Origin of the sequence: Mucilaginibacter sp. (genome assembly GCF_028288225.1) — a bacterium.
In the GTDB taxonomy this organism is placed as follows: domain Bacteria; phylum Bacteroidota; class Bacteroidia; order Sphingobacteriales; family Sphingobacteriaceae; genus Mucilaginibacter.
In genome coordinates, this window is record NZ_JAQBOC010000017.1 from 115,343 (window position 1) to 173,013 (window position 57,671).

42 protein-coding genes and 1 tRNA gene (2 of these 43 running past the window's edge) are annotated in these 57,671 nt (G+C 37.2%); 11 read left to right on the plus strand and 32 right to left on the minus strand.

The genetic code is table 11. The features are described from left to right. Together JWQ54_RS04925 and JWQ54_RS04930 are read left to right on the plus strand one after the other, a co-directional pair. On the plus strand, nucleotides 1-726 hold the 3' portion of the coding sequence (locus JWQ54_RS04925) for an SDR family oxidoreductase (RefSeq protein ID WP_299581093.1). 15 nt of this gene lie to the left of the window's left edge; only the last 726 of its 741 coding nucleotides appear in the window; its start codon lies beyond the left edge, outside the window; the stop codon is at nucleotides 724-726. Nucleotides 727-835: 109 nt separating this feature from the next. Continuing rightward, the gene (locus tag JWQ54_RS04930; protein WP_299581096.1) at nucleotides 836-1,588 is read left to right on the plus strand and encodes an SDR family oxidoreductase; all 753 of its coding nucleotides are present in this window, start codon (nucleotides 836-838) and stop codon (nucleotides 1,586-1,588) included. Nucleotides 1,589-1,677: 89 nt separating this feature from the next. Here the strand turns inward: JWQ54_RS04930 and JWQ54_RS04935 are convergent, their stop codons facing one another. After that, a complete protein-coding gene (locus JWQ54_RS04935) occupies nucleotides 1,678-2,190 on the minus strand; it encodes a hypothetical protein (protein ID WP_299581099.1) in 513 nt (170 codons plus the stop codon). Nucleotides 2,191-2,192: 2 nt separating this feature from the next. After that, entirely contained in the window at nucleotides 2,193-2,720 is a 528-nt protein-coding gene (locus tag JWQ54_RS04940; protein WP_299581102.1) for a copper resistance protein NlpE N-terminal domain-containing protein, read from the minus strand. A 210-nt stretch (nucleotides 2,721-2,930) separates the two neighbouring features. On the opposite strand from JWQ54_RS04940, the gene JWQ54_RS04945 reads away from it, so the two are divergent. The 4 genes from JWQ54_RS04945 to JWQ54_RS04960 all read left to right on the plus strand — a co-directional run bounded on the left by JWQ54_RS04945 (nucleotide 2,931) and on the right by JWQ54_RS04960 (nucleotide 7,890). Continuing rightward, nucleotides 2,931-3,983 carry a sensor histidine kinase gene (locus JWQ54_RS04945; RefSeq protein WP_299581105.1) on the plus strand — a complete coding sequence of 351 codons (1,053 nt, stop codon included), beginning with the start codon at nucleotides 2,931-2,933 and terminating at the stop codon, nucleotides 3,981-3,983. Continuing rightward, entirely contained in the window at nucleotides 3,983-4,690 is a 708-nt protein-coding gene (locus tag JWQ54_RS04950; RefSeq protein ID WP_299581108.1) for a LytTR family DNA-binding domain-containing protein, read from the plus strand. Before JWQ54_RS04945 ends, JWQ54_RS04950 begins: the two co-directional genes overlap by 1 nt. 115 nt (nucleotides 4,691-4,805) lie before the next feature. Continuing rightward, nucleotides 4,806-5,435, plus strand: coding sequence for an intradiol ring-cleavage dioxygenase (locus tag JWQ54_RS04955; RefSeq protein ID WP_299581111.1), 630 nt, complete (start codon nucleotides 4,806-4,808; stop codon nucleotides 5,433-5,435). Nucleotides 5,436-5,514: 79 nt separating this feature from the next. After that, nucleotides 5,515-7,890 (plus strand): TonB-dependent receptor, encoded by a 2,376-nt coding sequence (locus JWQ54_RS04960; RefSeq protein ID WP_299581114.1) that lies wholly within the window; start codon nucleotides 5,515-5,517, stop codon nucleotides 7,888-7,890. A 1-nt stretch (nucleotide 7,891) separates the two neighbouring features. Here the strand turns inward: JWQ54_RS04960 and JWQ54_RS04965 are convergent, their stop codons facing one another. The 28 genes from JWQ54_RS04965 to JWQ54_RS05100 form a co-directional block, all read right to left on the minus strand. Then, nucleotides 7,892-8,176: a GNAT family protein gene (locus JWQ54_RS04965; protein WP_299581405.1), complete on the minus strand. Its 285-nt coding sequence runs from the start codon at nucleotides 8,174-8,176 to the stop codon at nucleotides 7,892-7,894. Between the two features lie 33 nt (nucleotides 8,177-8,209). Beyond that, on the minus strand, nucleotides 8,210-8,629 hold the full coding sequence (locus tag JWQ54_RS04970; RefSeq protein WP_299581117.1) for a hypothetical protein: 420 nt from the start codon (nucleotides 8,627-8,629) through the stop codon (nucleotides 8,210-8,212). Nucleotides 8,630-8,949: 320 nt separating this feature from the next. Beyond that, nucleotides 8,950-9,023 (minus strand) — tRNA-Pro (locus JWQ54_RS04975). A 513-nt stretch (nucleotides 9,024-9,536) separates the two neighbouring features. Continuing rightward, the gene (rpiA, locus tag JWQ54_RS04980; protein ID WP_299581120.1) at nucleotides 9,537-10,238 is read right to left on the minus strand and encodes a ribose 5-phosphate isomerase A; all 702 of its coding nucleotides are present in this window, start codon (nucleotides 10,236-10,238) and stop codon (nucleotides 9,537-9,539) included. 90 nt (nucleotides 10,239-10,328) lie between these two features. Next, entirely contained in the window at nucleotides 10,329-11,558 is a 1,230-nt protein-coding gene (locus JWQ54_RS04985; protein ID WP_299581123.1) for a sigma-70 family RNA polymerase sigma factor, read from the minus strand. Between the two features lie 49 nt (nucleotides 11,559-11,607). Further along, on the minus strand, nucleotides 11,608-11,961 hold the full coding sequence (locus JWQ54_RS04990) for a YciI family protein (RefSeq protein WP_299581126.1): 354 nt from the start codon (nucleotides 11,959-11,961) through the stop codon (nucleotides 11,608-11,610). A 248-nt stretch (nucleotides 11,962-12,209) separates the two neighbouring features. Continuing rightward, the gene (locus tag JWQ54_RS04995; protein ID WP_299581129.1) at nucleotides 12,210-14,123 is read right to left on the minus strand and encodes a nucleoside-diphosphate sugar epimerase/dehydratase; all 1,914 of its coding nucleotides are present in this window, start codon (nucleotides 14,121-14,123) and stop codon (nucleotides 12,210-12,212) included. A gap of 274 nt (nucleotides 14,124-14,397) precedes the next feature. Further along, nucleotides 14,398-15,525 carry an aminotransferase class I/II-fold pyridoxal phosphate-dependent enzyme gene (locus JWQ54_RS05000; RefSeq protein WP_299581132.1) on the minus strand — a complete coding sequence of 376 codons (1,128 nt, stop codon included), beginning with the start codon at nucleotides 15,523-15,525 and terminating at the stop codon, nucleotides 14,398-14,400. A 597-nt stretch (nucleotides 15,526-16,122) separates the two neighbouring features. Further along, nucleotides 16,123-16,734 carry a sugar transferase gene (locus JWQ54_RS05005; protein WP_299581135.1) on the minus strand — a complete coding sequence of 204 codons (612 nt, stop codon included), beginning with the start codon at nucleotides 16,732-16,734 and terminating at the stop codon, nucleotides 16,123-16,125. 2 nt (nucleotides 16,735-16,736) lie between these two features. Continuing rightward, nucleotides 16,737-17,972, minus strand: coding sequence for a glycosyltransferase family 4 protein (locus JWQ54_RS05010; RefSeq protein ID WP_299581138.1), 1,236 nt, complete (start codon nucleotides 17,970-17,972; stop codon nucleotides 16,737-16,739). Next, entirely contained in the window at nucleotides 17,969-19,810 is a 1,842-nt protein-coding gene (locus JWQ54_RS05015) for an alginate lyase family protein (protein ID WP_299581141.1), read from the minus strand. Before JWQ54_RS05015 ends, JWQ54_RS05010 begins: the two co-directional genes overlap by 4 nt. Nucleotides 19,811-19,835: 25 nt before the next feature. Further along, nucleotides 19,836-20,960: a non-hydrolyzing UDP-N-acetylglucosamine 2-epimerase gene (gene wecB / locus JWQ54_RS05020; protein WP_299581144.1), complete on the minus strand. Its 1,125-nt coding sequence runs from the start codon at nucleotides 20,958-20,960 to the stop codon at nucleotides 19,836-19,838. Nucleotides 20,961-20,978: 18 nt separating this feature from the next. After that, nucleotides 20,979-23,102, minus strand: a complete 2,124-nt coding sequence (locus tag JWQ54_RS05025) for a bi-domain-containing oxidoreductase (protein WP_299581146.1) — start codon at nucleotides 23,100-23,102, stop codon at nucleotides 20,979-20,981. Continuing rightward, nucleotides 23,099-23,623 carry a DapH/DapD/GlmU-related protein gene (locus JWQ54_RS05030; protein WP_299581149.1) on the minus strand — a complete coding sequence of 175 codons (525 nt, stop codon included), beginning with the start codon at nucleotides 23,621-23,623 and terminating at the stop codon, nucleotides 23,099-23,101. Before JWQ54_RS05030 ends, JWQ54_RS05025 begins: the two co-directional genes overlap by 4 nt. After that, nucleotides 23,616-24,767, minus strand: a complete 1,152-nt coding sequence (locus JWQ54_RS05035; RefSeq protein ID WP_299581152.1) for a glycosyltransferase — start codon at nucleotides 24,765-24,767, stop codon at nucleotides 23,616-23,618. The genes JWQ54_RS05030 and JWQ54_RS05035 overlap by 8 nt, the downstream gene beginning before the upstream one ends. A 95-nt stretch (nucleotides 24,768-24,862) precedes the next feature. Further along, a complete protein-coding gene (locus JWQ54_RS05040) occupies nucleotides 24,863-26,212 on the minus strand; it encodes a glycosyl hydrolase family 28-related protein (RefSeq protein ID WP_299581155.1) in 1,350 nt (449 codons plus the stop codon). Between the two features lie 19 nt (nucleotides 26,213-26,231). Further along, nucleotides 26,232-27,323 (minus strand): glycosyltransferase family 4 protein, encoded by a 1,092-nt coding sequence (locus JWQ54_RS05045; RefSeq protein ID WP_299581158.1) that lies wholly within the window; start codon nucleotides 27,321-27,323, stop codon nucleotides 26,232-26,234. Further along, nucleotides 27,316-28,431 carry a polysaccharide pyruvyl transferase family protein gene (locus JWQ54_RS05050; protein WP_299581161.1) on the minus strand — a complete coding sequence of 372 codons (1,116 nt, stop codon included), beginning with the start codon at nucleotides 28,429-28,431 and terminating at the stop codon, nucleotides 27,316-27,318. The genes JWQ54_RS05045 and JWQ54_RS05050 overlap by 8 nt, the downstream gene beginning before the upstream one ends. Further along, on the minus strand, nucleotides 28,424-29,506 hold the full coding sequence (locus tag JWQ54_RS05055; protein WP_299581164.1) for a hypothetical protein: 1,083 nt from the start codon (nucleotides 29,504-29,506) through the stop codon (nucleotides 28,424-28,426). Before JWQ54_RS05055 ends, JWQ54_RS05050 begins: the two co-directional genes overlap by 8 nt. 353 nt (nucleotides 29,507-29,859) lie before the next feature. Next, on the minus strand, nucleotides 29,860-31,089 hold the full coding sequence (locus tag JWQ54_RS05060) for an oligosaccharide flippase family protein (protein ID WP_299581167.1): 1,230 nt from the start codon (nucleotides 31,087-31,089) through the stop codon (nucleotides 29,860-29,862). A 17-nt stretch (nucleotides 31,090-31,106) separates the two neighbouring features. Next, nucleotides 31,107-31,640: a DapH/DapD/GlmU-related protein gene (locus JWQ54_RS05065; protein ID WP_299581169.1), complete on the minus strand. Its 534-nt coding sequence runs from the start codon at nucleotides 31,638-31,640 to the stop codon at nucleotides 31,107-31,109. Between the two features lie 27 nt (nucleotides 31,641-31,667). Beyond that, the gene (locus JWQ54_RS05070) at nucleotides 31,668-32,990 is read right to left on the minus strand and encodes a nucleotide sugar dehydrogenase (protein ID WP_299581171.1); all 1,323 of its coding nucleotides are present in this window, start codon (nucleotides 32,988-32,990) and stop codon (nucleotides 31,668-31,670) included. A 59-nt stretch (nucleotides 32,991-33,049) separates the two neighbouring features. Further along, nucleotides 33,050-35,410, minus strand: a complete 2,361-nt coding sequence (locus JWQ54_RS05075) for a tyrosine-protein kinase family protein (protein ID WP_299581173.1) — start codon at nucleotides 35,408-35,410, stop codon at nucleotides 33,050-33,052. Nucleotides 35,411-35,445: 35 nt separating this feature from the next. Further along, nucleotides 35,446-36,264: a polysaccharide biosynthesis/export family protein gene (locus JWQ54_RS05080; protein WP_299581176.1), complete on the minus strand. Its 819-nt coding sequence runs from the start codon at nucleotides 36,262-36,264 to the stop codon at nucleotides 35,446-35,448. Nucleotides 36,265-36,628: 364 nt separating this feature from the next. Then, on the minus strand, nucleotides 36,629-40,006 hold the full coding sequence (locus tag JWQ54_RS05085; protein ID WP_299581178.1) for a DEAD/DEAH box helicase: 3,378 nt from the start codon (nucleotides 40,004-40,006) through the stop codon (nucleotides 36,629-36,631). Between the two features lie 95 nt (nucleotides 40,007-40,101). Beyond that, complete coding sequence (locus JWQ54_RS05090; protein ID WP_299581180.1) at nucleotides 40,102-40,716, minus strand: gluconate 2-dehydrogenase subunit 3 family protein; 615 nt, start codon at nucleotides 40,714-40,716, stop codon at nucleotides 40,102-40,104. Nucleotides 40,717-40,733: 17 nt separating this feature from the next. Next, on the minus strand, nucleotides 40,734-42,482 hold the full coding sequence (locus JWQ54_RS05095) for a GMC family oxidoreductase (protein WP_299581182.1): 1,749 nt from the start codon (nucleotides 42,480-42,482) through the stop codon (nucleotides 40,734-40,736). A 22-nt stretch (nucleotides 42,483-42,504) separates the two neighbouring features. Further along, complete coding sequence (locus JWQ54_RS05100) at nucleotides 42,505-43,497, minus strand: sugar phosphate isomerase/epimerase (RefSeq protein ID WP_299581185.1); 993 nt, start codon at nucleotides 43,495-43,497, stop codon at nucleotides 42,505-42,507. A 134-nt stretch (nucleotides 43,498-43,631) separates the two neighbouring features. On the opposite strand from JWQ54_RS05100, the gene JWQ54_RS05105 reads away from it, so the two are divergent. After that, nucleotides 43,632-44,408: an NUDIX domain-containing protein gene (locus tag JWQ54_RS05105; RefSeq protein ID WP_299581188.1), complete on the plus strand. Its 777-nt coding sequence runs from the start codon at nucleotides 43,632-43,634 to the stop codon at nucleotides 44,406-44,408. 200 nt (nucleotides 44,409-44,608) lie between these two features. Here the strand turns inward: JWQ54_RS05105 and JWQ54_RS05110 are convergent, their stop codons facing one another. Then, nucleotides 44,609-48,943, minus strand: coding sequence for a two-component regulator propeller domain-containing protein (locus JWQ54_RS05110; RefSeq protein ID WP_299581191.1), 4,335 nt, complete (start codon nucleotides 48,941-48,943; stop codon nucleotides 44,609-44,611). Between the two features lie 615 nt (nucleotides 48,944-49,558). On the opposite strand from JWQ54_RS05110, the gene JWQ54_RS05115 reads away from it, so the two are divergent. Beyond that, the gene (locus tag JWQ54_RS05115; RefSeq protein ID WP_299581194.1) at nucleotides 49,559-50,965 is read left to right on the plus strand and encodes a glycosyl hydrolase family 18 protein; all 1,407 of its coding nucleotides are present in this window, start codon (nucleotides 49,559-49,561) and stop codon (nucleotides 50,963-50,965) included. Between the two features lie 24 nt (nucleotides 50,966-50,989). On the opposite strand, the gene JWQ54_RS05120 is transcribed toward JWQ54_RS05115, so the two are convergent. Beyond that, nucleotides 50,990-51,295, minus strand: coding sequence for a hypothetical protein (locus tag JWQ54_RS05120; protein ID WP_299581197.1), 306 nt, complete (start codon nucleotides 51,293-51,295; stop codon nucleotides 50,990-50,992). A 425-nt stretch (nucleotides 51,296-51,720) separates the two neighbouring features. Between JWQ54_RS05120 and JWQ54_RS05125 the strand changes: the two genes are divergently transcribed. The 3 genes from JWQ54_RS05125 to JWQ54_RS05135 all read left to right on the plus strand — a co-directional run. Then, a complete protein-coding gene (locus JWQ54_RS05125; protein WP_299581200.1) occupies nucleotides 51,721-55,443 on the plus strand; it encodes a putative Ig domain-containing protein in 3,723 nt (1,240 codons plus the stop codon). 405 nt (nucleotides 55,444-55,848) lie between these two features. Next, the gene (locus JWQ54_RS05130; protein WP_299581203.1) at nucleotides 55,849-57,375 is read left to right on the plus strand and encodes an FAD-dependent oxidoreductase; all 1,527 of its coding nucleotides are present in this window, start codon (nucleotides 55,849-55,851) and stop codon (nucleotides 57,373-57,375) included. Nucleotides 57,376-57,387: 12 nt separating this feature from the next. After that, nucleotides 57,388-57,671, plus strand: the 5' portion of a protein-coding gene (locus JWQ54_RS05135; RefSeq protein WP_299581206.1) for a thiamine pyrophosphate-binding protein. 1,372 nt of this gene lie beyond the right edge of the window; the window shows 284 of its 1,656 coding nt (coding positions 1-284); it begins with the start codon at nucleotides 57,388-57,390; the stop codon falls past the right edge of the window.

The following is a 57,671-nucleotide window of genomic DNA, read 5'->3' on the forward strand; positions in this document are numbered from 1 at the left end:
AACAAAGTAATTTTAGTAACCGGTGCCTCAAGAGGCATTGGTGCAGCAGTAGCCCACAAACTGGCAGCAGCCGGAGCTAAAGTAATTATTAACTATGCAGGCGGCCAGGAAGCGGCTGAGCAAACAGTAACCAGCATAAAACAACAAGGCGGGGCTGCTATAGCTTTACAGGCTGATGTTAGTAAAGCTGACGAGGTTAAGGCTATGTTTGATGCAGCCATTGCTCATTACGGCCACATAGATGTACTGGTAAATAATGCCGGTATTATGATAACCAAATTACTGAAAGATACTACCGACGAAGATTTTACCCGCCAGTTTGATATCAATGTTCGCGGCACCTTCAACACCATGCGCGAAGCTGCTACCAAGCTGGCTGATAATGGTAGTGTGATCAATTTCTCAACAGCCAATAACCGTATCATGCTGCCCACTTATTCAACTTATTCAGCTACAAAATCAGCGGTTGAGCAATTAACCCGCGTGTTCTCTAAGGAAGTAGGCGCAAGGGGTATCAACGTAAATTCTGTTTCTCCCGGTCCAACAAATACCGAGTTGTTCATGAAAGGAAAACCTCAGGAAGTAATTGACCGCCTGGCATCATTATCACCCTTTAATCGCTTGGGCGAACCAGAAGATATTGCAAAGGTTGTAGTATTTCTTGCCAGCGACGATGCTAAATGGATCAGTGCGCAGAATATTGGCATAAGCGGTGCAATGGCTTGAGGAAGAGGCAAGAGATCAGGAGTCAGGAATCAAGAAAAAAATCAGAGATAATCATCAACCGAAAATCGGTGAAATCATTTCAAAAATCAGTGTAATCAAAAAAAATATCATGAATAGTTTAAAAAATAAAGTGGCCTTAATAACAGGCTCAGCAAGGGGTTTAGGAAAAGCAATTGCAGAACGTTATGCAGCATTGGGTGCAGATATAGTTATCAATTATTCAAGAGACAAGGCATCGGCAGATGAAGTGGTGAGCAACATTACAGCTATGGGCGTAAAGGTAATATCCGTACAGGCAGATGTAAGCAAAGTAGCAGATATTGAAAGGTTATTTGAAGAAGCTAAGAAAGCCTTTGGCAAAATAGATATAGTAGTAGCCAACGCTGGCATCGAGTTGGTTGAAACCCCGGTTACAGCTTTTACCGAAGAACAATTTGACCGGGTGTTTTCCATCAATACCAAAGGCACCTACTTCACCATGCAGCAGGCTGCAAAAAATGTAACCAACAATGGAAGGATCATTTATATTGCATCAAGTACCACCTCGTTCCCTGTGCCCGGAATGGCAGTGTATGGCGGCAGCAAAACTACACCACGTTACCTGGTTGATATTCTTTCAAAGGAGATAGGCCATAAAGGTGTTACGGTTAATTCTATCATCCCATTTGCAGTTGATCATTCGGGCATCTTTGCCGAAGCCGGCAGTTATCCTGAATTAAGGAAACAACTGCTTGACAGCTGCCCGATGGGGCGCCTGGCCGAAGCAGAGGATGTAGCCAATGCAGCCGAATTCTTCGCAAGCGACCTTTCATCGTTTGTAAACGGTCAACACTTGTTGGTGAATGGTGGAGCTACAAATTAATTGCACGGCCAGGTATTGAATAGTTCAATATTTATATAAAAACAAAGTCTCCCTGTAACCAGCAGGGAGACTTCATTCGTTTTACTGAATTACTCCCCGGTTCGGTTTAAAGTATAGCTAAAATCGTTATTACCAACCATCAGGTTCTTATCTTTATCCATAAAAAAGAGCACATTATCGTCAGCTTTTAAAATATATATTGACCGATCAGGTTTGTCAGGATCAAGCTGGTAAACTATGGCCATAGGATCGTTTTTTGTGCCGCGGATTACTGTCCATTTTCCTTCGCGTGGCGGGTTTCGATATACAAATCCCTCCAGTTTATAGGTTGTTGGCTCATAAGTTTTAGGATCCTGATAAAGAACAAGCCGCCACTTTATTTTTGTACATTCAGGAATTGTTTTCTCATTCAATTGCTTTGCCATTTCCTGGCAGGGGCTTCTCCCGTCAAAAACCCCAACAACAGATGGCCCTGCGGGTAATGGCAGACGGGAAGTGTTTTTTGCAGGAACATTACCAACCTCACCCGCCTGTCCGTATAAGCTGATTTGAAATAAAAAGAAGCACAAAAATAAAATAAAGGCCTTTTTCATCTTTTTCATGGTTAATTTTTAATCCGGTTAAGGGTGTAGCTCCATCCGGAATTACCTATCATCAAGCTTTTATCACTGTATAACAAATGAAGGATATTATCATCCATCTTTACAAAAAATATAGCGCTTTTGCCTTTGCCAGGATTAAGCTGATAAACTACAGCATTGCGGTTTGCTTTTGTGCCTTTTGTAATTATCCATCTGCCCTCAGCTTCAGCCTTTTTACCCCCGCCAATAAAACCAGGACCGCTTTGCTCCTTCATTCCGACTATGCAGCTTAGTTTAAATGTAGTTGGGTGGAGCGTTTTTGAATCCTGGTAAAGTGTAATGTTCCATTTTATCCGGTCGCAATCGTCATTCAGTGGTATATTGAACAGGGATTTCACAAAGTCACCGCACGGGCTGCTTCCGGAATAAATCCCCAATACCTGTCCCTCTGTTTGCAGTGAATAAGATCCATGATCCTTGCTGGCCAGTAAAAGGTCAGAGCTTCCCGTTAAAAAGCAGGCTATCAGTGTAACAAATAATATTTTTTTCATTTATTGGTAATTGAGTTTCAGTAATACAAAGAAAACAGGAAATAGCACCGGTTAAAAAAAAGTATACTAAGTACCTAAAAAATAGACGAATAGCAAATATATGAGTAACTTGTATAATTAAACGGACCTTTGTGCAAGTCAATTGGTCTACTTTTTCCGCCGTTGCTCTATAAAAAATCGCTAACCATTAAATTCCTGTTATTTTTAAAAATGGCACTATCATTTACTGAAAACCGGCATAGAAATTTAAACCATTATAAAACAAAATGGATCCATGTAGCTTTCTGGGTTGTAGTTACCATCATATTTCTTTTCGACAGGACGTATCTAATTCAAAAACGCGGGCTCCCCAACTTTATTGAATGTGCTGTGGTGCGCATTTCGTTACTAGTTGGCATTGCATATCTAAACCTTTATTACTTTATGCCCAAATTTTTACTGCGCGGTAAATACTTTGGCTACTTTGTAATGGTTGTTTTAAGCATTCTTGGTTATATTTTCATCCAAAGTATTTATGATCTGTACCTGTTTGGATATATACTTGGGCCAACAAAAAGATCAATACCCTTTTCAGCTATCTCCTATAATATTTTAAGCACCACATGGTATTTAATATTAACAGTGTCATTAAAATTGAGTATTGACTGGTATGAGCAAAACCGGATACTTCAAAAAATAAAAATTGAAAAACTACAGGCCGAGGTTAATTATCTGCGGTCGCAGATTAATCCACACTTTTTGTTTAATGTGCTAAATAATTTGTATTCGCTTACACTTAAAAAGTCGGAGTTGGCGCCCGATGTGGTGCTTAAACTATCTGACATGATGGAATATATGCTTTACGAAAGTAACGAGGCCTATGTACCGCTCAAAAAAGAGATCAGCTACCTTGAAAATTATCTTGAACTGGAGAAATTGCGACAGGGTAACCATGCTGATATAAAATTGAATATTACCGGCACTGCCAAAGGGCATAGTATAGCCCCTTTCCTTCTGTTGCCGCTTGTTGAAAATGCTTTTAAATATGGGGTAAGTAAAGCGGTAGATAATGCTTATTTACATATAAACATCACAATTGAACAGCAATCCGTCATTTTTAGCATAGAGAACAATAAGCTAAATTTTATTGAAGCCGGGCATAATAGCGGCATTGGCTTATCAAATTTAAAAGAACGGCTGCAGTTGCTTTATCCCGGAAAACACTCCCTTCAAATAAATGACCGTACAGATAAATACTACGTTTTAATGAAAATACTTTTTTGATGATAAGATGCGTAATTATTGATGATGAACCGCTGGCACAAGATGTACTTGAAGAACATTTGAAGCAGATCCCTTATGCACAACTGGATGGCAAATTTAATAACGCCTGGGATGCTTTAAGATTTTTGGCTAATCATGAAGTTGATGCTATATTTTTAGATATTGAAATGCCTGAAATGAATGGGATCGATTTTCTTAAATCACTATCGCCCGCACCGCTTACCATATTTACAACCGCTTATCGTAACTACGCCTTTGAAGGATTTGAACTTGGGGTAATTGATTTTTTATTAAAACCAGTTGCCTTTAACCGTTTCAGGATGGCTATTGAGAAGGTTCGGGATTTTCTTTCTTTACAAGCACATAATGCCAGTTTTGAAGCCAGCTCAAATACACCCGAGTTTATTTTTGTTAAGAGCGGCGTACAAAGGATAAAGTTGTTTTTTGACGAAGTAACATATATACAAGGATTAAAAGACTATGCCATTATTTATACCCCGGATAAAAAAATTGTTATCAAGGGTTCAGTAAAGTCAATGCATGAAATTTTCCCAATTACGCGATTTATACGGGTGCATAAATCGTTTATTGTGGCTAAAGATAAGATCAGTCGGATAGAAAAAAACAGGGTTGTGATTAGTGACCATCAAATCCCCATCGGCAGAAATTATAAAGAAGAAGTAGAAAAGGAGATCTCTGGTAATTGAAAATAAGGAATAGAAATATTTATATCTCTACTATTTCTGTAGTTTATCTACTAATTTTTGAAGTAATTAAACTAAATAGTTTGTTTGTTTCTGAATCAAAATAAAGGAGCTTATTATGAAAAACCATGCATTTATTTTATTAGCGCTTATATTTATTACTACCGGCAGTTTAGCTCAAAGTAAAAAGGTCGGCGGTCCCTGCGAAGGCTGTGAAGCCATTTATGAAAGCCCTGTTCCTTTTGAGGATCTGAAACCCTTTACGCTATTACCGGGCACTACCTGGGATGGAAAAAAACCATTGGGTATTAATGGGATTGTTTATAAGGCTGATGGCAAAACCCCAGCCCCCGGCGTTGTATTATACCTGTACCACACCGATGAAACCGGTCACTATCCAAAAAAAGGAAATGAAAAAGGCTGGGCAAGGCGCCATGGCTATCTCCGCGGCTGGGTACGCACAGATGAGAAAGGCGCATACAAATTTGGCAGCCTTCGTCCTGCTCCGTATCCGGGTGGTAATATACCGGCTCATATTCATGCCATTATAAAAGAACCCGGCATCAATGAATATTATATTGATGAATTTGTATTTTCTGATGACTCGCTGCTAACTGAGGAAAAACGAAAGAATCTTCCAAACAGGGGTGGCAGTGGCATAGTAAAACTTATTGATGTAGGTAATATGTTCAAGGGGTCGCGAAATATTTACCTGGGAAAAAATATTCCAGACTATCCATTGAAGTAAAAGCCAAAAGCTTTATTGGAAAACGCAGGGAATATTATTGTGCTTGACTCTGAAACCAAATATTTTGAACCGAAACGACATGAAGTATTGTTTTTTAATGATGACCTTGTGTGTTTTTCTTTCCACTTCACATGCACAGGATCTAAATAACAATAGCAGTGTAAAAGGCAGCATTTCTAATTCAATGACGGGGAAGGCTGTGCCTTTTGCAAGTGTTTCCCTTTACAAGAACAATAAACACATAAAAGGAATGCTCGCCGACAGTATAGGCAGGTTTGAAATACAAAACCTTACGGCAGGCATATATTATATCAGGTTTAGTATGATGGGTTACCAGGCTTTACAAACCAAACCGCTGGCGTTAAATAACCAGGATACTGTATTAGATTTTGGCACGATATGGGTTGTACCTGAACAAATAAACCTTAAAACAGTCACCATTCGTGGTCGAAAACCATTAATTGAACAACGGGCTGACGGTATTACATTTAACGTAGAAAGTCTACCGTCAATTGCTGGTTCAGATGCTGCCGATGTGCTTAGAAATGTGCCAATGGTGGCTGTTGATCCCAATGGTGGGCTCTCCATCCGCGGAAGCTCAAATGTGAGGGTGCTCATTGATAGTAAGCCCTCTGAAGCGTATGCTTCATCGCCGGCAGATGCGCTGAAAATGATAAGGGGAGAAAATATTGTAAAAGTGGAAGTAATAACACATCCATCAGCCAAATACGATGCTGAAGGAACAGATGCTGTTGTGAATGTCATCACCCGGAAAATTAAAACCAATATCACCAATGGCAATGTAGGTGGTGACTTAGGGAACCGGAGTAAAAGCCTGATGGGCGATATCCATAGCAAAAATGGTAAATGGATCTTTAATGCTGATGCGTTTTATCAACATTACCAGAACAGGAACGGATCTATGCTGCAGCGCGAAACAGAGAGCTTACACCTTGTTCAGAAAAACGAAACAAAACAATCAGGGCATTATTTTTTTGGAGGAGCTAATATTTTTTATAGCCTGGATTCTTTAAATACATTCAATATAGGATACCGGATGCGTCCATCTGATGAAGCTACTACCGGTACTTCAAGTAATTATGAAGTGGAAAATGGAATACTTACACCTTCATTCCAAAGTAATACACGAACTCCAAACAACAATAAAGGAAACACTTTCAATGTTGGATATACAGGAGCTTCAAAAAACGGGCATAGCGAATTTTCGTTATTAGGGATCTACTTGTTACCAAAAAGCACCACAGGTTACAACCTTGCCCGACTACATAATGAAATAATTGATTACCGGGAAAACTTCAGCAATAGCAGCTCAAATCATGATTTTATTATCCAGGGGGATTATTCCAAATCCTTTGATGACCGTTGGAAATGGGAAACTGGAATTAAGATAGCAGAAAAAAAATTACAAAGTGAAAGCCGGTTTGACGTGTATAATTTCCAAAATGATAATTACGTTAAAGATACTTCCCGGTCTAACGGTTTTTCTTACAAAAGCAGTATTTATGCAGTATACAATAACCTTAGCCTAAAGTTAAAAAAATGGGGGCTCACAGCCGGAGCCCGTTACGAAAGAACAAAGCTGAATGCCGTTTTTAAGGACGGCCCGCTTGGTGTCCCATCGTTTGATAACCTGGTTCCTCAAATCCTGATTAATAGAATCATTAATGAGGAAAGCAGCCTGAAATTAGGTTATACTATGAAAATAGTCCGCCCTTATATTTCTTATCTAAACCCAACTGTTAATAAAAGTGACTCTCTGACACTCAATTTTGGAAATCCATATTTGAAACCGGAGATCACCAATAGCTACCAGCTTAGCTATACTGTTAATGCACCCCAATTATTTAAAGATATATCTATATTTTTCAATGACAACCGGAATACAATAGAAAATATCCGCACTCCTTTGCCTGGCGGCGTTTTTGAAAGTACATGGAAAAATACGGGACAAAATCAGCGGTTAGGCCTGTCTGCAACAATTAACTGGAAACCAACATCAGCCTTTAATTTAGGAGCAACGTTTACTGGTCAATATGTTTGGTTAAAAAGCCCGGCTTTAAGCATTACCAATAAAGGTTTTATGCGCGAATTGGTTTTAAATGGCACTTATAAATTACCAAAAGGCTACAGTGTTTATTTTTATGGCTTTTTTGATGCAAGAAATTTGAGCTTGCAGGGATACCGCGAGGGCTGGAAGTATTACAGTATGACGATCAGCAAAAAGTCAGAAAATGAACGTTTCAATCTAAGTTTAAAAATGGACGCATTCCTGACTCCCTACAGCTATATCGACGAGGAAATTACGACAGGATCCTTTCATCAATTACAAATTTTTCGCTATCAAAATCAAAATTTCAGGTTATCATTTTCATATAGGCTTGGCAAAAGTGAAATTAAAAGCCCGCGCATAAGAGAGTTTGATAATGCAGATTGACTTATTGATTAAGGTTTCCTTTGAGTATGAACCCGCAAATGCTGAAGCCTGCCTTTAATAAGGTTGCCTTTGAGGCTAAGTTGTGGATACTACAGCGGGCAGCAGGTACCCTGCCCATTTTATAGATCTCTTTCTTTAGTTCCTGGGTGATTAAGCTGCCATACCCTTTTTGACGTAAGCTTTCTTTTACTTCCATGTAAATATCAGCGTATGGCGGGTTATAGTTCAGCATAAATCCGCCACTTGCAACAACTTCACCATTTTGTTCCAGCACATATCCGCCTATATCATGTTTTGAGCTTTGTTCTTGAGTTTGCTTCTAAAAAGTCATTTCCGGAATATTTAAATGTGTTTGATAATGGTCTTCAAACAATATTGCTTCAGCTTGTATATTATTTGCATATTCGTAAAGCATTGAAGTTAAAAGCAAATCGTTGCTTTGACATTCTATCAAAGCGGCTTGAGAAACGGAAAGAAACTCCCGAAAAACAATATTTGAAAATTTCCTAAATGGCGGAATTAAATAAAATTCAAAAACGGCATCTCTGTCTTCCCTTTTATTTGCACCCCACACCGCTCCATAGCCGGCTTTTACACCATCTATAGTGAACAGGTAAGGATCTGCCCAGCCATAATCATGACACTTGTTATAAATAAATTGAAAATTATTTTCATGGAGAAATAATATACGGAAAGCGCGAATCTCCACCAACCCGGTTTTTATCACTTTTAAATCCATAAGATATTATAACTGGTTAATTAGTATACCCGCGATATCAATTCACTTTTTCACTGGGGCAATAGCACAATCGGTCAGAAGCCACTACGAAAAATACGCTCCATTTTACATTAATGTTCTAATCAATAAATCTACGAATTGCCTGACAAATAAGCCAATGCCCCGTGACGGACAGTTACGAAGCAAGCAGATCTTATTCAGTTCGGCTGAAAAACCAGGAAGATCATTGTGGTTATAGGTAATCCCGTGGCAAATAATTATTAACTAAAAACCCTCTTCAAGTCACATTGAAGAGGGTTTTAACTTGGTATCGCTTTAAGTCGGGATGGCAGGATTCGAACCTGCGGCCTCCACATCCCAAATGTGGCGCGATACCGGGCTACGCTACATCCCGAAAGGGTCTGCAAAGGTAAGCTTTAAACTTACTGTTGCAAATAAATTTTAATCATTTTTATATTTAACTGATTGTGCATATAAAGTTCTTTCTTGAAAGATATTGAATAATAATCCCGGGTAAATTTATACTCCCTTTAAGTCAACAGGTTAGCTTCAATTGGATAAATATCCAGTACAAATATCTTGGAGTGAAATTTTTTAGAAGTTTTTTATAAATCTTATACAGTAGTAGTAACTGACCAATGAATAATAATAAATGCTATACAAATAGCGCAAATTAGTCCAAGGATAACTAAAGTATAGAATATAAAATTTTTCATTAGGGGCATATTATTAAGTTAGTGCTGCTGAATTAATAATATAAGATTATTTTGTAGTAATTGCCATGTAATTAATATAAATCAAGTTATACGAAATAAATGAATGTGGAACACAATCACTTCAACCCGCACCCATTAATTTATCAAATTACAGACACTAATATAGGGATTTATAGAAACAAAGTTGCAAATTATTTAGCGACCAAAACTTCCACATCATAATTAATAAAAAGTCCGCTTTCTATTACTCCGGTAATTGATTTTATCTGTTGCTCATAATCAGGCTCAATACCTTCAAATTTTACATCCAATAAAAAATTACCATTTTCGGTTATAACCGGCCCGTCTTTCCCTTTTGCTAAACGTAATGCAATGTCTATTATATTCATTTCTTTTAATGCCGACTCCACATAGGTAAGAGAGCCCGGGTAAATTTCAACAGGCACCGGAAAATTAGTTCCCAGCTTATTAACCAGTTTTGTTTCATCAACAAGAATATAGGTTTTAGATCCTGATCGGATCAGCAATTTTTCTTTAAATAAAGCCCCACCCCTGCCCTTAATTAAACTATTATCCTGGTCAACCTCATCCGCACCGTCAAAACACCAATTAGGCCTGTCGGTTAACAAACTGGTTACAGGGATCTGTAAATTTTCACAGGTCATAGCTATTTCAAGCGATGCCGGAATAACTTGTACAGGTAAACCTTCTTCTTTAATTCTTTTTGCGATAGCAAACAAAGCCATGTAAACTGTTGAACCGGAGCCGGCGCCAATAATATCGCCTGCTTTTACCTTGTCTGAAATTTGTTGGGCAACCTTTTGCTTTGCTTCCTGGTTTATTATTGTATCTGACCATTGCAAACGATCCAATAAATTACTATTCCATTTCATATACTCAAATTATGAATAACAGAAAATGAAGTTAGTTTTTTATTTTATGAGGAGGTATAAATGTTAAGAATTTTACCTACGGTAAGCAGTTTATGATAATTTATCAATTTTATTTTGGATTGATTGTTTGTCCGGGTGTGTCTTTGCGATGAAAAGTGCTTTTTCAAAATTTTCCTTTGCTTTTTTATTATCAACGCCTGTATAAAGCTCACCAAGCAGCGCAAAATAAAAATGATTGTCCACAAGTTTCAGCTTTTCTGCTGCAATAATAGCCTCCTTCTTCCCATTTGCTTTTGAAAGTGCATATGTTCTGTTTAGCGCCGCTATTGGCGAATATTCTATTTGCAGCAAGCGATTATAAAGTTGCAGGATATTTTCCCATTTTTCTTTTGTGTCTGCCTGTTGAGTATTCCAGTAAGCTATTGCGGCTTCCAAATGGTATTTTGAAAGTTTATCACCGATAGTCGCACAATTTAAAAAATAGCCGCCCTTAGCTATTAAATCTGAATTCCAGAGGTTGGAGTCCTGTTCATCGTATAAAATAAGCTCTCCATTTTCGTTTATACGTGCATCAAACCGTGAGGTATGAAAGCACATAAGTGAAAGCAATGCATTTACCTGGGGTTTATTGGTGCTTTTATTTTCTATAAGAATATAGCACAATCTCAAAGCTTCCAGGCACAATTCTCTACGGATTGTTTGATTTTTACTTACAGAGTAATACCCTTCGCTAAATAACAGGTAAATTGTTGTTAAAACTGTTTCCAGCCTTTCGTCGATTTCCGGTTGGGTGGGAAGTTCAATCCTTATTTTTTCTTCCCTCAGTTTTTCCCTTGCCCTATACAATCGTTTATTTACGGTTTCTTTATTTACAAGGAAAGCTTCCGCTATCTCGTCAATTCCAAAACCGCATAAAATACGAAGCGACAATCCAATTTGCGCTTCCGGAGGAATTAAAGGATGACAAATTGCGAACATCATTTGCAATTGGCTATCGTTAATATTTTGCGGGGACAGGTCAATTTCAAATTCATGCGGCTCGGATGAGTTTTCTTTTACTTTTACCATTACCTTGTTTTCAAAGGTTAATTCGCGCTGCAAAAAATTTTTTGATTTATTTTTTGCCACATTGTACAACCACGCAACCGGATTTTGCGGAATACCTCTCAGTGGCCAGGTTTGCGCGGCTGTAACAAAAGTATCACTGGTAATGTCTTCAGCCGTTTCAATTTGATCAAAACCAAAACGCCTACAAAGTACAGCAACAATTTTGCGGTACTCTGATCTGAATAAATGAGGTATTAACTCTTGCTGTTTCATAAATAAAAAAGTCGCTATAAAAATATAGCTTACAGAGACTTTATATTTTTTAATGAAGGCCGTCTCTTTTAGCAATTTTACGTACTTCTATGGTATTGCCTTCTCCCTGTAATATAGGGCTCCCTTTTGCAAATTCAACAGCCTCGTCAGCAGAACTTGCTTTAACAATAATGTACCCGCCAATTGTCTCCTTAATTTCACCAAATGGCCCATTAGTAACCATGTTATTATGGTGTACAACTCTTGCGTCATCAAAAGCCAACCCGTTGCCACCGCTAAATTTATTTTGTGAAGCAATACCACCTATCCAGTCCATAGTTTGTTTCATCCAAATTTGCAATTGTTCAGGCGACGCTACCTTTGAGCCATCTTCATGCCTGAAGATCAAAATAAATTCGTCCATTTTGTTTCGATTTTAACTGTTAATAAATATATGAATTACACAGATAACAAACGAAACTATAAGGATTGGACATTGGGCCAATAATATTTTCCCGATTACTGTTGCAACGCCATAAAATAACATAATCATCTACAAGCTGTAGCAGCTATTTTATTTAACAATAGAATGATTGTTAAGAAGCCATGGAATTATTTTAAATGAAATACTGAATTTCTCTGCCGGGCTAAGTAAAAGCCCGTCAACAATGTTTATACAAAAAAAACATCCTTATTATCAAGTTCTTCATATTGTGAATTCTTACTGATAAACTCAGGAACCATTTCTTTCATTTTATTTACCACACCAAGTACGTCATTTTGTTTATTTAGTGCAAGTAGTTCGCCAATATCATTATGTACCTGCTCATAAGAATAATCTATTACCTGCGAGATTTTAATTTTTTCGTGGTAGGTTGGCATTGTATTTTCCCCATCATTCAGCAGTTCTTCATATAGTTTTTCACCTGGTCTTAAACCGGAGTAAACAATTTTAATATCTCTATCAGGCTGTAAACCGGCCAGTTTTATCATCTTCAATGCCAGGTCTGTAATTTTAACAGGCTCACCCATATCAAAAATAAATATTTCACCACCGGTTCCCATTGTACCGGCTTCCAAAACTAAATGTACAGCTTCGGGTATGGTCATAAAATAACGGGTAATTTCAGGATGAGTTACGGTTATTGGGCCACCTTTTTGAATCTGGGCCTTAAACCTTGGTATTACTGAGCCATTGGAGCCTAATACATTACCAAATCTGGTAGTAATAAAGCGCGTGGCTCCATTATTACCGGGGTCCTTTTTAAGCGATTGAATATAAATTTCAGCAATTCGCTTGGTTGTACCCATTACATTTGATGGGTTAACTGCTTTATCAGTAGAGATCATTACAAATTTATCAACCCCAAAAGCAACCGAAAGATCAGCTACATATTTAGTGCCCAATACATTGGTTAGTACCGCTTCTGTAGGGTTCTCTTCCATCATTGGTACATGTTTATAAGCTGCCGCATGAAACACTACCTCAGGGCTATAATCAATAAACAGTTTATGCATTCTGACGTAATTTCTTACATCGGCTATAAAGATTTTTATAGGCACATCCGGGAAGCTTTCTTCTACCAGTAGGCGTAGCTCATGCAATGGTGATTCAGCCTGATCGCACAAAATAACCATAGAAGGATTATAGGTTAAAACCTGTTGCACAATTTCAGATCCTATTGAACCTGCTGCTCCTGTTATCAATACCCGCCGGCCTTGCAGATCTTCAGAAATTCTTGTGGTATCAATTTGAATGGGCTTCCGTTGCAATAAATCCTCAATTTTTAAATCTTTAATTTGTTGAAGGTTTAGTTTTCCATATATCCATTGATCTGACGGTGGTACAGTAAGCACCTGAATTCCTAAAGCAAGACATTTTTCCAGGGCTATTTTCTTAGCTTCTTCATCAAGATGATGATTCATAATTATAAGCCTGTCAACCTTGCGCTTTTCTATTAGCTTGTCAAGCTTATCAATATCATATACTTTAAGCTGCTGAATTTCTTTATTAATTTTGTTGGGATTATCGTCAACAAATCCTATTACTGAAAAATTAGTTTTCACGCTGCTTTCCAAAGCCTGCTTTACAAGAACAGCGCTGGGATCAGAGCCATAAATAAGCACAACGGTTTTTGTTGCATTTGAGTAATTATTAATATAATAATAAGCGCTTTTAGCTGCTGTTCGCAATAAAATTAATAAAGTGCTGGATACAGAAAAATTAACCAGCATTACCATATTGATAGTAACTGTACTAATAGGCCAGCGTGGTAAAAACCACAAATTTATTACTAACAAATATATTAAAGTACATAAAAATACAGCACTGAATATCCGCAATACATCTTTTGTATTTGAATAACGGATAAGGCCCGTATGTATACGCATTATATACATTACAGCCAATGAAATTACACAATATAGATCTGTGTAAATAAAAAAGTAACCTCTTAAAATATTTATAAACTCAAAGCGGTAGACAATGAAATATGAAGTAGAAAAGGATGCAGCAACGATAAAAAAATCTAATATTACTATCACCCATCGTGGCACCACTTTATTAAATAGCAAATATTTCTTCATAAGACTACTTTTTTAGTTGAAGTAAAAGTAAGATTATATTTTTATAAAAAACCCCAACCTACTTCTGTGAAATTATTATATCATTAATCTACAGCATATTAATCACTACACCAAGGCTTAATACAACATAATATACAAATAATAATACAATCAATAAAACCCGTATTAAAATAAGAACTCAAATTTATTATTAACTGATTTCGTGCAAAGGCCTGCCAAAATAAAAAAAGTAAAAAGCTTTCAATGTTACAAACAAAGAAAAATATAAAACAGGCTAAAAATGTTGTTTTATGGTATCTACTACTCTTTTTAAATCTTCATCCTTAAGGTTTGAACCCGATGGAAGACATAAGCCTTTACTGAAAAGCGGTTCGCTTACACCATTAGTATATGATGGATAATTTTGAAAAACAGGCTGTAGATGCATTGGCTTCCATAGCGGGCGCGATTCAATGTTTTCTTTTTCAAGAGACAATCTAAGTGTTTCCCTGTTTACACCCTTACCTTTGGACGGGTCGACTAATATTGCAGTCAGCCACCGGTTACTAAAATAGTGATCAGGTTCATATAAAAAATCAATACCTGCTATTCCGGAAAGATTTTTTAAGTAATATTCATAAACTTTTCTTCTTTGTTTAACTCGTTCAGGTAATACCTGCATTTGTCCACAGCCGATAGCAGCACATACATTGCTCATTCTATAATTATATCCAATTTGTGAATGCTGGTAATGCACTGCAGCATCCCTCGCCTGGGTAGCCAAAAATCTTGACTGACTAATAAATTTTTCATCGTCAGAAATTAGTGCCCCACCGCCACTGGTTGTAATGATCTTATTTCCATTGAATGACAGTATACCCATTAGTCCAAAAGTACCTACTGCCTTCCCGTTCACCGATGATCCTAATGCTTCAGCAGCATCTTCAATAACCGGTATTTCATATTTTTCACCAATTGCAATAATCTCTTCAATTTTAGCGGGCATCCCGTAAATGTGAACTGCAATAATCGCCTTTGGTTTTTTACCTTTTATTATACGATCCTTAATAGCTGTTTCCAATAAATCCGGACACATATTCCATGTTTCAGATTCGCTATCAATGAATATAGGAATAGCGCCTAAATAAGCAATTGGATTTGCCGATGCCGAAAAAGTAAGACTTTGGCAAATCACCTCATCTCCATTTGCGATGCCAAGCATAATCAAAGCAAGATGTAATGCCGCTGTCCCGGAGCTTAAAGCAGCGGCATATTTTGAACCTGTAAATAATTCAAGGTCATTTTCAAACCCATTAACGTGAGGTCCTAGAGGGGCTATCCAATTGGTATCAAAAGCTTCCTTTACAAAGGAGAATTCCTGTTGACCCATGTGAGGACTGGAAAGCCATATTTTTGGATTCATATTTTACTGTTAGGTTGATTGTATTTAATAATTTATCAGGATAACCTGCTATAACAGTATAGTCAGGAATGTTTTTATTATTGCCGCTTCGTCCAAAATTATATGCTTTTACCTGCCTTTATACGTTGTATTCTAACCATTAAAGGTACTTATGCGTGCCTTCACTTATTGTTAAATTTCCACAAAGTAAGGTATTAGGTGATGTACGGGTAAAATTAACAAATATGCAATAATCTTTAATTACTGCATATGAATTTACAATTGCATGTACACCATTAATTATATTTTGCATTAATAATCCCTCCAGGCATTACCATGTTTCGCTGGCCAATTGCACTGCATTGAGAAATTATTGAATTTGGATGAATAGCTTTAGCAAAGTTAAACTGTTTATTTGTTTTTTTGATAATAATTTTTCTTATTATATATCAATGGAATAACTATATATTAATTGACTATAATATTAGTTGGTAATTTAGAAACCTTGAGGCTAAATACATTTCATCTTTAGGGCTTCTTTACATTTTATATTATTAATTATCAATAATTTTCCTATAAACTTATCATAATCAGGTACAACGTAAAAGTTATATATTATCAACCTGCAAATTTCTCCATAGTTGCCGATGTTGACGAACTAATCCCTTCCGATTTAAATATTTTCTTTACAGTTAAAAACAATATTTTAATATCTAATAAAAAAGATATATTAGTTACATACCAAACATCATACTCAAATTTTTGCTTCCAACTAATTGCGTTGCGGCCATTAACCTGTGCCCACCCTGTTATTCCCGGGCGTACCTCATGCCTTTTTTGCTGGACAATATTGTATAGCGGAAGATATTCTATTAGTAATGGCCTTGGACCTACTAAACTCATATCGCCTTTAATTACATTGAGTAATTGCGGTATTTCATCCAAAGAGGTTTTACGTATAAATTTACCCAGACCAGTAAGCCTCTCAGCATCAGATAACAACTCGCCGGCACTGTCACGGCGATCATTCATTGTTTTAAATTTTATTATTTTAAAAATCCTACAATGCCTGCCTGGCCTTGCCTGGAAAAAAAACACGTTACCATCATTAAAAATTAATAGTAATATAATTACCAATAAAAAAATGGGCAACAATATGATAAAGCTTATCAAACTAACAGTTATATCAAATAATGGCTTAAAAAAAAATTTATAAATATTAGTTAACATGCTCAGTTTTTAAATAATTGCAGGTAATCAATATACTTATTGGCTAAATTTTTTCTATCAAAATTTTGTTTTGCATATAAATAACCCGCCTCACCTTCAAGCCGCATTCTTTCAGGGTTATCCAAATACAATCTTACCTTCTTTGCAAAATCTTCCGGGTTTTCCGGCTCAACAAATATGCCCGCACCTGCCTCCTCAACTAATTCTCTTGATACACCGTCTATAGCCATTAAAATAGGCTTTTTGCATGCCATATAATCAAATGTTTTATTTGAATACACGGTTTTAAAGGTCTCGACATTTTTAAGTACAGATGTACCCATGTCTGACGCGAAAATATATTTAAATACTTCGGCCTTGGCTACAGGATCTAAGAACGCTACATTATTTAGCTTCATTTGAAGGGCTAAATTCTTTAGATGATCTTTCTGCATCCCCTGCCCTATTAAAACAAATAACACATTTGTATCCCGTAATAGATTACCGGTTTCAAGTACTTGCTCAAGATGATTAGCAACACCGTGCGCCCCCACATAAGTTATTACAAATTTCCCATTCCATCCGTGTACTTTCCTGAATGAATCTATATCAAAAGTCTCGAGCAAATGATCAGACAAGCTAAAATCGGCTGCATTTGGAATAAATATAATTTTTTCTGGAGAAACATTTTTCTTTTCAATGAGCGTTTTCCTGAATGCTGGCGTTAATACATTTATTTTTTTTGCTCTTTTATAGATAAATGCCTCGAGAGTATACGCAAGTCTGATAATAAATTTATTTGTTACTACCCCCGTATCAATGGCAGATTCAGGCCAAAGATCTCTTATTTCAAATACAAATGGTACTCTCTTTATTCTTGAAAGCAGGTAGCCCGTTATGCCAATAAAAAGGGGGGGCGATGTAACCAATATAATGTCATATTTGCCTTTTACCTTAAACAGTCCAGCCCAAAAAGCGGAGAAAACAAACGAAAAATATCCCCATAAACGTCCCAAAAAACCAGCATTATAGCTTTCAGAAACATGGGTACGCCAAACTAAAACCTTTCCCTGCTGATTTTCTTTAAACCACTTACCTTTATATTCAGATCTTTTTTCGTTTCCATTATAATGCATCATGCCCGCTATAACAGTAACCTCATTTCCCTGATCTGTCCACTGTGCAGTTAGCTCATTAAACCGGGAGCCTCCGGGGTCATCCTGCTCCAGGAAATACTGATGTAATAATAATATCTTCATTCTTTAATTGAGATGATGTTTTTAATGTTGTTGCCTGAAACTGATAATACCAATTCCGTGCAGACCTCCTTTTTTCCATAAAAAACAGAATGGAAGCCGTGATGCACATTGGGGACGATTTTATTACCATCTGCTAATGCATCAATATTAAGTAATTCAGGATAACAAGTGTGCCATAGTTGATTTAACATTATTCCTTCAGGTTTCCCATTTATTGTGTCCTCTATTTCCCATACAGGTTTATTTTTATAAATAATTACTTTACGGGTATGCGTAATATTTTTATTTATATGTTGAAAAGCCTTGATTGTACCTTCAAACGTAAATGTATCCTCACTCTCTTCTGTTTTTACATTTTCGCATTGCGACCATTGGTACCATATAAATCTTGGCCCCTTTTCCATTTGGTCGTAATTATCAAGCATTACTGTATTATGGGAGCATGTACCCATAAAATATTTTAATGTATCCTCGTTAGTATTGTACTTGTAGCTGCCTGCATCATGTAATATATTAATACCTTTATACCAAATATCTAAATGAAGATTATCCGCCTGCGAAGGACGGTCGTGATGATTGCCGCACCGGATAAAACTTAATGAGTTTTCCTGTCTGAAAACATAATACCCTCCTTTATTAAAAGCAGTGTATCCATTAGTAATACTAATTTCTTCGGAGTTGTTGCGTTGGTTAAGTCCATACCAATTGGCATCTTCAAAGCTGCGATGTTGCCATTTCAAACCCAATGCATAGCTCAAAGCTTCCAGCTGAGGTCGATAATCTCTGTAATGGTTGTCATTCAATTTAAAGAATAAAGCACCGTCATTTGCGCCATAATTGGGCAACCAGCCACTATCCTTATCCATGCAGCTTGTTAAAAACAGCAAACTTCTTTTTGCCCTTTCATAAACTACTTCACTAAAGTTGTCACCATTCAAATCAGCCAGGCGGATAGCCCAGGTTAAAAGTTGAATCACCACGCGGTGGTAATTCATTGAAAACTGAAGAAAGGTGCCATCGTCATAAATTTGATAAGCAATCTCTTCTTCAAACCAGCGCTTTCCATCTGTTTTCCACTTAGCAGCATCCGGAAATTCAGGAAATAAGGTGCCTGAAATATATAGCAGTAAAGTTTCTGTAATGGCGTGATTATTTCTTACTGCAATTCTTGAAAAATTTATATTGTTATATACATGATGTATTTGCCAGTAAATATAATGTTGAATTTTTGCAAATAGATCATCAGTAAGGTTAACGGAATTCCTGTAATAATATAGTGCAAACGTCCAATTGAGTATCCGCAGCGATATTTCCTGACTGCATTTAAAATTAGGGCCGCGGTTAATACCGTTTTTACCAATCCAATTTTCTATTTCGGCAAATATTTGCTTTGAGCAATCAATGCCTGAATATTGCTCATACCGAATAAATGTATATATGTTTGAAAATCGTGATGGCTCCCATACAAATTTAACATCCCCTGCTTCTTCTAAATAATCATTAATGTCTATCCAATGGGATTTGTCATTATATTTAAAGCCGGTTTCAGGGTTCGTAACCCAATCAAAATCATCACCAAGTTTAAACTCCAAACTTGAAAAGAAAATGTATTCAAATTCAGATATTTTTTTATAATCAGTAGTTAATTGTTTGGATAACGGAAGTTTAAACTGAAGTTCTTCTTTAGAGTTGAAGAAGAAAGGCCGAGCATTATTTCTCCAGTTGCTTAGTGTATAAAAGCTTTTAAATTCAGGATCTAACGGGAATTTTTTCTTTAAAAGCCCCGTTCGTTTTTTGAACTCAAAACCCGATCTGAAGATGACATATCTCCATCCCATGTTACTAAGTATCCGGCTAACTTTTTTAATTTTTAATAGCACTGATTATATTTTTTTTGATAGAAAAAACAGATATAATAGCATCAACTATACGTAAGGAAGTTTTACCATCCCATAGTTCAGGAATACTTCCTTTTTTCCAGTTTCCTGAAAATAATCGCTCAAAAGCAGGAGGTATAGCAACAGGATCAGTACCCAAAAGTTCGTTAGTACCAATAAAACATGTTTCCGGCCGCTCAGTATTATTGCGTAAAGTCATACAGGGTACCCCCATGACCGTAGTTTCTTCTGTAATACCTCCGGAATCAGTTATAACCGCCTTTGAATACTTTACCAGGTAATTAAATTCAAGATACCCAAGTGGATCAATAAGGTGTAAATTGGGGCTCGCAACGCCTATGTTTTGAAGCATTTTTGCTGTACGCGGGTGTACTGGAAATATTAGTGGTAACCCTTTTGCCGAAGAAACAATAACGTCAATCAGGTTTTTCAAATGCATTTCCTGGTCGACATTTGCGGGTCTGTGCAGGGTCATTACAATATATTCCTTTTCCTTTAAGTTGAGCTCTTCCCATATTGTGGGTTTAACAAGGTATGGTGTTTGCTTTAGCAGCGTATCAATCATTGTGTTGCCCACAAAAAATATCCGTTCGTCACCAATCCCTGCACTTCGCAAATTCTTATTGGCGTCATCAGATGTGGTGAAGAAATAATTAGTAATGCTATCAGTAACCAATCTGTTAATTTCTTCAGGCATTGACCAATCTCCTGATCGAATCCCGGCTTCAACATGTGCCACAGGAACGTGTAATTTTTGAGCAGTAATTGCGCATGCCATCGTAGAAGTAACATCCCCTACCACCAATACAAGGTCGGCCTTATTTTCAAGCAGCTCCTTCTCAAACCTAATCATAATAGCGGCAGTTTGCTCAGCTTGTGTGCCTCCACCTGCTTCAAGATTAGCATCGGGTTCAGGGATACCTAATTGCTCAAAGAAATTGCCAGACATTTTTTTATCATAATGCTGACCCGTATGAATTAACCGGTACTGAATATTATACCCCTCAGACTGCTTTTGTTTCATAGCATCAATAATTGGTGCTATTTTCATGAAATTGGGGCGGGCGCCTGCAATAATTGCTATATTCATTTAAAAAGTTTCGAATGTTTATTTAATGTTTACCCAACTATTTGTTTTAAGGCTTTCTATTGCTGCGAATGAAGCACGGGTTGTGTTTATAATTTCATTTAAAGGAATTAATGCCGGGCCACCGTTCTTAATAGCCTTTATTAATTGTTGAAATTGATTTTTATGCCCCTTATCTAAACTGGTTTTCAATTTAGAGAATCCTTTAAAACCAAAACCTGTTGTTACTCTGAAATTGTCTATTATAACAGTTCTTTCCTGGCTATAAACTTCTATCCTTTCTTTTGAATAAGCCTTTGATCCATTAGCAAAATAATTTATTACCCCGGTTGAACCATTTTCATATTTGAGTAAAATACTGGCATTATCAGTGTTTTCTGCTGGATTTATACCCATTGCATTCATGCAAACGGCTGTAACATTACTTCCAGTAAAATAGGTTATAAGGTCTATAAAATGGCATGCTTCGCCAATTATTCTTCCCCCTCCAATATTCATAGCATTTACCCATACGCTTTCCGGGATAAATCCTGCATTCATTGTAGCTATAACATTCACGGGGGCATTACCAATAATTTCCTTAACCTTTATGGCATGAGGTGAAAAACGTCGGTTAAAACCAACAGTTAATGTTCGTGGTTCAGGTTGCTTGTTATAAGAATCTATTACCTGAACAAGTTCAGTTTCATTTAAAGCCAGCGGCTTTTCTACAAAAACGTGTTTGCCCGCCATTACAGCTTCGGCTGTTATGGATGCATGTTTATTATGACGTGTTGTAATTAAAACCAGGTCAACATCAGCATCGTTTAATATTTCCTGGTAATTAGTTGTTGAATGTGAAAAGTTGTATTTGTGAGCTAATGCTGTACCGCTTACGCCGCTTGCACTTGCAATATATTTATAATTGGCATCACTGCTTTTTAACGCCGGCAGCATGGTCATTTTTGTAAAATTACCGGCCCCGATAATCCCGATCACCCCTTTTGAGGAACTAAAATTGACATCTTTTAATACAATGGTATCAGCTGGAAGTTGATCATTTCCTTCCGGATACTTTAATATTGAAGCAATGGACTTTCTTGAACCAATTTCGCTATAAATACTTTTATAATCTTCAATTGCTACAAGCTCGGTTATCATTTCTTTAACCTGCAGTTTTCCCGAAGCTATAGTTTGTAATATGGCATCAAAATTTCGTTTTTCTGTCCACCGTACAAAAGGTAAAGGATAATCATTTCCCTGCTGTTCATAATTTTCATCATACCTGCCTGGCCCGTATGAGCAGGATACCTGGAAAGATAATTCCTTTTCGTAAAATTCAGCGCGACTAATATTTAATCCAATTACACCTATAAGTACAATACGGCCACGCTTTCTACTCATTTTAGCGGCCTGTGATATGATCTCATCAGTTTTAGCAGACGCTGTGATAATAACACCATCAGCTCCAGTGCCATTTGTTAACGATTCAACAAATTTAACACTATCGCCACTTTTAGGGTTAAACGGAATTATGCCCCATGATTCGCCTAGCCTCAGCTTTTCGTCATCAATATCAACGCCTACCACCTTGCAGCCATTTGCAATTAATAACTGAGCCGTTAATAACCCAATAAGCCCCAGACCAATTACAACAACAGTTTCACCTAATGTAGGATTAAGCAAACGAATGCCCTGCAACCCTATTGAACCAATTACAGTAAAAGACGCTTCATCATCACTAACCTCATTAGGTATTTGCGAAACCAGGTTTTTTGGTATGCATACAAATTCTGCATGCTGGCCATTTGAAGCAACCCGGTCTCCTACTTTAAACTCACTTACACCGTCGCCAACGGCAATTACTTTGCCAACATTACAATATCCAAGTGGTAATGGTTCACCCAACTTATTAAAAACAGCCTCGAGGGTTGGAACCAAACCATCCGTTTTTATCTTATCTAAAACTTGCTTAACCTTATCCGGCTGCTGCCTTGCTTTTGAGATAAGGTTTGATTTACCAAACTCAACCAGCATACGCTCAGTACCTATTGATACCAGTGACCTTGTGGTTTGAATTAAAACAGTACCTCTTCTTACCTGTGGTGCAGGAACATTTTCAAGTATAGTTTCGCCGGTTTTAAATGATTGTATAATTTGTTTCATTCTCTATTTTTTATTAACCTGGCTGGTATACCGCCTACCATGCTAAATGGTTCTACATTTTTAGTTACAACACTTCCCGCAGCAATTATAGCGCCCTCACCAATATTAACTCCGGGTAATATTATGCTGCCTGCACCTATCCAAACATCATTTGCTATTGTTACCTTCTTTTTAGTATGACCGGCATAGAATATCTTTTCAATGCCCGGAGGTATTACATGATTTGCTGAAAATATCATTGTGTTATAGCCTACTAAAGTGCGGTCGCCTATTTCTACGCCTCCGGAAGTTGTGATCAATACTCCCCATGCCAAGTCTACATGGTTGCCTATTGTAAGATTAGTGCCCGGGCTAATTTTTATTCCCGGGTAATAAGTTATGCTCTTACCTATTTTTGAAGATAGTAATCTTAAAAAGTTTGATTTTATAAAATTAAACAATTGATGCCTTGGTAAAATAAAAACCATAGCACTAAGCATTTCAAATGAACAAATCAGAAAGTTTTTTATACTTTTATTCACTTGGCACTAAATTTAAAAGAAAATCAAGTTGCAATTTAACTTTTTGCGTAGGCGTGGGATAATTGACCAACGCAGCTTCACCTTTTTTAACTACTTCATTATAACATTGTTTATTTTCTATAAGGTCAAATATTTTTTCAGCAATAATTTTAGGTTCATCTCTTGGTACATAAATTGCAGCATCATTGCATATTTCCCGTGCCCATTCCAGATCAGAAATAATCAAGGGAGTTTTGAAGGTCCAGCATTCAATAATATTGTTTGAAAAGCTCTCTAACAAACTTAGTAACATTAAGGCATCAACCTTATTAAATAAGCTCTTAACTTCCTGTGGTTTAACCTGTCCGTAAAAAACAATATTATCTTCAACACCCAGTTTTTGAGCTTCTTTTAAAAAAGCCGCTGATTCTGGTAAATTTGCATTTACCGTTAAAATAAAATTCACTTTAACACCATAGGGCTTTAACTCATTTAAGATAAGTGGAATTTTTTCAATATTCTTATTTTTATGCCAACCACTCAATATTAGTATATTGAAGCCTGGCTTAACCCGTTCTACATTAGGCTGATCTATTAATTGAGCTAATTCCTTTGCCTGGAGGGATATTGAAGGAGGTATAAAAACAGTTTGGTCAGCCGGATAATTAAATAATCTAACTGCTCTGTTGAGCATTGATCTGTTTTCAAAAATTATTCCATTGGCATCTAAAGTTCTTTTTAGCCTGTAGTGATCTATAATTTTTAATTTTATTCTTTTTACTAAAGAATATTCACTCCAGAAATCTATTTCCGGGTAAAAAATATTTGAATAGGCAGAGCCAACAACAGCGGGGATTTTTAGCTTGGGGAGCCCTGGGCCAAACATGGTAAAAACAACATTGGCATTAAACTTTTCAACTATTTTATTTAATTTAAAGTGTTCAAACTTCAGCCTTTCTGTAATGCTATTTTCAACACTAATTATGTTTTTAAATCCAAAACTTTGAAGGACGCCTTCAATATGGGTATTTTTTGTTACCAAAAACATGAAGGAATATCCAAAGCATCTTTCTTTATGCAAAACGCTAATAAAATTTGTTGCTACCTGTTGTCCTCCGCCTTTTTTTATAGGAATAAGATTTAGAATAATTTTATAGTTTAACATAAATAAGACTAACTATACTACGAATTAATATTCCGCAATAATAATTAAATAAGTACAAGAAGGTTGAGTATCGCAAAGGTACAAAATACATCAGATTAATTACCTGATGATAATTGCTTTTTTGAATTTGTACTAATGTTGCCGGCTTTATTGTGTGAAAAGATGGCGCCGTCCGAGTTTATCCTATAATCTTTTGCATTATTTGATTCATATTTAAAAACACCCTTAAAGTTAGATTTAGGCCCTGTTTCGTATATTCCTAAAACATGTGAACCTGTACAAGTATTGTTTGTAACTGTAACATTTGATGGTGAAATAAAATCATTAACCTGCGTTGAGCTCATTCCAGCGGCTCTTTTATTATTTGTTATTAATCGCAAATTTCCCATTCCAATTTCTATTGCACTAACGCCATTTTTAGTATTACATTCAAACGTATTGCCTGAAATAACACAATTATCTACAGCCATAGCCCTTAGCATATAAGTTGGGCTTGGAATACCATCCGGCAATTTAAAATAATTGTTAATAATTTGAATATTTGATGGCTTGTAGGCATTTTTGTTTGCCAATCCAATTTCAACCATGCACAAAGCCCCACCGCCGTTAAATCCGCCGGAAATCTGCCTGGGTATGCGTTCTACATAGTTATCTTTCACAACACCATTTTTTGAGTTTTCCATCATTATCCGACCTTGTGTACTGTAACACTTATTATTGGTTATTTCAAACCCATCAGTATTATGTACTGCAATTGCATCATCTGCTACACCATACACATAATTATCATGAATTTTAATATTAAATCCATTTGATATTCCAATACCCTCACATCCTGACGCATCTTCTTTGTGGAGAACTTTATTTTGGAAAATCTCCATGTTTTTAACGTTTGATGAACGGCACCAGCTTGCATTATTAACAGACTCAATTGACAAGCCTCTGGGGTCGCCTTTTACTCCGGACAAGCTTAGGCCTTTCCAGTCAAATACACAATTACTAATCGTACCTCCATCCGCATTAAAAAGATTAATACAGTAGTTGAATACTGCATTTTCCGAACCCGTGAAAGTAATATTGGTTATTTTTCCGCCCCACGTTCTTACAGAAGCAGCCTTGCCTGTTATCCCAATAGCAAACCAAAACTTTTTACCATCGGCATTTGACAGATCATTATTAATTTTAAATACTGATTTGGTTTTACCTACAATTGAGGCATTACCATATAAATAAATGTTATTATTTATAACATAAGTTTTATCACTTACCAGGATAGTTTTGCCGGAGCTGATTGCAGTTTGTAAAGCTTTAGAATCATCCCGCACGCCATCGCCAACAGCTCCATATTGTTCTAAAGTTACGGTATTGTCATTCTGAACAATGTATGCTTTTGTGCTGAAACATAAAATGATGTTTACAAGCGCTAATAAAAATAGGGGTTTCATTTTATTATTTTAATTTAAGTTATAACAAGCGATTAACGATCACATTGACTTTATCAATATATTTTTTTTTATTTAACGCATTAAACACAGCCCCGGATGCTGCTGCCCTGACATCCATATGATCATTATTAAAATTTAAGTTAATGGCGTTTATAAACTCATCAGCATTTTCAGCCATGAAACAATGTGTTCCTGAAACAATTGCGCCCAATCCGTTAAATGCGGTTTTATCCCCAACAGTTATACATCCGTTTTGCATTGCCTCAACGGTTTTATTAATTAATCCATACCCTTTAAAAATTGGGGAAACTGACATGTGCATTTTTTTAAAGAAAACAGATATATCAGGATAATAGTTCTCCAGAAATACAGACGTTTTTAACTCGTAATTGTTTTTAATTACTTGATTAAAATATTCTTTAGAGCCTTTCCCTAATAAATATATCCTTGCATTTTTATTATATAATAATACCTGTGGCCATATTTTTTTAAAAAACCAATTGGCGATATACAAATAGCTGCCTGCAAATGAAGCTACAAAGGCTATAGAGTTTATATCCCGGTAAAGGTTTAAATTCTCCGCATGGTTATTAAACTGCGGGACGTTAGGGACGTTTTCAACTTTTGAAAAAGGGAATATTTTTTTGAAAATAGATGTATCCGTCTTTGTTTGAAATAATAACAAGTCAACAGAGTATGCGATCCTTAATTCTTTAAAATACGCAATTATCATGCGTAAAAAAGTCCTCGTTACGTATTTAACAGTAAAAAAATTGAACCTATACGCCAAAATTATTTGTTTCCAAACGGCATAGGTGTAACAATCGCTTAAAAGTGCTATACATTTATGATATTTAAACGCCTTTTTATTTTTTAAAAAGTATAGCGTTGAATTGATGGGGCTGGATAATACAATATCAAACTGAGGTAGGTTTGGCAGTGTTATTTTTTGTGGCGTTGAGTTTTTACTAACCTTAAATTCTGATGATCCGTATATAAAATATGAGACATCGTGATCTGTTAATAATGATGAAATGGAATTTACTGCAATTGAAACTCCGTCAGAAGGGGGATCACAATCTTTTTCAATTACAATTAATATTTTAGCCATTAACTTTAAAATGGTTTAAACTCAGAAAACTATAATCATCCTTAAATTCAACAATAGACGAATTATTTAAAATCTTACCAGCTTCATCAACATATATTTCAGCAGATTGGTTTACATCAATCATAAACTTTTTATCCAAATTTAGCTCGTTGAAAAAATCTACACATTTGCTATGATATGAGATCATAAAGAACGGAACCTTTAAAGCGTATCCCAATATTGCCCCATGCAAACGTACAGAAATAATTAATTTTGATCGACTCAATAGTTCACAGAATTCATGAGGATTATTGTTATACTTAACAATTTCTACAGGTAAGCTTTCAAAATTATTTGACCGGATTAAGCCTTCGATAGCCAGCGTATCATTTTCCGAAGAAAGATAATATTCGCAAAAACTATGAAATTTAATGGTGTATGCAGGGAACTGTTTGTTAAAGCCTAAAATAAAATCTGTTAAAAATTTATTTGTCTTCTCATCAATGTGCCCTTGTCTTAAAATTATTGCTATTGAGTTTTGTTTATTTTCGTTAAACTCTTTTGTAAGAGGGTATCCTAATGCCAGGTCTGGAGCCAGCACTGCATTCTCATTTTTGCTTAATACAGTCATTGACCGGTTATCTCTGACTGAAAAAAAATCTACGCTGGGGACGAACTTTTTAAAAGCTGTTAACTCTTCATCATTTTTAAAAGGGCCGATAGAAACGCCAATAGAATATATCTTACATTTAGAATTAAAAATATTTTTAAGGTGGGCTATTTGTTGGTAAAATCCAGTTAATGAAGTACTATGATAAATAGTACCGCCACCAATGATAATGATATCAGATTTTAAGGCGATAAGTAAAACAATATAAATCCTATTGAAAAAAGTTCTTATAACAGGAATAGAATTATAACGATCAAAGTTTTTAATTGCTTTTACTTTTATAGCCTTGTTATTTAAAGTTGATTGGAAAGCAGGCAAACTATTTTGATCTCCAATAATTTTAAATAGCGCTTCAGGATATTTTTTACTTAGATTATCAATTATAACATCCGTCATAACATCATCGCCTAAATTTTTCCTGCAATTCCAACCAACTAACGTTATTGTTATATTAGGCATATTTTATGCTTTTTAACCCCTTGATAAACTTGTAATAAACAAAAAACAAAATAATCTTTATCAAAAATATAGCAATTATAAAATCGTAATTACCTGACATTATAGCGTTTATAACGAAAAATGTATAGCTAAAAAATATTAGATATAAAAACGACAAGTTCTTTATTCTTGATATCAGCTTTATAATTAAGCCTTGTGCCAGTCCAAAAAGAAAAATGCCAACAAATGGAATGTTGCCAAACATCAAATCTAAACTTGCATAACCTCCTATAGCTCCAGCATTTTGCACATCATCAGGCATGTTTTGAATGTATAAGCTCACAGCTTTTCCTGAGTTCACCGTATTTTTAAATGAACCGAAAGGCAAAACCATATCCAATGATCTGTATAAGGTTTCTTCAATTCCAAAAATAACATACAGCTGTTGAGAATTACCCAACTTTGATTTTGCAATACTTCCATCAACACCTATAAATCTGGAAGTAACCTGGTTATAGGATTGAACAGGACTTTTGGTAAGAAAATTATCTAATGATTTTGAAAAAATGTTTACTATGCTTTTATCGCCACTGTAAATAGAGTACTTTATTTGATCACCTAAATTGAAACTAAAGGGTATAAGTATTAATAAAACTAAACTGATAGCAGCCACCCTTATGGCTTTAAATTTGCGTTCAACAATTAAATAATAGGTTAGTACCGAAACTCCAATTAGTAAAGCGCTGGCTTTACTACCGGTTGCCAATAAGGCTACAGTAATAAAAAATAAATTAAGCCACAATACCACTTTTTGTCCACGGGTTAAATATGTTTTATAAAAAATAAAATAAACAATTATTATGGAGATTATTAGATCCTCGGGTGCAAAGCGTGATAAAAATGCCCACGATGAGTTGATGGCCCTTCCCTTTACACCCACTTCCAAAAACACATTGAGAAAGACCCTTATAAAAACTAATGTACTTAACAAAATAGCTATTGCCTTAAAATTGTTAATCAAAAATTTATCTTTATTTAAGTTCCAATTTATGGTTATTTTATCCTTTAAAATACCGTTTTTTCGTCTCAAATTCATTAATGAATTTGAAATGGTAAATCCTAAGTAAAGGAAAAAAGTATTTATTAATATTATAAACATTTCATTAATTAAAACATCTTTTGACAGAGCACTGGTTGTTTTACTGTAATAATAAAATTCAGGGTGATAATATAAAATAAGGGGTCTTAAAAAGTACGAAAATATAATCGACAACAACATTATATCAAATGTTCTGTCGGCTATTAACGATAATCGTGAATTTAGCCTTTTGAAAATTATAGACATTAATAAAAAAGTGCTATAAATAACCGCAAGTTCAAGTGATAAGGAAGCGCTTATAATAAGCTCTCCGATAATAACGAATATTAATATTTTGTATATTGAATATCTCATACCGGTGATCTTAACTTAAAATATTTAATGCAATAAAACAGCAATATTGCCACCATAATAAAATAGGTGGCAATAGTTGCGTAAACAGCTCCCATGGCAGCAAATCTGCTAACTAACCAACCATTCAAAATTAAATTGACAATCAGTGTAACAAGTGATGTTGTACCAATTACTTTAGGCTTATCTAACCAAACTAATACTGAATAAAGCACAATAAATATCCCTTGCAAAGAATATGCGAAGGCAACACCCAAAACATAATTTAAAGAGTATGCAAATTGTTTGTTTATTAAATATGGATAAATTACATATTTACATGCAGCCAGAATAATTAAGGGTAGTACACATAATGATATAAAGTAATAGAAAACAGATCTATAAACAACCCGGGAATTCTTGTCAAATTCTTTTGCTTTTTCAAAAAACCATGGTTGCCATGCTTTGCTAAAAGACTCTGTATAAACCAATATTGACATGCCCAAAGTATAACCTACTGAATAAATACCCAATGCCTTAATCCCAACCATTTCTTTAATAAAAAACCGGTCAGAAAAATTCATTACCATATTTGATAATGTTAGTGGGATTAGCGGTAAAGCAAACTTCCAGTTGGATTTAAACACCTCTTTATCATAACTAAAATCAATAATGCCTTCTTTCCTTTGCATATAAAATGAAAGTGAGCCATACACAATTAAAGATATAAGCATTCCCCATGCCCTACCCTGCCATGACATTTTAAAGGCAATAACGAATAATAATGATAAACCAACATTAATTACACTTTTAAAGATCTCATATTGACCATACTTGAACACGCGGTTTGAACACCGCAGAATAGTTATATAATTCAAATTCAATGAATTGAATATACCTACAAGTAAAACAAAAAATATCCAATAATAAGGAACATCAAATTGCACTTTAAAAACCTTATCTAATAATGTATAAATAATAAGTAAAACAATAAAGCTTCCCAGTACAATAATAAAATGATTAGAGTTAATCGCTTTAATACCAGATTCATTTTTGAAATAATTTTTCGCGATCAACAAGTTCCCGCTCATATTCATCAAAGGGTAAGAAAAAGATATAATGATGGTTATTACGGTAACAATACCATACTCGGCCGGATTAAGATATTTTGTTAAAAAGGGTAACAGTAAAAATGGGATAGCCCTGTTGATGATAGAAGTTAATAAATAAATGGAGGAACTTTTAAACACTATATATATAATATTAGTTATAACTGAATATGTTTTTTAGTAAGTCCTTCTGATTTTGCTTGTATATAGCTAAAATTATCGCTGTTGATTATTTTTTCATATGTTTTCTGATCTCTATATTTTAAAACCCTGGCCGGGTTACCGCCTACAATTGCAAGCGCTGGAATATCATTAACAACAACACTACCCATTGCAATTATTGCCCCCTCACCTATGGTTATTCCCGGAATAATTTTAACATCTATGCCAATCCAGACGTTATCATTAATTTTTACTTTTTTAAGGAGTTCTACCTCGTCGTAAGGTAAAAGTTTATCCGATTGAAAATTATGATTATACGTCCATATAATTGATTTAGGACCAATTATAACATTATTTCCTATGTCAATTCCACCCAAAGCATCCCAATAGGAAAAAGGACCTATATAACAATTATCACCAATTTTAATATTTGAGCTATTATTAAAAATTCCTCTTTCAACTTTACTGTTAATTCCAATAAAACCTTTGAATCTATATAAAAAGATACTGTTTTTTATTTTGTTAAACATAGTTATTAAATTGAGAATTTAATATCACTATAACCTGCTATCCACTAATTCACGATCTATAAAGCATTTGGTATCAAATATTACAGCATTAGCTGTATTACTCAATTTTTTATAATCCAGCTCAGAAAACTCCTGATGAGCTACTGCCAAAATTATTGCGTCATATCCGGTTCCAACTTCATCTATTAAATCTATATCGTATTCTTTCTTAACATCAGAAGCATTAGCCCATGGGTCATAAATATCTACATGTAATCCAAATTGTGATAATTCCTTATGGATATCAACAACCTTAGTATTACGTATATCCGGGCAGTTTTCCTTAAATGCTATGCCAAGTATTAATGCTTTGCAAGCAGTTATTTTGTGCCCCTTTTGAATCATCAGCTTAATTACCTTGTTGGCAACAAACATTCCCATATTATCATTCACCCTGCGTCCCGATAAAATAACCTGCGGATGATATCCTAAAGATTCAGCTTTGTGCGCCAAATAATATGGATCAACACCTATACAGTGCCCGCCAACTAAGCCCGGTTTATATTTTAAGAAATTCCATTTCGTACCTGCGGCTTCTAATACATCATTTGTATCAATACCCATGCGGTCAAAAATCAGGGCAAGCTCATTTACAAAGGATATGTTTACGTCACGTTGTGCATTTTCAATTGCTTTTGATGCTTCTGCTATTTTAAGGCTTGGCGCCTTATGAGTGCCGGCAGTTATAATAGATCTGTATAAGGCATCTACCTTTTCAGCAATTTCAGGTGTTGATCCACTGGTTACTTTTTTAATCTTGGTTAAAGTATTTATTTTATCACCAGGATTTATACGTTCAGGTGAGTAACCTGCAAAAAAGTCTTCATTAAACTTTAAACCAGAAACCTTTTCAAGAACGGGCACACAATCCTCTTCAGTACATCCCGGATAAACAGTAGATTCATAAATTACCAGACCGCCCTTTTTTAACACAGAGCCTATCATTTCCGATGCTTTTATTAATGGTGTAAGGTCCGGCGCTTTAAACTGGTTAATTGGTGTAGGTACTGTAACAATGAAAATATTACAATCATTCAAATCTTCTTTATCAAAAGAAAAATCTAATCCAATATTTCCTTTTTCTTTTTTAAGGTTAATGACGTATTGAAGTTCTTCTATATTGGCTTCTTTCGTACTATCATTACCATTGCGCAATTCCAGAACCCTCTCTTTATTAATATCAAATCCTAAAACATCATATTTTTTGGCAAACTCAGCGGCAAGCGGTAAACCAACATAGCCTAATCCTATAACACCAATTTTAATTTGTTCAGGATTATTGTTATTGAAGGGCGACGTAGTTAATGACATTTGCTATTAATAATATATGATTTATTTATAACTGTTTAGATTATATTTACAACTATAGGTTACTTTTTCTTACTAAATAAGGAGCGCTTGTTTGGCTTATCTTCCTGATAGTATCCGCCGCCATAACCGTAGCCATAACCGTAGCCGTAGCCATAACCGTAACCATAACTGCCCGAAGAATAATCTATAGAATTAAATACAATATTCAGATTCTTGAATTTTTTATTCTTGTGCAGCTCATCAATTAACAGGATCTGACTTTTGAAGGTATAATTATGCCTTACAATAAATATAGTTGCATTGGCATATTGACCTAAAATTTGCGCATCAGTAACCAGCCCAACTGGCGGAGCATCTATAATTACAAAATCAAAATCTCTTTGTAAATCTTTAATAAGAGATTCTATTCGCCCATTAGTTAATAACTCTGCAGGATTAGGAGGGATAGGCCCGCTGGTAATTATGTAATAATTTGGTTGTTGCGGAATTTTCTTTATTACCTCTGAGTAGCTATAATGTGTTATTAAGTAATTAGATAACCCTTTGTCATTCTCTATTTGAAGGGCCATGTGAAGTTTTGGCTTGCGAAGATCCAGCTCAAGTATAACCACTTTTTTTCCTGACATTGCTAAACTGGCGCCAAGATTTAGAGATACGAATGATTTTCCTTCGCCGCTCGTGCCGGACGTAAACAATAATACTTTATGCTCCTGCTCTGAACTAATGAACTGCAGGTTTGTGCGCAATGCCCTGATCTGTTCAGAAATCATGGAACGGGGCTTTTCTACAACAATAAGGGGAATAGACTCATCGGAGTGAGCAATTTCTGCAAGGATAGGCACTTTGGTTAATTTATCAATATCCGATCTTTTAGTTATCTTAGTATTTAAAACTTCCCTTAAATAAATTACACAAAATGGCACCAGTAAACCTAACATAAAAAACACAAGCATAATTACCGGCTTAACAGGTTTTACAGGTAATGGAGTGCTTCGGGCCTCGTCAATGGTACGGCTATCAGCTAAATTTGACGCCAATGACATCTCCTGCTCTTCCCGTTTTTGTAACAAAAAAGTAAAAAGCGTGTTTTTTATATCCTGCTGGCGCATTACATCAATCAAGCCTCGCTCTTTTGATGGAACTTGCTCTATAATGGATTGAAATTTATTATTTTTATTTTCTAATTGCTGTTTTGTAACTGATAATCCCGACTGAAGGTTTTGAATTGATTGATTAATGGCAAGTTTAAGTGCGCTGATCTGATCATTAATAGAATTAACAATAGGGTTTGTTTCAGGAATGGTTTGCAATAAGCTTTCTTTCTTTAGTTGTGTTTCAGACAATTGACTTACCAAACTCAGTAATGTAGGGTCGTCTATTCCCAGCATTGAGGGTAACTTACCCTGATCGGTTTTAACGCCATGTATATAGCTTTTAATATTATTTAAAATGCTCAGCTGAATATTTACTTTACTTAATTCTGCATCATTTTGTTGCACACTTTGCATAAACACCTGAGATTGCGCGCTGATGTCCGTTATTCTATTACTTGATTTGTATGTTTCTACATCTTTTTCGGCGGTACCCAGTTCTTCCGCCAATTTTCTTAAACGTTCTCCAATAAATGCTATGGTACTTGAAGTAACTTTATTTTTATCCTTAACAGCGGCATTATTATAGGAATCCACTAACTTGTTAAGAATATCCTCGCCTCTTTTAGGTATTGCATCCTGGTAAGTAATAATAAGTACTGTTCCCTCTTTACTTACGGGGGTAATGGATAAATTTTTACTGTAGTCCTGATAATAGTTAGATAAGTTGTTAAAAGAAACCTCAATTTCAGCATTTATAAATTTAGGATCAATCTGTTTTGAAGTAATAAGTACCAGGCCAAGTTCTGTTTTAATGGGGTGATTAAACAGGATTTTTTTTCCATCAAGTTCGGCTTCCCTGCTGTTCAGTACTTTTATTTTTAAACTACCAGAATAACTTTTGGTAGTTGCTTTTAAAAGTTCAGCCTGAAAAGGAAGTTTTTCATAAAGCGGCACTTTTCGGGCATGACCGTTTTGAAAATATGAAACCTGTAGTCCTAAAGTTTTAACTACTTCTTCCATCAAAGTGTAAGACTTCAGAATCTGTATTTCATTGTCAATTACTTTATCGGATGAAAAGAGATCCAAACTTTTTAGTATGTCATCACTTCCGGCACTTGGGTTATTTTTATCCTGTTTTATTAATAGGTCTGTTTCTATTTGGTATAATGGGGTTGTAGTCTTTATATATATATAACCCAATACAAGAAAAATAATTAAGGATAAAACAAACCACTTCCAATGATGCAAATACTTAAATACAATTTCCCTTAAATTTATTTCATCCGCTTCATCAGCTACGGCGTTATAACCATTATTTGCATCCATTTATCAAATATTTTCTATTGATTCTTATTTATAAATTATTTAATCCTGTAAACAATCAAGAGCAGGGCTGCAAGAGCACTCAGCATTACAGGTAAAAGACGTATGGTAGGATCGTTTTGAGCAGCTTTAGTTTTTGTTTGTTCAATATATACAATATCACCCGAATGAAGGTAGTAGTAAGGAGAAGTAAATATATCCCTGCTGTTTAGGTTCACTCTACCAAATTCTTTTGTGCCATTATTGTCCCTTATCACTAATAGGTTTTCGTGCTTGGCAAAGGGAGTTAGGTCACCAGCCATACTTATAGCTTCGGGCAAAGAAACCCTTTCATTTGGGATAACATAAACCGAAGGGCGCGCCACTTCACCCATTACCGATATTTTGTAATTCAAAAAACGAATATTGACAGTAGGTTCTTTTAAGTAAAATTTTAGCCTCTTCTTAATTGTATCCCTGGCATCAGATGTATTAAGCCCCCCTACTTTAACCCCTCCAATTATGGGAAATTCGATCATACCTGCAGAATCAACCAAATATGCGCTTGAACTTGACGCTGCTGAAGCACCGCCTCCGGGCAATGCGCCGGTAATAGCCGCGGCACTGTTGTCTGATCCGCCGCCGCCGCTCGAAAATGGATTAAAAAAGCTGCTCGCGGCCGGGTTCAGTGAACTAATGGGGATGAAGAGAATATCTCCGGGTTGTATTTTAGGAATGTAAGCCTTTGCGACATTTATAGTATCGGATTGATTAAGGTTCTTCTGAAAATAGATATATTTCTTTTGATCGATACAGGAGGTTAAGGTTACAATACATGCCAGAAATAAAAATATATTCAAGGAAAGGTTTTTTTTCATACGTGACGTTTACATAGATATTTGCTATTTTTTGGAAATAGCATTCGGGGCTAAAGTATATATTTTTAAGGAAACACAAAAATTTTATTCGAGCCAGTAGGGTTTTTTAAACTTTTAACTTAATTATATTCCTATCCAGAATCTGCATTTTACTTCAATGTAAATTTGCCGAACTGTTAATATTAAATTCATATTATTATTTCATTATGTAAATAATAAAGTAAAGACAATTACTAATATAAATGACTTTTTAATTAAAAAATTAATTGATCCTATTCCCTTTGTGAAAATACAATTCAACAGATATAAATACAAAGTGTTCTGTTTATTGAAAATGAAAAACACCTGTCTCCGGGCTTCAATTTTAATTCAATAAATTCAACAAGTCGGTTTTTGAAAGAGAATTTAAGAAAGAAGTATCTGTTTTAACCAGGTCATTTGCTAAGTCCCGTTTTGATTCCTGCATCAGTTGGATCTTTTCTTCAACTGTTCCGGGGCAAATGAGCCTTACGGCAACAATATTTTTATCCTGCCCTATCCGGTGACAGCGGTCAATAGCCTGGTTTTCCACAGCGGGGTTCCACCAGGGGTCAATAAGATATACGTAATCCGCTTCGGTTAAATTAAGGCCGATGCCTCCTGCTTTTAAGCTGATCAGGAAAACACGCACCTCTGGGTTATTTTGAAACTCTTCTATAACAGTCTGCCTGTTGCGGGTTTGACCAGTTAGATAGGTAAAAGCTATTTGTCTGCCACTTAATTCTTTTTTTATAAGATCAAGCATGGAAACAAACTGGGAAAATACAAGGATTTTGTGATGCGGCATTTTCCCTTCAATTTCCTCAATCAGCATATCAATTTTTGATGAGGCATTTCCGGGCATCTTCTCCCCTTTTATCAGCAATGGCGAATCGCAGATCTGGCGGAGCCTGGTTATGCCTTTCAATACATTCATTGGCGTTTTCTTCAAAAGATCATCAGTTGTTGCTGATATATAATCCCTGAACTCCCTTTCGTAAGCATCATAAATAGTGCGTTGCTCTGCCTTCATTTCACAATACAGCACCATTTCTGTTTTTTCAGGCAGATCAGAAGCTACCTGCTGCTTTATTCTCCTTAAGATAAACGGCCTAATTTTATTTTGCAGCTCCGTAGCCCTTTTGCTGCTTTTAAACAGATCAATAGGTGATGAATAGATCTGTTTGAAATATAATTTGTTGCCAAGTAAGCCCGGACAAGCAAAAGAGAGCTGTCCGTAAAGGTCAAATGTATTGTTTTCAACCGGGGTGCCGGTAAGCACAATTTTGTTCCGCGATTTTAACAAGCACGAAGCCTTATATCTTTGAGATTCCGGGTTCTTGATCTGTTGTGACTCATCAAGGAAAACGTAATTAAATACGTAATCTTTCAAAAAAATAATATCTGCAAGTAAAGTACCGTACGATGTAAGCACAACCTCATATTTGTCAAAGTCAGCTATATTTCTGATCCGGTCTGCACCGTAAATGGTGTGCACCCTTATAGTCGGTGCAAATTTCTCAATCTCTTGCTGCCAGTTATAGATCAATGAAGTTGGCACCACAACAAGGTTGGTATTATGTTTAACTTTTACTCTTTGCGAAAGGATGAAAGCAATAACCTGAACCGTTTTCCCTAAACCCATATCATCGGCCAGGCAGCCGCCAAAATTAAAATCATCCAAAAAATTAAGCCAGCTAAGTCCCTGCTGCTGGTAATGGCGCAGGTTGCCAATAAATCCATCAGGAACATTAACAGGTTTGATTGAATCAAAATTATCCAGCTTTCTATGGTAAACGCTGATCTCCTCTTTTACTTTTTCATCAAGCATGGCTGCATCAAACAGCTGCTCAATGGCCATAAAATTACTTTTGGAGATCTGTAGGGTCGCATCGCCTGTAACTTCACCGGAGTTAAAGTAATCGTTAAATTTCTCGATCCATTCAACCGGCAGAATCCCCGTTGTCCCATCATCAAGTTGTATGTATTTTGTTTTGTTTTTTACCGCCCTGTAGATCTGTTTCAGCGCTGCGCGCTTTTTTCCGAATTGCGCGTTTACAATAGCGTTGAACCAATTATACCCACTTAAAACCTTTATGCTTATTTTAATTTTATGCGGATTTAGCTTATTCCCTTCCAGCTCATTAAAGCCCAATACGGTAATTTTTTGCTGATACCATTCATCAAATACCTTTAAAAACCAGTCTTCATCTAAAAAGCGTTTTTTATGCAGATAGAAGTAGTGTAAATCATTATCAAGCTGTTCATCAAAATAAGGGTGCTGTTTAACAAGCAAAGCGGTAAAATCAATTTCACCCGCATCATTACGCTTCACCAAAAACTGTTTTCCCTTCTTATCAACTGAGTAAATCTGCTTCTTTGTTCGCACCGAGATCTCAACCTCTCCATAACGCATCACCGGGATGATCATCACATGGGCGCCAAAATCTGACAGATAGATTATTTTTTCCGTTTCGTTATCAAAGCCCCGCTGTTTCAGTTGAACCGGCGTAGCCGTTGGAATATGTTTGTAATCAACATCAACCTTGTCTTCCAGTTTTGATAACAGTTGCTTTTGAAATTCATCAAATTTTGAAGTATGCACCAACAGGTTATTCTGTTTTTTGGTTAACAAGCCAATCACATTAAGCTGCTGCAAGTTGTTTACCAGGTACAGTCCATTGTTGTTATCTACAAAGTAAGTAAACTTTAATTTCAGGTCTTTTACATCGTAGACTTTATCATCAATTCCAAGGGTGCCTGATAATTCGAAAAACTGTTCCTTAGGTCCAACGGCCAATTTTACCTCCTCACCAAGCAAACCCACTTTAACAGGAACAATTGAACCGGCAGTTATATTTTCAGATACCTCACTGTCATGGTAATAAAAATCGTAACCCATTGGATTTTTAATCACAGCCTTTAAGGCTGTGATATCAGCTCCGGTCGCAACTTTATTAAGATGGTTCTGAAATTTGTGAACCCCGGTAAAGAATTTGAGTTGCTGAGGGTCTTCCGTTTCCCAGATAAAATCAAGCGGGGCAAGAGCGGTAAGGGGATTTTTGACCTTCCCTTCTTTGCTCATTTCGGCTCTATATAACTCAATAAACAGGTATTTATAATACTTATGTTGTTTTAATACTATACAAACAGTAGTTTCCTCTTTGTTTACAGGCTCGGAGTCGGCAACAATTACAGTTTTTAGTAAGCTTACGCTTTCCTTTGTTACAGGGATCAGCGCAGATAAATGAGGCGTTATAATAAGCTGACTATTTAGATATTCAATTTTAAAAAAACTGTCCAGATCTGGTTCCTGCTCAAGCCCATAGTCGGCAGCAAACCTCCTAAGCTTTTCCTGCCGGAGTTTTCCATCAAAAAAAACACGAAATTCATCCCGTTTAACAATCGCAGTTAATATAGCAGCCTGGTGCTCACATAACCCTTCACCTTCTGCTTTACACTCACATGTTAAGTTTAACTGGCCTGTTTTTTGTATTACGGTTACATTAGGAAAAGCGGACTTTAAATATTTATTAGAAAATGCGCCGCGGTTAACATCCAGATCAACAGGAAATATATGGCGGCTGTCAACCTGATCGGTATAGATACCTGCGATACTATGCTGCGCAATGATAGTTTCTGTTAGGGTCTCAATAGTGATCCCTTCAAATACAACAGCATGATCTCCTGAAATATTATCCTCGTTTCTGCGTAGCTTGCCCAATAGAATTTATTACACCTGTGAAGGGGTAAATATCTGAACAATTATTAAGTAATTAAAGATCTGGCGACTTTTAAAAAGTTACCGGATCGCTGTACTTACACATTTTCCAGCCCATATTTTTTTAATACGTGCTGAGGCACGCCTTCCCATTTACCCGGTGCGTTACCCTGGTAACCGAGGTCCTGGATTCCCATTTTGCTTGTAAAAAAACCAATAGCCGTAAGCTCACGCATTTTATTAAAGAAGACAACTCCCTGCTGCATTGCAGGTTTTGCCATCATGGGATATGCAATCTCATCAAGCAAATTGGTTTGCTGTTTTGCGGTACAATCTATAAAAGCATCGTTATACCTGTTCAGGCATTGCACGTCAAGCCAGCGCAGTCCGCCGCGCATTGGTAACTGGTGTTCGGGTTCATCCTTTACTAGAAACTCAATAAAGTCGGTAACCTTTGCGTCAGATGCGCTGCCGCTTTTGCCATCCTTTGGTATAATAATATCTGCCAAAATGGTAATTGTTGCCAATTCATGCGAATTAAAAAATGTTCCCTTTAGTATTGTTTCATCCCTGGTCACTTCAAAATCCTGTCGCCCGGCTTTATCTATCTGTATATCACCTTTACTTTCACCCGGTGTTTTGCAGGCGGCTAAAAGTGTACCTGCCGAAAGTGTACCTATGCCTATTGCTTTTAAACTATCTCTTCTGTTCATGATTATTACGAATTGAATTAAACATTCTGTTTTTTGCGTTGGTCAATAATATATTCCGCCGTCCGCATTGCAAGAGCGAGGATTGTCCACGTTGGATTTTTTTCAGATTGCTGAGTAAAAACAGAACCATCTGTTACAAACAGGTTTTTACAATCGTGTGTTTGTCCCCATTTATTTAAGGCTGATCTTTTAGAATCATCGCCCATGCGTACAGTACCCACTTCGTGGATCCCCTTTCCTGGTTTGTCAAGCCTATAGTTTGTTTCCGGGCCGGCCGGCTGGATCAGCGGGATGCCACCCATCTCCTTAATGATGGCCTGCGCTGTTTGCTGCATATGCTTTGCCTGGTTTATCTCATCCGTATTCCATTTATACCTAAACCGCAAAACAGGGATGCCGTATTTATCAACTACGGTCGGATCTATCTCGCAATAATTATCTTCCCTTGCAGTAGCAGTACCGTGGCAACCAAAGCCCGCCATTGTGCCATAAAAGCGGCGATAATCGTTTTTAAGCGCGGCACCATAGCCACCTCCGGGTTTCATTTTTCCGTCAGCGCCCGGCAAATAGCCGTTTAAATAGGGTACGGTTGTCCCTTCAAAACCAAAATAGCCGCCATAGCCCGGCATCATCATACCACCAAATATTTCGAGATGATATCCTCGCGGAAAATCCAGCTTTTTGTTATCCAGCCACCAGGGCGCATACAGATGCAGACTTCCCACACCATCTTCATTAAACCTTTCCCTGTCCAATAGCTGCGGTAAAATGGCTACCCCCGCCCCCTGGGTTGAATCGTGCAGGTATTTACCAACTACATTGCTGCTGTTAGCCAATCCGTTAGGATGCTGTGCCGATTTTGAATTAAGCAGGATCCTCGCCGACTCGCAGGTACTTGCCGCCAGTATTACAGTTTTGGCATTTACCTGGTACTCCTGCATGTCACCCTTGTTAATATACGATACCCCGGTAGCTACCCCCTCATTATTTGTGATTATTTCACGAACAACCGAATTTGTTAACACCGTAAGATTCCCGGTTTTCATAGCCGGGATCACCAGGCATGATGATGCCGAGAAATCACCATAGATTTTACAACTCCGGTTGCATTGTCCACAAAAAAAGCAAGCGCCCCTATCCTTATTGCCCAGCAAAGGTGCAGTAAGTACCGATCCACGGCCTGCAATTACTTTAATCCCCAAACCGGTTGCTGCTTTTTTTACAAACAATTCGCCAAGCCGTGGTTTTGGTGCAGGCAGAAAAATGCCATCGGGATCATTTTCCATGCCTTCCATTGATCCATAAACCCCAATAAGCCGGTCGACCTTATCGTAATAAGGCTTGATTTCGTCGTAGGTAATTGGCCAATCATCACCAACACCATAGTTGGTTTTACACTTAAAATCTTTTGGCCCCATCCGCAGGGAAATACGCCCCCAGTGATTGGTGCGCCCGCCAAGCATTTTGGCACGAAACCATTGAAATTCTGATCCGTCCTTTTGTGTATATGGCTCCCCTTCTATTTGCCAGCCACCATAGGAAGCATCAAAATCGCCCATTGGGCGAGTGGCGTTGCCACCTCTTCGCGGTGACTCATAGGGCCATTTTAGTTGTTGCGAATCTTTTGCCGGATCAAAGAAGGGACCGGCTTCCAGCATTAATACCTTTATTCCGGCGTTTGCCAGCACATAGCCAGACATACCTCCACCGGCACCCGAACCGATAATGACCACATCATATACGGTTGATAGTTTTTTTATCTGCATTTTATTGATGATTTAGGTAAGATCAGGCCATTCTACCGGCTTTTTCAACAAGATTTTTTGTTGCAGTAACTCCCGCGTAGTCATCCAAATATTTGGCATCCTGGCTATACATTTTCAACAACCCGCCTTCATATTCAATGCTAACCCAGCCATTAAAGCCCGAATCTTTTATAATCTTAAACATTTTATAAAAGTCTGTTTCTGCGTCATCACCTGTTGTAGTAAAAAAATGCGATTTGGCATGAACACCCTTTGCAAAAGGCATCAGCTCGGTTATGCCTTTATATTTATCATATTCTTCCAGGCATTTGGTTTTCATATAACCAGCAATATCATTGGTTTCGGGTTTGGTACGGTTTACACAAAAGTTGCCAAAATCAGCCAATGTGCCGCAGTGTTTGCTGTTCACCTGTTTCATTACACCGGCAAGCCAGGCAGCATTACAGGAGATCCCCACATGATTCTCTACAATAACATCAACCTGTTGTTTACTGCCATATTCTATTAACTTACCCAGGCTGTCCACCGCTGCTTTGGCAACATCTACAGGCGCTCCCTCGCCTTCTACATTAACCCTTATCATTGGGCATCCCAAAGTTGAGGCGGCATCTATCCATTTATAATGATTCTCTACGGCTTTTAAGCGTTCGGTTTCGTTTAAATCGCCCAATACACCTTCGCCATCTACCATAATTCGCAGGTTATAGCTACCTGCATCTGCTGCGCGTTTTTTAAGATCATTTAAAAACTGCTGATCTTTTGCCTTATCAGCAAAGAACATTGAACAATAATCCAGACCTGGGATGCCCAGTTCTTTAGCCTTAGCTGCAAAATCAAGCGGGTTAAGTTTTTGAGTCCAAAACTGGCTGGCAAAAGAAAACTGGGAAATAGCTATTTTAAAAAACAGCTCTTTGCTGGTATCAGCAAACAAAGATCCAGGTAAAGCTGCAGCTAAACCTAAACCAGCCGCGCCCATCACGGTTTGTTTTACAAAGTGTCTTCGGTTAATTTTCATCGTAACGGTTTAATTGGTAATTCTATTTAGTGAATTTTACAAAATGAAGGTAAAAAGAATATTTTATTATTTAGTAATTTTAACTAAATAATTATTCCCCTTAAAATTAAGCTGAGGAATGCTACTTTTATGGCATGAAAACGCCGGCAGAGTTTGAAGATTTTGTACATAACGGGCATCTCCATTATATTCCCCATGTATCCCTGGATTGCGCCATTTTCGGATACCACGAGCAGCAATTAAAGCTGCTGCTTATTAAGCATAAAGCCATAAACAACTGGTGCCTGCCCGGCGGTTATATTAAGCGTACCGAAAAGCTGGTAGAAGCAGCTAACCGGAATGTTAAGGAACGAACCGGCATTGATAATTTATTTTTACAGCAATTTAAAACATTTGGCGACCCGGATCGTGCCCGGATCGCAGAGTTTGATGAAGAACTATGGTTTGAAGCAACCGGCATAAGGATCACAAAAGACAGCTGGCTGATAGATCAAACCATATCAATAGGCTTTTATGCGATAACAGATTTTTCAAAAACCGTTTTGCAGACAGACATAATGACCATAGACTGCGCATGGTTCGATATAAATGAACTGCCTAAGCTGGAATTTGATCATGATGAAATGGTTAAAGAAGCATTGCATACCATGCGGGTGCAGCTATACCATTACCCTATAGGTTATAATATGCTGCCCGAAAAATTCACCCTTACCGAGATCCATGTGCTTTACGAAACACTTTTAGGTAAAAAGCTGGATGTAAGTAATTTCCCAAAAAAGCTGATGGCACTTGGGCTTCTGAAAAAGCTGGATGAAAAGCGGAACATAGGGCCACATCGCTCGCCGCACCTTTATGTTTTCGATAAAGAAAAGTATGAACAGGCATTAAAAAATGGTGTGGTTTTAAGCTGATATTATCTGTTCTCCTCTAATCGTTTTTAATACATAAGACGCAATAATCTTTTTTGCACTTTCAGGGCTGGGCCTTAGGAAGGCAGTATGATTTCAGCTTTCATCCCAACTTTTAATTCTGCATTTAAAAGTTCTGATAGGTATTAATAGATCTGTGAACTATGAGTTTCATTAAATGTAATAGAAGCTGTTTTTTGGTTCTAAAGCATAACTGACCGCTTTTTAGAGATATACGCTTCTTTTAGTATGGAAACTAAAACATCCAGCTTCATGGGTTTAGAGATATAGCTGTCCATCCCATTGTTTATGCAAATGTCCCGGTCTTCTGAAAGGGCATTTGCTGTCATCGCCACAATAAATGGTTGCTGAATGTTGAGCTTGCGGATATTCCTGGTGGCCTCCAGCCCATCCATTTCAGGCATTTGTATATCCATCAATATTATATCATATGGTTTTTTGGTCAATTTCTGCAAAACCTCATATCCATTTTGTGCAATATCAACAGGATACCCTAACTTCATTAATATCCGTTCAATCAATTTTTGATTAATGGGATTATCTTCTGCTACCAAAATATCCATCGGATACAACATGAAGAAACCGGGATCGAGAATATTGTTTTGCTTTTCTTCTGCCTTTGCTATTTCTATCCTGTCTCCAAGCACAGAACATACACTCTTTAAAAGTTGATTCTGTTTAACTGGTTTGATCAATATTGCTGAAAACAAATCCGGGTACCTTTTCCTGCTGGCATCGCCTATTGAACTTAAAAGAATTATCGGAACAGTGTTTGATAGGTTTTTAATAGCCCGGGCTAAATCAGCACCATCCATTCCGGGCATTTCCATATCAGAAATTACCAGGCTAAAATTTTTATCAGCTGATAAAATTTCTAAAGCCTTTGGTGCGGATGAACAAGTTACCGGAACTAGTTTCCAATGCTCCAACTGAGTTTTTAAAATAATAAGATTTGTTTTATTATCGTCAACCAACAATACTCTTTTACCCTTAAGGTTTGCAATATCCGGTAATAACTGGTTTGCTGCAGGTGATTTATTACTAGTTTTGGCTTTGATGGTAAAATTAAAAGTAGAGCCTTCACCAACACGGCTCTCTACCCAAAGGTTTCCGTTCATTAGTTTAACCAACCGTTCACTGATGATCAGCCCTAAACCAGTTCCTCCATATTTACGGGTTGTAGACGAGTCTACTTGTGAAAATGCTTTGAATAAGCTTGAAAGTTTATCAGCTGGGATGCCAATTCCTGTATCCTTTACACTAAAACCAATCTCCAATTCACCATTTGAAACATCTTGTGCTAAAAAAACTTTAATAAACACCTCACCTTTCGCAGTAAACTTTATAGCGTTATTTATGAGATTAATAATTATCTGCTTAAGACGCAGGCTATCTCCAACCACATAACGGGGAAGGGTAAAGTCAATCTGGTAAATTAAATCGATATGTTGCTGGGCTGCTTTTTGCGAGAAAATGTCCATTACTTCTTCAATACTACTTCGCAGGTCAAAATCTTCTTCTTCAATATCCATTTTCCCGGATTCGATTTTTGAGAAATCCAATATATCATTGATCACACTCATAAGGCTGTCACCGCAGTTTATAATAGTTTCTGTGTATTCGTGCTGCTCGTCACTCAACTCAGTTTCAGAAAGCAAAGAAGCCATACCAATTACTCCATTCATTGGTGTTCGTATTTCATGGCTCATGGTAGCCAAAAAAATGCTTTTAGCCTGGTTTGCTTTATCTGCTTCCTGGCGTGCCTGGTGTTCCTGGTTCCTTTGTTCCTCTAATTCTTCCGACTGGGCCTGCAATTCTTCATTTACTGCTTGTAATTCATCTGATTGCACAAGTAATTCTTCATTTACAGCCCGCAATTCTTCCGATTGAGCTTGCAGTTCTCCATTTATAGACTGCAATTCGTCTGATTGACGCATTACCTCTTCTGTACGCTCTTTTACCTCACGCTCTAATATCAGCTTTTGTTTAATGATGCTGTTAACCCGATAACGGTATATGCCATAAATACAGCCCGCGAAAAGGAAAACCATGAGCGATCTGAACCACCAGGTTAACCAATACGGAGGAACTATGGTAACCTTCAGGCTTAAAACATTAGTAGACCATATACCGGCGCTATTCTGGCTTTTAACCTTAAAAATATAATTGCCCGGTGGGATATTGGTATAAACGGCTGTATTTTTGTCTTTCACATAATTCCATCCCTTGTCAAACTCTTCCATTATATACGCGTAACGTTTTTTAGCGGGTGGTAAATAATCTAACGAAGCATATTCAAGAGATATAACCGATTGATCATACGACAGTGTTATAGACCTTGTTTCGGAGATATCCTGCTTTAACGGGGAGTGATCATTGCTGTTCTTTGCAACCTGTACTGTTTTATTGAATAGTTCAAAATTTGTTAAAACCAAAGGCGGTTTATAAGATGACCGGGATATTTCATCCGGAAAAAATGAATTAAAACCATTTACACCGCCAATATATAAAGCACCAGTACGGCTTTTAATTGCAGCATGCTGCTTAAACTCATCAGCCTGCAGGCCGTCTTCCGTTGTAAAGTTTTTAAATTTATTTGTTTTAGGATCATATATTGATAACCCATTATTTGTGCTTATCCAAAATTTACCATTATTGTCTTCTAAAATGGCTTCAATATAATCGTTAGGCAATCCGTCTTTAGTTTTAAAAACGGTAAAATGATGGGTAAGCGAATCAAATAAATTAAGCCCTGCTAATGTACAAATCCATATATTGCCTTTACGATCTTCATAAAGATCCAGTACGTTATTATCACTTAAACTATTACTATTAGCATGGTGTTTGAAATGCGTAAAAGTATTGGTTGCAGGATTATAAAGGTCTAAGCCTGCACCGTCAGTTCCGACCCATAAGTTTCCTTTACTATCACTCAATAGTGTATTGATTCTGTCACTACCCAGGCTTTTTGGATCAGCCGGGTTATAGCGATGATGCATAAAAGTATTGGTGGCTTGCTGGTACTGGTCAAGCCCGTCGCCAAATGTTCCAAGCCATATCTTTTTATCGGGAGTTTGAGCAATGGCATATACATTATCTCCGCTCAGGCTGGAGCCATCAGATGGGTTATGTTTAAAAGACCTGAAAGATTTAGTTTTCGGGTTCATCACACTAACACCATTGCCCCATGTCCCAATCCATAAATTCTCCTGGTCATCTTGTTTAATCTCGAGTATATTATTGCCGGCGATACTATTTTTGTCGGAATCCACGTGCTTATATGCCTTAAAATTCCCGGATTTCAAGTCAAACAGATTCAGCCCCCCACCATCAGTGCCTATCCAGACGTTATAATTATTGTCTTCAAAAAAGCTGAGCACAAAATCATTCGAAAGGCTGTTGGGCAGGGAATTATGCTTGTAATGCATAAATTGGCCTTTATTTTTTTTATACAAATTAATACCACCACCAAAAGTGCAAATCCACATATTACCATCCCTATCCTTCAATATAGCGTCAACAGAGTTACCACTCAGGCTGCTGTTATCCACTTCATCGTGAGAATAACCAAAAAACTGGTTCCATGAGGAATTATAGATGCTGAGGCCTCCATTTTCTGTTCCTATCCATAAATCATGATAATCATCTTCAGCAATGCTCTGGATGCTGTTATGCACCACCGAATTACTGTTATGCGGATCATTGAAAAAATGTTTAAAAATACCCGTGCTTTTATTGTAAAGATTTAATCCGGCCTCCTGCGTACCTATCCATAACTCGTGCTTGCTATCTTCAAAAATAGCAGTTACTTTATTACCTGAAATGGATCCTTTATCGTTTTCAAGATGCTTAAAATTAATGAAGTCATTGTTTTTACGGTCAAATAAACTAAGGCCTCTATTAACTGTGCCAACCCATATGTTATTTTGACTGTCGTTATAAACGGTTGTTATCTGATTTTCGCTAATGCTTTTAGGATTGTTTTTATCGTTAAAATAATGCAGGCAGCTACCTGTTTTCGGATCAAATAAATTTAAGCCGTTTTGTTGGGTGGCAACCCATATTTTTCCTGATCTTTCAATAACAATTCTGCTTAAAAAATTACTTGAAATACTTTTGCTGTTTTTTTCATTATGAATATAATGCTCAAAACGGTTGGTTTTCCTGTCAAATTTATTTAAACCGCCTCCTACTGTAGCAATCCATATATTCCCGTCTTTGTCTTCTTTTATATCCTGTATGTAATTATTGCCGATACTTGTTGTATCCTTAACATCATTCCTGAATATCTTAAATTTGTAACCATCGTACCTGTTTAACCCATCGTTAGTAGCAATCCAGATAAACCCGCGGCTATCCTGTAATATGCAGTTAGCATTAAGCTCCGACAAGCCGTTAGCTGTTCCAAGATGTTCAAAATGCAATTGCCTGTTTTGAGCAAATAAAAATGAGGATATCGCCAGCAAAAAGATGGTAAAATAATACTTCAGTCCTCTTTTTATTACAGATTCGTTCAAGCTATTTGATTTAAATTATTTCAGGATTAAAGCCCTTAATATAAGTTTTTGAATGGTAATATTTCTTATATATTATTAATATTCCTTCTACGCAAATTGCATCTTTTTGTTGTAACATTTTGCACATTGTTTTAAATATGAATCAATTAACGTATTTATTAATATTACATGCAGTGCACCTGTTTACGAATCAGGCACATTGGAACCGGTTTGATACATCTCCTATAAATATAAATAAAAGATCTTACCTCCAGCAGGGTTGCAATCAAACACTATTTCCTATTAATTAACCAAATAATACTGTGAATTAAGCGTATCGTTAAAAAAAAATCTCTTTTATTATTATGGCCTGATGTTTAAAAAACAGCGTTTTATGACAATTCAGCATGCGATTAATCCGTATTATTTTATTTATAACATATTTATAATCAGATATTTACAATACAATACATAAATTTACCTCCGTAAAACAGAACCTAACCAATTATTACACCAACCTAAACAGTAGCTAATGACAGTCACAATTACCCATTATACCTATTTACCAGGTTGTTTTCAATTGACTAAAGATTAACCAATAACTAACATATATTATTAACCTTTAATTATTATTTTATGAAAACAAAATTCAACTCTTACCTGCTCACCTGCGTATTGGCTGTATTTTTTGCCTTATCATCCTGTCGTAAGGAGAATAAAGCAGATTTTACCCCAACATCCGCGGATTTATCTTCAAAAAACAAACAAAATTCACTTGTAGTAACATCTGCTACTTTTAAAGTTATTGGATATCTGCCAAGTTGGGAGGGTGATGTAAACAGTATCCAGTATAGCAAGCTAACTCACATTAACTATGCATTTCTTACGCCAACAACCAGCGGGGGCTTGAACCCACTCGACAATCTCTCTAAATTCACCAGCCTGGTAACTACAGCGCATAATAATAATGTTAAGGTGATGATTTCCGTTGGCGGCGGTGGCGGTGGTGATGCTTTTCACACTATAGTAGCCAACTCAGGTTATCGCACTGCTTTTGTTAACAACATGGTGGGTTTTGTAAACCAATATAATGCGGATGGTGTTGATGTTGACTGGGAATTCCCATCAGCTGGTACCGAAGCCAATAACTTTTTGCTTTTAATGCAGCAACTGGCCACAGCCATGCATAATAACGGTAAGCTATGTACCATAGCTGTTATTTCAACCGGCGCTACCTATATTACAAGCGGCATGTTTACCACGCTCGACTGGCTTAATATAATGGATTATGATGACAATAACTTTCAGCACTCCACTTACCAATCAGCAGTGGATTGTTTAAATTACTGGAGCGGCCGTGGCCTGCCTGTGGAGAAAACTATTTTAGGTGTGCCATTTTATGGGCGCGATAACAGGTACGATTATTCAACCGTTAATTATAATGTGATATTATCACAGGGAGGCAGTCCTAATTCCGACACTTTTCAAACCATTGGCTACAACGGTATACCTACTATAACCAGCAAAACTAACCTGGCTTTTGACAGGGGAATTGGCGGTATGATGGCATGGGAACTAGCAGGCGATGCCACCGGCGCTAATTCATTGCTGTCAGTTATTCACCAGGTTATAGTTAATCATGCCGGTGGCGGTACTACAACCCCTCCTATCGGGCAAACCATTACTTTAAAAGGATTCAACAGTAAATACGTAAGCGGCGAGAATGGCACCATAGCCATGAATTGTAACCGTGCAACTGCATCAGCATGGGAAACATTTACTGTTGTTGATGCTGGTGGTGGTAAAATTGCATTGCGCAGCATGGGTAAATATGTATCGTCAGAAAACGGCACCCAGGCTATCACCTGTAACCGTACCACCTTTAGCGATTGGGAAAAATTTGACTGGATAACAACAACTGACGGAAAAGTTACCCTAAGGGGCAATAACGGCAAATTCATCTCAAGTGAGAACGGCACACAGGCTATGACCTGCACCAGGACTACAGCATCAGGATGGGAAGCTTTTGGTTTAAATCAATAGTTTCTTATAGTCGTTATTTTTTACCTATGGGCTGGTGTATATTTTTACACCAGCCTTATATATTCCATAATGGATAAATAGTTTGGCCATAATGGTTGTAGGTTCCTGCAACGGCTGCCTGCCTTTACCCATAATAGCTGATCTCACTTTTAAGAGTTCCCTTAATAGCCTTTTTAATAAAAATTGCTCAGGGCCAAAACCTTGTGTCATATCATTAGAAACCCGCACTTCAATTTCAGTACGATTGTGACTGTAATAACATTTCTCATCATTCGTTCCTCTTACCCATAAATAAAACCGGGTATAAAAGGGTTTTAATAAACTTTTCATTTTATCATTAAGAATCATGTGGCTTGAATTTGATTCTTAAATTAACCGATCCCGGATTTTTTATTAAAGTCAGATCAACTCAGTGGTAAAGAACCAATTTTTACAGTTGTGTAAACTTACTTATGGCAATTATACATGTTATGTATAGCTGGTGTTATCTTTTTACAATTTAAATCCAATCACAAAAACCCATATTAAACTGATTATCAAATAGATAAATTTGATCTATAAAATCACGCAAAATAATCCTTGATTACGAGACCAATAGAAAAATTCATATACGGCAGGCATTTGTTCCTTATTAATTATAACAGGTTTTCCCCTTGAAAGAGATCTTGTGATTGTAACATAAAATGCCAGCGTAGTAACAGAACCACAAAAACAAGAGGTTAGGATTTGTTAGAATGATCTTATAGACATAAAATATGAAAACACGATTACTGTTTTATTTTGTTTTGTTTACGTTTGGTTTTACGCTGTTGAGTAAGTATATATTTGCACAGGCGCCCAACATTTCGTACACCCCGTCTACTAACGTCTATACACCAGGCACGGCTATTCCTGCCTTATCGCCTACCAATTCCGGTGGAGCAGTAGCAGCCGTAGCGTTTGGGACGGGTGCTTCACTTACCGGAGCCGCTTTAAGTAATCCTTATGGTATGGGCATTGATCCGTCAGGCAATATTTATGTTACCAATTATGGCAATAATACGGTAAGCGTATATAATTCATCCGGTACATACCTTAATACTTTTGGAACCACTGCAATAGCAAACCCACAAGGCATTACATTTGACCAATCCGGAAACGCATATATTTTGAACTACAACAGGACAAATAATGGTCTTGGTAATTATCATGGTAATGCCTATATTTCTCAATATAATTCGTCCGGCGTATATGGATCAACAATTATCCAGGGTATGGGCACCGCCAATGGAATTGCACTAGATGCTGCAAACCTTTATGTTGCGCAAGGCAGCTATAATAACGGCAGCAACACTGTATCAGAATTTAACACCAGCGGGGCACTCTCTTTTTCCCTAAATAGTGCATATATAGCTAATCCCGTAGGTGTGGCCGTTGATGGCTCAGGTAATATTTATGTATTGGATAACACAAACAATAATGTTTCCAAATTTAATTCAAGCGGTATTTACCAGTCAACAATAATTACAGGGTTAAGTAATGCTTTAGGAATTTCTATCAATGGCGCGGGCGATGTATATACTGGGGATACTGGAACAAATAGTGTAAATGTTTACAATACTGCCGGTACTCTTTTAACATCCATAGCCGGCCTTACTGATCCCGAAGGCCTTGTTACAGATAGTAAAGGCAACCTGTATGTATCAGATTACACCGATGGTACTGTAACTAAATATCCGCCTTTAGGCGGATATTATTTAAGTGCACCTTTACCGCCGGGGTTAAGCTTTAGCAGTACCACAGGTATTTTTACCGGAACACCAACAACTCCATTTGCAGCTACTACTTATACTATTACCGCATATAACGCCAGCGGAAACAATAGTACGACAGTAACATTATCATGTCCTCCAAATTTATCGGTGCCTGCTATCAGTTACAATCCACCAATAAATGTTTTTACAATAGGCACAGCTATAAGTTTGTCTCCTATCCACACTGGAGGAACGCCCACGGGTTATTCCATAAGTGCAACGTTGCCGGCCGGGCTCAGTTTTTCCACATCCACAGGTATCATTTCTGGTACGCCTTCAATAAAGTCGACTGCAACCATTTATACCATAACCGCTTCCAATGGATCCGGTAGTAGCAGTACCGTTGTAAGCATTGCCTGTGTTGTAGATAATTACTGGACAGGAAGCAAAAGCAGTGATTGGAATACAAAGCAAAATTGGAGTGCTAACCGCGTTCCCGTCGTAACGGACCTTGCCAGCATTGGTGTTGTTAATTATACAGGTGCCGAACCTGCAATATTAACAAATACGTCTGTACCTGCTTATTATGTAACATTTGGCGCTAACGCGGGTACTTTAACTGTTCAAACCGGGGCAATATTTACTATTAATAACATCCTTACAATTAATAACAATGCTACACCAAATTTTATTGGGCAAGGAACCGGAGCCATAAACCTTGTTCCTGCTGCTGTGGTAAATATTACTGGTGCAGGGACGTTAACCATCACTAATTCCTCTTCAATAGTTAATTTAGTTACCTTACAATCAAACGCTGCAGGATCTGCAACAGTTAGCCAGATAACTACAGGTTCTATTATCGGAAAAGTTAACGTACAGCGTTATTTTCAGGGCAGTAGCACTTACCTTGGCGGCCGTTATGTAGAACGTGGTTATCGTATTATATCTTCTCCGGTAAATATAGGCACAACGGTTAACGGCAATAATGTTTATGGCCTCAATTATATTGTAGGCAATACCGCGGGCCAAACCACATTAGCAAATAGTACTACAAATTCATTCATTACGGGTTGCACTGGTGGCAGCACTCCGGCCGGCAACCCGTCCATTTATTTATACCGCGAGGACCTGGCCCCAAGCAATGCTTCCTTTACCAGCGGAAATTATATTGGCATTACTAATATCACAAACTCAACTACATTGGGCACTATAGGTGCAAGTGATGGCGGCACTTATAGCATCCCTGTAGGCAACGGTGTGTTCTTCTTTTTCAGAGGCAATGCCACCAATTGGACGACAAAAACCGCTTACCCTCTTATCGCGCCCGAAAATGTAACTTTAACTTCAACGGGCACTTTAAATCAAGGCAATATAACTGTAAATGATTGGTTTACACCAGCAGCCGGTTTATCAGGCATAGGGACAAGATATAGTATGGTAGGTAACCCATATCCAAGCTCAATAGACTGGGAAACTTCTACCTATGGTAGCAGTCCCGGAGGTATTATTACCAGCAATATTGATGCATCCATATATGAATTTAACCCTGTAAACCAGCAGTTCGAAGCATACTCGGCATCCCTGCATTTAGGAGTAGGGAAAGCCAGCAGAATTATTGTAAGCGGCCAGGGTTTTTTTGTGCATGCAAGCAATTCGGGATCTTCTACATTACAATTTACAGAAACCGCTAAATCTGCAGCCTCCCAAAACACAGGCGTCAATTTATTAATGGGCAAACCTGCAGGGCAGGCTACGGCCCAGCAAATACTCCGGTTGAAGCTTATAACTGATACTTTAAATTATAGTGATATAATAATTGGATTTAATTCAGCCGCATCAGCAAATTATAACGGTAAAGAAGATGCTAAATATTTACCCGGTTCGGGCGCCGCTGAAGGTTTATCAAGCCTGTCAAATGATAATATTCGCCTGTCTATCAATGTATTACCTTTGCAAAAGCAAACCATTAAGTTAAATGTGACTGCGATAAAAAGCGGCCAATATTCTTTTGAAAGAACTGCCCTGAATAATATTCCCAAAATTTATGAGGTTTGGCTAATGGATCATTACAAAAAAGATTCATTAGACTTCCGTGCCAATCCAACTTATAATTTTAATATCGATTTAAAAGACACTAATTCCTATAGAAGCAACCGCTTTAAGCTGGTAATACGCCAAAACCGGGCATTAGGCATCCATTTGTTAAATTTTACAGCAACTAAAGCATCTAACGGTGTACAGGTAATATGGAAAACCGAAAATGAGCAGAACTATACTAACTTTACTGTTGAAAGAAGCAACGATGAAGGCAAAACTTTCGCGGTTGTGGGCGGCTACGCCTCTGATGAGGGTGGGAATTATAGCATTTTGGATAAAGTGCCACCAATAGGGATTTATAAGTATCGTTTGAAGATCGAAGATCTGAACGGTACCATCACATACTCAAATATAATTACGCTGATTTATACTAACCCAGGTAACCATGGTATTTTTATCAACAATGTCTCGGTATATCCTAACCCTACATCCGGAAAGATTAATTTAACTATAAACCAAACAAGCGACAAACCACTTTTTAAGATCATTATAGTGAACAATACAGGTGCTTTAATAAAAGAATCTACCTCAATGATACCTTCCTGGCAAACTGACGTAAGCCAGTTAAATCCCGGGACTTATTTCATACAGGTATTAAACAAAACCGATAACAGCCTGGTTGGTAAAACAGCTTTTGTAAAGTTATAACTGCATTGTGAAAACACAATTAGCGTTTTGCTCTGCAGCCTTTTTCCGCATGGAAACAAGCTTTTTTTTGATAAAACCTTTTCGGAGATGATCTCAAACAACGGGCTGGAGATATGAAATGTTGTACCTGTTTCTGAGGGCGAACCCGCAGTTTCGGTATCTATCAAATACAGCGACCAAATCATCGAACTGAAGAATTATGTTACGCTTAACGCGCAATAATGTCCGGGATTCACCTTTCTCCCATAATTATTTTGATAACCTGTCTTTTTTCATCATCTTTAAAAAATCATACCGAGCCTTTTCAAATATCCTTTTCACTGTAAAGCCATTCGGCAAAGCCAGTGAAACTCACCCGGAACTGTCAAGGTTTGGTGCTTACATTTTAACCATGAACCACACTTTATGAGATTTTATCGCTTTAAGCCAGCCCCGTTACTTTTTAAGTCTTCAATCGAGGATCCTGCCAAACTCAGGGGAGATGAGTATATCGAAAAATTGAAAGAACTAAGAAGTTCGAAAGTTGAGGCGGGAAAAAAGGTGATTATTATTGGTGCCGGAATTGCCGGCTTAAGCGCAGGATCAGAGTTAAAAAAACTCGGCTATGATGTACAAATACTGGAAGCACAGGACGATCACATTGGCGGAAGGCTGAGAACGTGGAGAGATGGGGATATTCATGCCGAACTTGGTGCAATGCGTATCCCTAAAAGCCATACACTTACCCGGCTTTACATAGACGAGTGCGGTTTGAAATTGAGGCCCTTTGTGCAGGATAGTAAAAAAACATTCACATTTATCCGCGGCCGACGCTTTCAGCGCACCGATGCAGGTATACAAGCTTCCAAATTACTTTTTAACCTTTCGGATGCCGAAAAAGGTAAGAACTTAATGGACCTATGGCAGCAAGCTGTTCTTTCTATCATCGGGGATTTTACCAGGGAAGAACGGGCAGACATTTTCAGCATTCAGCCGGTTACCGAAAAGATAAAGCAGCTGGACCGCAGTAGTTTGTATGAAGCCTTTAAAAAAGCCGGGCTTACCGAAGAGGCAACAGAGTACGTGCTGACCCATTTTGGATTAGAAACCTATTTACAAACGTCGTTGGCCGAGCATATACGCGAAGAAATGGATGCCACATGGGACCCGACGGATTTTGCTGAATTAGAACAGGGAACTGACAGCCTTGCCGCTGCCGTTTACGCGCATCTTAGGGATGAAACGGTTATATCAGCAAAAGTATTCAGGATACACCAGGGCGAACACACAGCCGACGTATATTACAGGGACAAATCAAACAAGGAGGTTAAGGTTACAGGCGACTGGGTGATTTGCACCGCCCCTCTTGGCCTTGTATCTAAAATGGATGTGAGCGGAGCGCTTTCACCGCAAAAAATCAGGGCGATCAGGAGAGTGAATTATGATTCATCTACCAAAATAGTTGTAAAAACGCGCAACCGCTTTTGGGAGCTGAAAGATGAGATATTCGGAGGTGGAACGATCTATGACGGACCTGCCGGCCACACCTGGTACCCGTCGGACAATAGCGTTAAACGCGATCCGAAAGTATCTGCTTCACCATCGTTCCTCCTTGCCTCATACACCTGGGGGCAACAGGCCAGGCGCGTAGACGCTCTTCCCGAAGAAGCGTTAAAAGGGTTCGTGTTAAAGGAACTAAGAAAAGTTCATCCCTACGTGCAGGATGAGGACATCATAAATATTAAACGCTGGAGCTGGACCACACATCCCTGGAGTTCGGGGGCGTTCGCATTCTTTAATCCCGGCGAGCACCAATTTTTATACAAGGAACTGAAGACGCCCGACGGCAAGGTATTGCTTGCCGGCGAACACTGCTCATTGACGCATTCCTGGATACAAGGCTCGCTCGAATCGACCATAGACGCTTGCACACATATCGTTAACCACTCCTAAGCCTTATAGACCATGACCATAGCACAATACATTCTGCATTGCCTAAAAAAACACGGCTGCAATCACATTTTTGGTGTTCCCGGCACTTCCTGCGCCGGAATTTATTTTGCGGTTGACAACGACCCGGACATGAAATACCTGGTTACTGTAAATGAACTGGAAGCGGGGTACATTGCTGATGGCTACGGCCGGTTTGCGCCAATGTCCGCTGTTTGTGTTTCTTACGGAGTAGGCAACCTGAGCATGATAAACGCAATTGCCAGCGCTTATACAGAGAAGGTTCCGATGATCGTGTT

Bases quoted from the DNA above. Each gene is read 5' to 3' on its own strand.
- JWQ54_RS04945 (WP_299581105.1), top strand. From the start codon at position 2,931: ATGGCACTATCATTTACTGAAAACCGGCATAGAAATTTAAACCATTAT.
- wecB (WP_299581144.1), bottom strand. From the start codon at position 20,960: ATGAATATAGCAATTATTGCAGGCGCCCGCCCCAATTTCATGAAAATA.
- JWQ54_RS05120 (WP_299581197.1), bottom strand. From the start codon at position 51,295: ATGAAAAGTTTATTAAAACCCTTTTATACCCGGTTTTATTTATGGGTA.
- JWQ54_RS05055 (WP_299581164.1), bottom strand. From the start codon at position 29,506: ATGAATTTGAGACGAAAAAACGGTATTTTAAAGGATAAAATAACCATA.
- JWQ54_RS05050 (WP_299581161.1), bottom strand. From the start codon at position 28,431: ATGCCTAATATAACAATAACGTTAGTTGGTTGGAATTGCAGGAAAAAT.
- JWQ54_RS04990 (WP_299581126.1), bottom strand. From the start codon at position 11,961: ATGGACGAATTTATTTTGATCTTCAGGCATGAAGATGGCTCAAAGGTA.
- JWQ54_RS04955 (WP_299581111.1), top strand. From the start codon at position 4,806: ATGAAAAACCATGCATTTATTTTATTAGCGCTTATATTTATTACTACC.
- rpiA (WP_299581120.1), bottom strand. From the start codon at position 10,238: ATGAAATGGAATAGTAATTTATTGGATCGTTTGCAATGGTCAGATACA.
- JWQ54_RS05015 (WP_299581141.1), bottom strand. From the start codon at position 19,810: ATGGGATGGAGATATGTCATCTTCAGATCGGGTTTTGAGTTCAAAAAA.
- JWQ54_RS05070 (WP_299581171.1), bottom strand. From the start codon at position 32,990: ATGTCATTAACTACGTCGCCCTTCAATAACAATAATCCTGAACAAATT.
- JWQ54_RS05105 (WP_299581188.1), top strand. From the start codon at position 43,632: ATGAAAACGCCGGCAGAGTTTGAAGATTTTGTACATAACGGGCATCTC.
- JWQ54_RS05080 (WP_299581176.1), bottom strand. From the start codon at position 36,264: ATGAAAAAAAACCTTTCCTTGAATATATTTTTATTTCTGGCATGTATT.
- JWQ54_RS04935 (WP_299581099.1), bottom strand. From the start codon at position 2,190: ATGAAAAAGATGAAAAAGGCCTTTATTTTATTTTTGTGCTTCTTTTTA.
- JWQ54_RS05065 (WP_299581169.1), bottom strand. From the start codon at position 31,640: ATGTTTAACAAAATAAAAAACAGTATCTTTTTATATAGATTCAAAGGT.
- JWQ54_RS04985 (WP_299581123.1), bottom strand. From the start codon at position 11,558: ATGAAACAGCAAGAGTTAATACCTCATTTATTCAGATCAGAGTACCGC.
- JWQ54_RS05010 (WP_299581138.1), bottom strand. From the start codon at position 17,972: ATGAAGATATTATTATTACATCAGTATTTCCTGGAGCAGGATGACCCC.
- JWQ54_RS04950 (WP_299581108.1), top strand. From the start codon at position 3,983: ATGATAAGATGCGTAATTATTGATGATGAACCGCTGGCACAAGATGTA.
- JWQ54_RS04960 (WP_299581114.1), top strand. From the start codon at position 5,515: ATGAAGTATTGTTTTTTAATGATGACCTTGTGTGTTTTTCTTTCCACT.
- JWQ54_RS05075 (WP_299581173.1), bottom strand. From the start codon at position 35,410: ATGGATGCAAATAATGGTTATAACGCCGTAGCTGATGAAGCGGATGAA.
- JWQ54_RS05130 (WP_299581203.1), top strand. From the start codon at position 55,849: ATGAGATTTTATCGCTTTAAGCCAGCCCCGTTACTTTTTAAGTCTTCA.
- JWQ54_RS04940 (WP_299581102.1), bottom strand. From the start codon at position 2,720: ATGAAAAAAATATTATTTGTTACACTGATAGCCTGCTTTTTAACGGGA.
- JWQ54_RS05025 (WP_299581146.1), bottom strand. From the start codon at position 23,102: ATGAAACAAATTATACAATCATTTAAAACCGGCGAAACTATACTTGAA.
- JWQ54_RS05005 (WP_299581135.1), bottom strand. From the start codon at position 16,734: ATGTTAACTAATATTTATAAATTTTTTTTTAAGCCATTATTTGATATA.
- JWQ54_RS05095 (WP_299581182.1), bottom strand. From the start codon at position 42,482: ATGCAGATAAAAAAACTATCAACCGTATATGATGTGGTCATTATCGGT.
- JWQ54_RS05000 (WP_299581132.1), bottom strand. From the start codon at position 15,525: ATGAATCCAAAAATATGGCTTTCCAGTCCTCACATGGGTCAACAGGAA.
- JWQ54_RS05040 (WP_299581155.1), bottom strand. From the start codon at position 26,212: ATGAAACCCCTATTTTTATTAGCGCTTGTAAACATCATTTTATGTTTC.
- JWQ54_RS04970 (WP_299581117.1), bottom strand. From the start codon at position 8,629: ATGGATTTAAAAGTGATAAAAACCGGGTTGGTGGAGATTCGCGCTTTC.
- JWQ54_RS04995 (WP_299581129.1), bottom strand. From the start codon at position 14,123: ATGAAGAAATATTTGCTATTTAATAAAGTGGTGCCACGATGGGTGATA.
- JWQ54_RS05035 (WP_299581152.1), bottom strand. From the start codon at position 24,767: ATGTTAAACTATAAAATTATTCTAAATCTTATTCCTATAAAAAAAGGC.
- JWQ54_RS05125 (WP_299581200.1), top strand. From the start codon at position 51,721: ATGAAAACACGATTACTGTTTTATTTTGTTTTGTTTACGTTTGGTTTT.
- JWQ54_RS05090 (WP_299581180.1), bottom strand. From the start codon at position 40,716: ATGAACAGAAGAGATAGTTTAAAAGCAATAGGCATAGGTACACTTTCG.
- JWQ54_RS05045 (WP_299581158.1), bottom strand. From the start codon at position 27,323: ATGGCTAAAATATTAATTGTAATTGAAAAAGATTGTGATCCCCCTTCT.
- JWQ54_RS05115 (WP_299581194.1), top strand. From the start codon at position 49,559: ATGAAAACAAAATTCAACTCTTACCTGCTCACCTGCGTATTGGCTGTA.
- JWQ54_RS04930 (WP_299581096.1), top strand. From the start codon at position 836: ATGAATAGTTTAAAAAATAAAGTGGCCTTAATAACAGGCTCAGCAAGG.
- JWQ54_RS05100 (WP_299581185.1), bottom strand. From the start codon at position 43,497: ATGAAAATTAACCGAAGACACTTTGTAAAACAAACCGTGATGGGCGCG.